The sequence below is a fragment of the Pseudomonas sp. GW823-FHT02C05 genome (genome assembly GCF_058797595.1).
The window spans coordinates 568,623-625,727 of record NZ_JBXAJU010000005.1 but is presented as its reverse complement, the minus strand read 5'-3'; the positions used below and the strand labels follow the sequence as shown (position 1 = coordinate 625,727).

Sequence of the window (57,105 nt, the reverse complement as noted above, 5' to 3'; positions counted from 1 at the left end):
GGGACCTTCAAACTGCTGCAGGACAACGGCGTGTCCGCAGTGGAAGTCGCGGATTACACCGGTTTCGCGGAAATGATGGATGGCCGGGTGAAGACCCTGCACCCGAAAATCCACGGCGGTATCCTCGGCCGTCGCGGCATTGACGACGCCATCATGAACGAGCACGGGATCAAGCCGATCGACCTGGTCGCGGTCAACCTCTACCCGTTCGAAGCCACCATCAACAAGCCAGGCTGCGACCTGCCGACCGCCATCGAGAACATCGACATCGGCGGCCCGACCATGGTCCGCTCGGCGGCCAAGAACCATAAGGACGTGGCCATCGTGGTCAATGCCAGCGACTACGCCGGCGTCCTGGAAAGCCTCAAGGCCGGTGGCCTGACTTACGCCCAGCGCTTCGACCTGATGCTCAAGGCCTTCGAACACACCGCTGCGTACGACGGCATGATCGCCAACTACATGGGCACCGTGAACCAGGCCGCCGAAACCCTCTCGACATCCGGCCGCAGCGAATTCCCGCGCACCTTCAACAGCCAGTTCATCAAGGCCCAGGAAATGCGCTACGGCGAGAACCCGCACCAGAGCGCGGCGTTCTACGTTGAGGCCAAGCCTGCCGAGGTCGGCATCGCCACCGCGACCCAACTGCAAGGCAAAGAGCTGTCCTACAACAACGTGGCCGACACCGACGCCGCGCTGGAATGCGTGAAGAGCTTCGTCAAGCCGGCCTGCGTCATCGTCAAGCACGCCAACCCGTGCGGCGTGGCGGTCAGCCCGGACGCTGAAGGCGGTATCCGCCAGGCGTACGAACTGGCCTACGCCACCGACACCGAATCGGCCTTCGGCGGCATCATCGCCTTCAACCGCGAGCTGGATGCAGCCACCGCCAAGGCCATCGTCGAGCGTCAGTTCGTCGAAGTGATCATTGCCCCGAGCGTCAGCGAAGAAGCCCGCGCCATTGTCGCTGCCAAGGCCAACGTGCGCCTGCTGGCCTGCGGCCAGTGGTCGGCTGAGCGCGCTGCGGCCTGGGATTACAAGCGCGTCAACGGCGGCCTGCTGGTGCAGAGCCGCGACATCGGCATGATCAGTGCCGATGACCTGAAAGTCGTGACCAAGCGCGCCCCGACCGAGCAAGAGATCAACGACCTGATCTTCGCCTGGAAAGTCGCCAAGTACGTCAAGTCCAACGCCATCGTCTACGCCAAGAACCGCCAGACCATCGGTGTCGGCGCCGGCCAGATGAGCCGCGTGAACTCCGCGCGAATCGCCGCCATCAAGGCCGAGCACGCCGGCTTGCAAGTCGCCGGTTCGGTCATGGCCTCCGATGCGTTCTTCCCGTTCCGCGACGGCCTGGACAACGCCGCCAAGGTCGGCATCACCGCAGTGATCCAGCCCGGCGGCTCGATGCGTGACAACGAAGTGATTGCCGCGGCCGACGAAGCGGGCATTGCCATGGTGTTCACCGGCATGCGCCACTTCCGTCACTGATACGACAACGGTCGCACTGACACCGGCATCTGCTGCGTTGGAGCCCACCTCGATGATGCTCATTGCCAACAGGCACTGCGCTCATCGAGGTGGGCTCCGCCTTGCATCTACCACTGTCATTGCAACCTCCTGAGGCGTCCAGCTCTTCAGGTTCCAAAACAGAATTAGCGTCATCCGAGGTTTTTGAAATGAATGTACTGATCATTGGTAGCGGCGGTCGTGAACACGCTCTGGCCTGGAAAGTCGCTCAGGACCCACGGGTTCAGAAAGTGTTCGTCGCCCCAGGCAACGCCGGCACCGCCATCGAGGCCAAGTGCGAGAACGTCGCCATCGACGTACTGGCCCTGGAGCAGCTTGCAGACTTTGCTCAGAAGAATGTGTCCCTGACCATCGTCGGCCCGGAAGTGCCGCTGGTGGCTGGCGTGGTCGACCTGTTCCGCTCCCGTGGCCTGGACTGTTTCGGCCCGACGGCCGGTGCTGCGCAGCTGGAAGGTTCGAAAGCCTTCACCAAGGATTTCCTCGCCCGCCACAAGATCCCTACTGCCGACTATCAGAACTTCACCGAGATCGAGCCGGCCCTGGCTTACCTGCGTGAAAAAGGCGCCCCGATCGTGATCAAGGCCGACGGCCTGGCCGCCGGCAAAGGCGTGATCGTGGCCATGACCCTGGCCGAAGCCGAGGAAGCGGTGCGCGACATGCTCGCCGGCAATGCCTTCGGCGACGCCGGTTCCCGCGTGGTGATCGAGGAGTTCCTCGACGGCGAGGAAGCCAGCTTCATCGTCATGGTCGACGGCAAGAACGTGCTGCCCATGGCCACCAGCCAGGACCACAAGCGCGTCGGCGACGGCGACACTGGCCCCAATACCGGTGGCATGGGCGCCTACTCCCCGGCACCGGTGGTCACTTCAGAAGTGCACCAGCGGGTGATGGATCTGGTGATCTGGCCCACCGTGCGCGGCATGGCCGAGGAAGGCAACGTCTACACCGGCTTCCTCTATGCCGGGCTGATGATCGACAAGGCCGGCAACCCGAAAGTCATCGAGTTCAACTGCCGCTTCGGCGACCCGGAAACCCAACCGGTGATGCTGCGCCTGCAATCGAGCCTGGTGCTGCTGGTGGAAGCCGCCCTGGCCCAGGCCCTGGACAAGGTCGAAGCGCAGTGGGACCCACGCCCGAGCCTGGGTATCGTTCTGGCGGCAGGCGGCTATCCTGGTGACTATGCCAAGGGCGCGGCCATCACTGGCCTGGACGCCGCGGCAGCACTGGAAGGCAAGGTGTTCCACGCCGGTACCGCACTCAAGGATGGCCAGGTCGTGACCTCCGGCGGCCGGGTACTGTGCGCTACCGCCATGGGTGACAGTGTCGACGCGGCTCAGCAACAGGCCTACCGCCTGGCGGCCGAGATCGACTGGCAGGGCTGCTTCTACCGCAAGGACATCGGCTACCGCGCCATTGCCCGCGAGCGCGGCCAGGAGTAAGGCTGTCGTTGACCCCGGCAAGGGCACACGCCCTTGCCGTGCGGTCATTACGCCGCGCATAGTTATAATCAGGCATCAACCAACGAAGGGATTTCGCCGTGCGCTGGCTCAGGATTGCCCTAGGCTTCACCGTCACCTTGCTGACCCTGCTCTGCTTGAACCCGGCCCTGGCCGCTCAAGGCAGTGGCTGGGCGGTTTTGCTCGACGAACAGGCCGACCTGCAGCTCAGTGACATCCGCTCCCCGCGCTACACCAACCAGTTCAGCCCGATCGAGCTGGACAAGCTCACCGCCGCCGAGCCCGATGGCGCCCTGTGGCTACGCTTCAAGCTGCAACCGGGAACCCATGAGCAGATCCTGCGGATCTTCGCCCCCGACCTGTCCCACCTGAACCTCTACGTGCTCGAAGGCGACAAGCTGATCGAGCAAGTGAACACCGGCTCCGGCCCGTCGCAGGCGCAAAAGCCCCTGCCCAGCAGCGACTTCATGCTGCCGCTGCCGCAAAGCGCCAAGCCACTGGACGTCTATGTACGCCTGGTGTCCGAACACGAACTGCGCCCCTTCATCACCCTGCAATCGGCGGTGATGGGCGCGGCCGACCAGAGCCAGACGCTGATCTACGGCCTGCTGTTCGGCTGCCTGGCGATGCTGATCCTGCACAACCTCACCCGCTTCGCCTACACCCGTTCGCGCAGCAGCCTGTGGCTGGCAGCCTGCGAAGGGCTGCTGACCCTCAGCCTGCTGATGCTGCTGAACCTGTTCGGGCCCTGGCTCCCGGCCTGGGAAGCCCTGCAGACGCCGGGGGCCTATATCGCCCTGCTGCTGACCGCGCCCTGCGGGATGATGTTCGCCTACCGCTTTTTCGCCCCCCTGGGCGCGCATCCGCTGAACCGCCTGCTGCTGGGCAACATCCTGCTGATCAGCCTGTTCGGCCTGTTGCTGCTGTTCGTCGATACCCTGCCGCTGAACATCATCACCTACGGCCTGGTGGCCCTGGCCGGCCTGAGCATGCTGTTCGTCGGTGGCTATCACTGGCACAAGGGTTATCGCCCGGCGCGCCTGTTCGTCGCCGCCATGGTGATCTTCAACCTCGGCACCCTGGTGATCCTGCCGGCCCTGCTGGGGCTGACCCTGGTGGCCCCGCAAGGCCTGATCGTCACCCTCTTGAGCGTGGTGTGCATCGCCGGGCTGCTGATGAGCATTGCCCTGGGCGAGCGCCAGCGCAACATCACCGAGAACCGCTTCAGCGTCAGCCGCGACCTGGCCGCCAGCACCGCCGAGGTCAATGCCAAGGCCGAGTTCCTGGCCAAGATAAGCCACGAGATCCGCACCCCGATGAACGGCGTGCTGGGCATGACCGAGCTGCTGCTGGGCACCCCGCTGTCGGTCAAGCAGCGCGATTACGTGCAGACCATCCACAGTGCCGGCAACGAGCTGCTGACCCTGATCAACGAGATCCTCGACATCTCCAAGCTGGAGTCCGGGCAGATCGAACTGGACGATGTGCAGTTCGACCTCAACGCCCTGATCGAAGACTGCCTGAGCATCTTCCGGGCCAAGGCCGAACAGCAGAACGTCGAGCTGATCAGTTTCATCCAGCCCCAGGTGCCACGGGTCATCAGCGGTGACCCGACACGCCTGCGCCAGGCCCTGCTGAGCCTGTTGGAAAATGCCCTGAAGAAGACCGATGAAGGCGAAGTGCTGATCGTCGTCGCCCTCGACGAGCGCAGCAGCAAACCGCGCCTGCGCATCGCCGTGCAGGACAGCGGCCAGCCGATGGAGGCCGAAGAGCGCGAAGCCCTGCTGCACACCGAGCTGCACAGCAAGAACTTCCTCGCCACCACCCGCCTGGGGGGCAACCTGGGGCTGGTGATCGCCCGTCAACTGATCCTGCTGATGCATGGCGAGTTCGGCATCAAGAGCGGCACCAACCAGGGCAGCACCCTGTGGCTGACCCTGCCCCTGGATGCCGAGCGCCTGGAACACCCGACCGCCGACCTCGACGGCCCCCTGCAGGGCGCGCGGGTACTGGTGGTGGACGACAACGACACCTGCCGCAAGGTGCTGGTACAGCAGTGCAGTGCCTGGGGCCTGAACGTCAGCGCCGTACCATCGGGCAAGGAAGCCCTGGCCCTGCTACGCACCAAGGCGCACCTGCGGGACTACTTCGACGTGGTATTGCTGGACCAGAACATGCCCGGCATGACCGGCATGCAACTGGCGGCGAAGATCAAGGAAGACCCGAGCCTGAACCACGACATCCTGCTGATCATGCTCACCGGCATCAGCAATGCGCCGAGCAAGGTGATTGCACGCAATGCCGGGATCAAGCGCATCCTCGCCAAGCCAGTGGCCGGCTACACCCTCAAGACCACCCTGGCGGACGAACTCAATCAGCGCGACAAGGCCCCCGCCGCCCCCTACAACCAGCCGGCGCACGCTGCCCAGGCCCCGGCGCCAGTCACCGTGCCCAGCGACTTCCGCATCCTGGTGGCCGAGGACAACAGTATTTCCACCAAGGTCATCCGCGGCATGCTCGGCAAGCTCAACCTGCAGCCCGATACCGCCAGCAACGGCGAGGAAGCCTTGCAGGCAATGAAAGCCAACCGCTACGACCTGGTACTGATGGACTGCGAAATGCCGGTGCTCGACGGCTTCTCCGCCACCCAGCAACTGCGCGCCTGGGAAGTCGGCAACCAGCGGGTACGCACCCCGGTAGTGGCGCTCACCGCGCACATCCTCGCCGAGCACAAGGAGCGCGCGCGCCAGGCCGGCATGGACGGGCACATGGCCAAGCCCGTGGAGCTCTCGCAACTGCGGGAACTGGTGGAACACTGGGTGACCCAGCGCGACCTGCGCGAGCGCAGCACCGCGCACACCAGTTGAGCCGACAGGCTCTGCGGCGCCTGTTAAACTCTCGCTCGCCCTCCTTTAGTCGTGAGCTCCCACCATGCTCCACGTGCTGTTCAGCGTTTACCTGAAGATGCTGGTGCTCTACAGCCCCTTCTTCGTGCTCTCGTGCTTCATCAGCCTGACCCGCGGCTATTCGCTCAAGGAGCGCCGGCGCCTGGCCTGGAAAGTGGCCCTGGCGACCCTGGTCTCCAGCATCCTGCTGTACCTGTTCGGCCGGGTGATCTTCGGCGTGTTCGGCATCACCGTGGACGCCTTCCGCATCGGCGCCGGCAGTGTGCTGTTCATCTCTGCCCTGGGCATGGCCCAGGGCAAATCGGCGGTGCAGACCGACAACGTGCAGCAGGATGTGACTATAGTCCCGCTGACCATTCCCCTGACCGTGGGCCCGGGCACCATCGGCGCCCTGCTGGTGATGGGCGTCAGCCAGCCGCACTGGGACGACAAGCTCACCGCCATCCTCAGCATCGCCCTGGCCAGCCTCACCGTGGGGGTGGTGCTGTACCTGTCCAACCGCATCGAACGCATCCTCGGCGACCAGGGCTTGCAGATCGTCAGCCGGTTGATGGGGCTGTTCGTCTGCGCCCTGGCGGCGCAGATCATCTTCACCGGGGTCAGGGGCTACCTGGTCCCTTAGAGCCCCGGCCACCCTCCCATCAAGCGACAGGCAACGGAATGCAGACTCTTCAACGACCCACTGGCACGGGCCCCGTCGCCGCGCGCGCCCTGTGCCTTGCGCAGATCGGGCGCGGCCTGGCCTGCCTGCTGGCCGGGCTCCTGCTCATGCCCCTCCCGGCACTGGCTGGCGAATCGCCCCAGGCCAAGCTCGAGGCCTGGCTGAACAAGACCAGTGAATCCATTGAGCGCTTTGGCGACTTCAAGGTGTACCACCGTCGGGACGGCAGCAGCCCCCGGGAAATCACCTACAAGGGCCAGCTCTATCGGCCGCTGAACGCCTGGCAGATCACCGATGTAAAACCCACCGGGGCGACCCGGGGCGGGCAACCGGTACTGCTGGCCACCACCATCGAATGGATGGGCGTCGGCACGGTGCTGATCGCCGTGCAGAACGACACGCCCCTGGCCCGCATCCTCAGCCCGGTCAAGAGCAAGAGCGAACCCGACTGGGGCCAGCCGCAACCCGGACGCAGCGACCTGCTGCTGTTTCCCGAGGGCGCGCGGGCCCTGGTGCCCTCCACCGGGCAAGTGCTGTGGTTCGACGAGCGGCTGCCCGGCTGGGGGTTCTCCCACTACGCCATGCTGGTGTCGGTGTCGCCGGACAACAGCAGTGCTGCGTTCCTCGGCAAGGAAGGGCTGCTGCTCAGTTCGGCGGAGCAGGGCGTGTATGCCCAGTTGCCGATCAGCAAAGAGCTGAACCTGAGCCAGCTCTGGCCCCTGTTCAACCAAGCCGGCGACCGCGCGCGAAAGGCCCTGGACGAAGGCCGGCGCATTGACCAGAGCCGCCTGCATCACGCCTTGCAGGTGGACTGGATCGGCCGCCAGTTCAGCTGGCAGCAGGTGCAGGGAAGCTGGCAGCTCAAGGGGCTGGGCCTGAACTCCAGCCCGCTGAAGAAGGAGCATTGAGTGATGACCGTTCTACGTCCATGGCCCGCCCGACAGCTGCTGCAACTGACTACGGCCATGGTGCTGGCCGGTTGCGCCAGCCATGGCAGCGAGCAACCCAGCGATATACGCACCGAGCACGCCAAGGCCTCAGACGCGGTGCTGGAGCTTGAAGTCAGCTTCGCCAAAGCGCCGGACTACAAGCCTGAAACCCGCGGCCCCTATGCATCCAGCCAGTACGTGAAGATCGAGGGCGCACCGGCCCTGGAGATACCCTTCTACCAAAAAGGTATCGGCTTCGAACTGGGCGTGGTGGGTGACCCGCGGGCGCTGCTGGCCCTGCCCTACCCTTCGCCCAAGGCCGACTCATCGAGCAAGAACCTGCGGGTCATCGGCCAACGCCTGGACAGCACCCGCTACCGTTTTGTAGTGCTGCCGCTGTCGGGCTGGAACAGCCTCGACAGCTTCGAGGTGGCCTTCGCCCACAACGACCGGCGCGAGGCCATGACCTTCACCTACAGCACGCAAGTGGCCTGCAACAGCAGCTTTGCGGTGACCACGCCGACCTACGGTTTCGCTATGTCGGTGGAGGCGCGCTTTCCCAAGGGCGTCCAGGGTTGCCTCAAGGCCTGTGATGCACGCCCCGAGTACGCCGGGCAATGCGCCTACAACTCCGGTTTTCGCCAGGTCTCGAACCTGTAGACCCCCCCTTCCAGCAGGAGCAGGAACCACCCAATGCCCTACAGCGCCGATGCCGCTTTCATTCAGGAACAATGGCTGGGCGGGTGTTTCCCCCGGGAAAACACCCTGGTCCTCGGCAGCGGATTCTACTGCCTGTTCGACCTGCCCTATGAACATCCCCGGCTGATCAACAACGTCTGGATGCCGGCCCTGGACTATCCCCAACAGGATGAGCCTGACTTCGTCACCACCCTGGGCTTGTGCACCGACGGTCCACAGTCGTTCTATGCCCGGGGTGGGGAGACGGCAGGCTACGGCGGCGATGGCTTCCTGGCCTTGCAGGAAAAAGGCTCGGATGCACTGATCTGGCTGGTTGCCCTGCGCGACACCAACCCCTTCAACCGGGTAGAGATCCAGGACCAGTACCTCCATGGCGAATCGACCTCCGGGGTCAGGGTACGAATACCCATTCAGCGCCCTGACCAATTGACCCTGACCTGGCCCTGAACCGCCCCCTCGAAAAGCCGAGCCTCCATGGAAAAACTCACCGCCAACGCAGCCATCGACCTTCTGAGCACACACAGGCTGCCCGGCCTCGACGTCGCCGCGCGCTTCTCCCACCTCCTGAACTGGTGGGGAATAGACAGCGACGACCTTGAATTCGCGGCACTTGCACCCAGCCTGCAACAACAGATCCTGACCCAACCGGAGCCCCCGCAAGAGGTGCAAGACCCACGCTACGACGCGCTGCTGCTGATCGCCCTGCGCGCCGAATATCGCGGCGTGACCCACCTGTACCTGAGGCGCTGCCTGCGTGAAGCCGGGCTGGGTGACTACGCCGTCAGCGCGAACATCGAGTGCCTGGAGGCCTGCCCCTGCTGCGGCTACCTGACCCTGGGCGCACGAGGCGAATACGAGATCTGCGACCTGTGCCACTGGGAAGACGACGGCAGCGAAGCGCTGGATGTGCCGAGCGGGCCGAACCATAAAACCCTGGGCCAGGCCCGGAAACAATTCACCCGCGACATGAACCATCTGCCGCTGGACAAATGGCCACGCGCCACCGAGTACCCGGCATGATTCCAGCGCCACTGATTGCCCTGATCGAAGCCCAGCCCCGCTACCGCCCGCTTCCTGAAAGCGCCGAGGTCACCCTGGCGCTGGAAGCCCTGGGCATTGCCCCGGACAGCGAGTTCGCACAGATCTACCTGGCCTGCCACCCCGCCGATTTCAGCAGCCGCGTCAGCGACGAAGTGCTCCTCGACATTGCCGGGCCCGGCGAGGAAGTTCGCATGGGCACCGAGTTCATCCATGAGGTCTGGGAGCTGCCAGAGAACTTTGTGGCCTTCACCTCATTGCAAGGCGAAGGCGGCTACTTGCTGGACAAGGACAGCGGCGGCGTCTGGGATTTCGACCTGGGCGACTGGGAAGCTTTCGTCGCCGGCCGCATCCCCGCCAGATGGGCCGGCTTCTTCGAATTCATCACCTGGCTGCTGACCGCCGAACCCAGCGACTCCTAGAGGGGTTTATTGCCGTACCAGCGCGGGGTGTACACCCAGTCGCCGCCCCCGGCCCGGGGGAAGACGCAGGTGGTGGAGGAACCCACCAGCACCATGGTGCGCATGTCCACCTGCTCCGGGGTCAGCTCGCCCAGGGTGATGACCCGCAGGGTCTGGCCCGGGCGGCCAATGTCGCGCCCCAATACCACAGGGGTTTGCGGCGTACGGTGCTGGCGCACGATCTCCAGGGCCCGGCCCAGTTGCCAGGGCCGCGAGCGGGAAATCGGGTTGTAGAAGGCCAGGGCCAGATCGGCCTGGGAGGCGAGGTCCAGGCGCTTCTCGATGATGTCCCAGGGCTTGAGATTGTCCGACAGCGACAGCACGCAGAAGTCATGGCCCAGAGGCGCACCGGCCTGTGCCGCGGTAGCCAGGGAGGCGGAGACGCCCGGGAGGATCTCCAGATCGACGCTGTGCCAGGCCGGGTCGCTGGATTCGTGCAGGGCTTCGATCACCGCCGCGGCCATGGCGAACACTCCCGGGTCGCCGGACGACACCACCACCACCGAACGGCCCTGGGCCGCCAGCTCGAAGGCGTGACGGGCGCGCTGCATCTCTTCGCGGTTATCGGTGCAGTGCATCACCTGGTCGGCGCGAAACGGACCGGCCATGCGCACGTAGGTTTCATAACCGAGAATGTCGTTGGCCCGGGCCAGTTCGGCTTTCACTGCCGGCACCATCAGCTCGGCGGCGCCAGGGCCGAGGCCGATCACGGCAAGGCGCCCACGGGGGCGGCCAATCTGCTCCGGGTCCAGGGGCTGGCTGGCCACAGCAATGGCGATGTCCTCGCCCACCTTCAGCGGCGGCAGCAATTGCGGCACGGCCTGTTGCGCCAGTTCGGCGACACTGTCGGCGGCCGGCAGGAAACGCAACGGTACGCCCAGTTGCGCTGCTGCCTGGTGCAGGGCACGGTCGGCCATGTCGCGGTCAGCGGCCAGCAGGCACGCCACCGACTGCACCGCGATGCGCGCCTGATGCAAAGCCTGGCGGATGTGGGTGGCCAGGTCGCTATCAGCTTCGCCGGCCAGCCGCTGCCCACGGCAGGCAACCAGCACGCTGCGGGGGTAGATCAGCAGCTCATTGGCCACGGGCTCGCGCTCGGCGGAACCGACCCGGATGGTCAGCCGGGCCTGGTCGTCCTCGGGCAGCTTCGCTGCGGCCAGCCAGGGTGCAGCGCCTTCGATGCGCACGCTTTCACCCCCCAGCAGGTCGGAAACGAAACGCTTGCCCAGCTCCAGGTCGCCCAGGGCATAACCGCTGGGCGGGTTGAGCAGGCAGGTGCCGAAGCGCAGTTCACCACTGGTGGTAATGGCCGCGGCCACTCCAAGGCCCGCAGCAATTTCCCGGGCCATGCCATTGACGCCGCCCAGGCCGCCCAGCAGCGGCACCACGGCGCTGCCGTCTTCGGCCACCGCCAGCACCGGCGGCTCGGCGCCCTTTTCCAGCAGCAGCGGCGCCAGGGTGCGGATCACGATGCCGGCCGCACACAGGGCGATGATGGGCGTGTCCTGCTGATAGAGCTGGCGCAGGGTCGCGCCGAATTCGTGGTAGACCCGGTCGGCGCCTTCGACCCGTTCCGCCAGACCGTGGATCAACGAGTCGGGATACAGCCGCTGGATCTGCCGTGCGGTGTCGAGGCTGCCTTGGCCAAGGATGACGATGGCCGGAGTTGAACGGGCCATCAGCCTTGCCACCTTTCGCCGGGAACGATGATCAGCGAGAAGTACGGCGAGGACATCGGCTCCACGTCATCCAGCGGCACGATCTTCTGGTTGGCCATGGTGGCGCGCTCGACGTACAGCGCACGCTGCGCCAGCCCCAGTTCTTCCAGGACCTGGCGCACCTTGGGGAAGTTGCGCCCCAGCTTCATCACCACCGCCGCATCGGCGTCCGCCAGGCGACGCTTGAGTTCCTCATGGGGCAGCACCCCGGAAAGCACCGACAGGCTCTGGTTGCGATACACCAACGGCGCGCCCAGCACCGAAGCGCCGCCCAGCATCGAGCACACCCCCGGCACCACTTCGGCCTGGTAACGCTCGGCCAGCCGGTCGTGCAGGTACATGTAGGAGCCGTAGAAGAACGGGTCGCCTTCGCAGATCACCGCCACGTCGCGGCCGGCGTCCAGGTGCTGCGCCAGCTCCTCGCTGGCGCTGTCGTAGAAGTCGCTGATCACTTGTTCGTAGGACAGCGGCGCCGGCAGCACCTCGGTGGTGACCGGGTACACCAGGGGCAGCAGGGTCTGGGCCTGTTGCAGATGCCCTTCGATGATGCCGAAGGCATTGCCCTTCTTGCCCTTGGCCACGAAGTAGGCCACCACCGGTGATTCGCGCAGCAGGCGCAGGGCCTTCAGGGTAATCAGTTCCGGGTCACCGGGGCCCACGCCAAGGCCGATCAAACGTCCGGGCTGCTGCATCATTCGACCTCCGTGGCCAGGGCATTGACCGCAGCCGCCGCCATGGCGCTGCCGCCCAGGCGGCCCTGCATGATCACGAAGGGCACCCCGCGGCTGTCGGCGGCGAGCATCGCCTTGGATTCGGCGGCACCGACGAAGCCCACCGGGAAGCCGAGGATCAGCGCCGGTTTCGGCGCGCCCGCATCGAGCATTTCCAGCAGGTAGAACAAGGCCGTGGGCGCGTTGCCGATCACCACCACGCTGCCTTCCAGGTGCGGGCGCCACAGCTCCAGGGCCGCAGCGGAACGGGTGTTGCCCAGCTCCCGGGCCAGCGCTGGCACGCTGTCGTCGCGCAGGGTGCAGATCACCTGGTTGTTGGCCGGCAAGCGGGCCCGGGTAATACCCTCGGAAACCATGCGCGCATCGCAGAGAATCGGTGCACCGGCCGCCAGGGCATCGCGCCCGGCCTTGCCGGCGCCCTCGGAAAACTGCAGGCCATCGACGGCCTCGACCATGCCGCAGGCATGGATCACCCGCACGGCGAGTTTCTCCAGGTCGGCGGGAATGCGCTCCAGCCGGGCTTCTTCGCGAATGATCGCGAAGGAGTTGCGATAGATCTCCTGACCGTCGCGGATGTAATCAAGCATCAAGGTTGCTCCGTGGGCGGGCATCGAGCAATGCCTCTGCCGCTTCAATAGAAAGGTTGCGTGCGTGCAGCGTGCCGAAACCCGGCTGCGTTGCATCGCGCAAATACAAGTCATAGCGCCCTGGGGCCACCGCCAGCAGGGTGGCCGGCGCCACATGAGCGGCGGCGCAGGAACGCGGGCAGGCGGACAGGTGCACATCCAGTTGGCGGCCATGGCGCTGGAGCAGTCCTGCCAGTTGCAGGGCGTCGCTTTTGGTGTCGGCCAGGGCCTTGCCGCAACCACTGGAACCGGTGCAGGCAATCAAGTGAGCCAAGGCTTGTTGCGGGCTGCACAGCAGGCCCAGTTGCTCCAGGGCGGCAGTGGCCGCCGGCGCATCCGCCGCGGCGATCGAGGGCAGCAGCAGGCTCTGCCAGGGGGTCAGGCGCAGGCTGGCGTCGCCGTACTCTCGGGCCAATTGCGCCGCGCCCTTGAGCATGGCCGGATCGAGCCGCCCCAGGGGTGTGCCCGCGCCAACATAGACCTGCCCGGGCGCAGCCTGTGGATAAGTACCGATGTGCAGCCCGGCGTCACTGGCCTGGCGCCGCCAGCCACCGATATTCAACAGCGGCCGGCTCAGGCGGGGCTCCAGTTGAGCGAGGAAATCCTCCCGCGACATGTCCATCAGCAGGTGACGCATGCGCGTCTGTTCCGGCCGCGCCAGGTCGAGAAACAGCTCCAGCACGGCCACCAGCAGCTCGTGGCCCTGGTCCTGCGCCACCGCCGCCAGGGGTTCATCCACCGGGCAGCCAGCCAGGCCGAACGCCAGCAGCCCCTGGCCGTCGCGCTCAAGGGCCGACAGCCACAGGTCATGGTGATGTTCGAGCATGGCCAGGGCTTCGCCACCGTCGAGCTGTACGGCGAACTTGGCCGACAGTTGGTGAAAGCGCGGATGGCCCTGCAAGGTGTCGAGAATCTGTGCGGCCAGGGGCCGGGTATCCATCAAGCACTGCCGATCGATCCCGGCGCAGGGGCTGAGCATCAGGTTGCGCACATCGTCACCGGCGGCAGTAGTCGGCCCAAGCCCGGCAGCCAGCAGTGCGGCGATCAGTGCCTGATGCTCCGGGCCGATGCCGCGAATCTGCAGGTTGGCGCGGTTGGTGGCCTCGATCACGCCACCGGCGTAAGCCTGCGCCGCCTCGGCCACTGCCACGGCCTGCTCCGCGCTGATGACGCCGCCAGCCAGCTTGATCCGGCAGATGCCACCGTCCAGCGCCGGGACGATGCGCAGCAACCCCGGGCAGGCCGAGGGGCGGATGGCAGTGGACATCGAGCGTTCGTTCAAGGGGGTGACCGGCCGTGTGGGAAAAGCGCTTCGTCAGCGAAGGCGCGGTATTATGCCTGCTTTGTCCGAAGGCATGAAAAGCCTGCCTGTCGGAACAACAGGTTTTGCGTTCGAGGAATAGAGATGTCGCCCTGGCTGACAGTAGTGGGAATCGGTGAAGACGGCTTCAAGGGCCTTGGCAGAAATGCCCGGCATGCCCTGCTGGGCGCATCAAAGATCGTCGGCGCCCAACGCCAGCTGGACCTGCTGCCACCCTGCATCCGTGGCCAGCGCCAGCTGTGGCCCAGCCCGTTTTCCCTGGAGCCGGTGCTGAGCCAGCGTGGTGCTGCAGTCTGCGTCCTGGCCAGCGGTGACCCCATGCTGTTCGGCGTCGGCGCCAGCCTGGCGCGGCAGCTGCCCGCAGAGGAAATCCAGGTACTGTCCTTTCCTTCGTCCTATTCCCTGGCGGCTGCGCGCCTGGGCTGGCCTTTGCAGGAGGTGATCACGCTCTCTGTGGTCGCGCGGCCGATCAGCGCACTCAGCGCCCAACTGTCCGGCGGGGTACGCCTGCTGGTGCTGAGCAATGACGGCCACAGCCCGGCCGCCATCGCCGGCCTGCTGCGCGAGCGCGGTTTCGGCCCGAGCCGGATCAGCGTGCTGGAACACCTGGGCGGCCCCCTGGAGCGGCGCATCGACGGCACCGCCAATGACTGGGCCGACCCGGCAATCGCCGACCTCAACCTGCTGGCCATCGAATGCCTGGCCGAAGCCAGCACCCCGCGCCTGTCGCGGCTCGCCGGCCTGCCGGACTCGGCCTTTCGCCACGACGGCCAGTTGACCAAGCGCGACGTGCGGGCCATGACCCTGGCGCGCCTGGCACCGGTGCCCGGCGAGCTGCTCTGGGACGTGGGTGCCGGCAGCGGCTCCATCGGCATCGAGTGGATGCGTACCCACCCCAGCTGCCGCGCCCTGGCCATCGAGGCCGACGACGGCCGCCAGCAATTGATCGAACACAACCGCGAGGTACTCGGCGTGCCCGGGCTGCAACTGATACGCGGCCGCGCGCCCCAGGCACTGGCCGGGCTGGAACGCCCGGATGCGATCTTCATCGGTGGCGGCGTGACCCGCGAAGGCGTGCTGCAGGCCTGCTGGGAACAACTCAAGCCCGGCGGGCGCCTGGTGGCCAATGCCGTGACCCTGCAAAGCGAAATGACCCTGATGGACTGGCGAGAACGCCACGGCGGCGAGCTGACCCGCATCCACATCGCCCAGGCCCAGCCACTGGGAGAGTTCGACACCTGGCGCCAGGCCCTGCCGATCACCCTGCTGGACCTGCACAAGCCCCGGGACCTGCCATGAACCTTGCAGGTGCGGGCTTGCTCGCGAATACGTCCGCCCAAGAGACCGAAGTGCGCCCTTGGCGAGCAAGCTCGCCCCTGCGAGGGCTGGGGCATGCGTGAAGAAACAGCGGAACAGCCCGCGCCCCTGCGCAGCGGCCTGACCACCGGCAGTTGCGCCACCGCCACCAGCCTGGCCGCCGCGCGCCTGCTGCTCGAGGGCAGCAATGCCGACGCGGTGCAGATCATCCTGCCCAAGGGCAAGCAGGTGCAGATGCGCCTGGAATTCTGCCGCCACACCGCCGACGGCGCCGAAGCCGGCACTATCAAGGACGCCGGCGACGATCCGGACGTGACCCACGGCGCCCTGCTGTACTCCCGGGTGCGCCTGACCCCTGAACCGGGCATTCGCTTCATCGCCGGCCAGGGCGTCGGCACCGTGACCCGCCCCGGCCTGGTGCTGGCGGTGGGCGAGCCGGCGATCAATCCCGTACCGCGCCGGATGATCGGCGAGCACCTGCAACGGCTCGCCGAAGAACGGGCCTACCCCGGCGGTTTCGAGGTCACGGTGAACGTCGAGGGCGGAGCGGAACTGGCCCTGAAAACCATGAACCCGCGCCTGGGGATTCTTGGCGGGCTGTCGATCCTGGGCACCAGCGGCATCGTCCGGCCCTTCTCCTGCGCGGCCTACATCGCTTCGATCCATCAAGGCATCGACGTGGCCAAAACCAATGGCTACCTGCACATCGCCGCCTGCACCGGCAACGCCAGCGAAGACACCATGCGCCGGGTCTACGAGCTGCCGGAAATCGCCCTGATCGAAATGGGCGACTTCGTCGGCGCGGTGCTCAAGCACTTGCGCAAAGTACCGGTGGATAAACTCAGCCTGTGCGGCGGCTTCGGCAAGATCAGCAAGCTGGCCGCCGGGCACATGGACTTGCACAGCCGCCACTCCAGTATCGACCTGCCGCAACTGGCGCAATGGGCCGCCGATGCGGGGGCCGACCCGGCCCTGCAACAGGCGATCCGCCAAGCCAATACCAGCCAGCAGGCACTGGCCATGGCCAGCGCCGCCGGAATCGCGCTGGGCGATGCGGTATGCCGGCACGCCCTGGATTTCGCCCGCAGCGTGGTGCCGCCCCAGGTCCAAGTAGAGGTCTTTGCCATCGACCGCCAGGGCGGCATCGTCGGCCACGCCGGAGGTTTCCAATGACCCGTATCCTGCTGCTGGGCGGGGTCACCGAGGCCCTGGCCATCGCCCGCACCCTGGGCCCGGAACATATCTACAGCCTGGCCGGGGTCGGCCGGGTGCCCGGTGACCTGCGGTGCCAGGTACGGGTCGGCGGCTACGGCGGCGCCGAGGGCCTGGCGCGCTTTATCCGCGAGCAGCGGATCGGCCTGCTGCTGGATGCCACCCACCCCTACGCAGCACAGATCAGCGCCAATGCCGTGGCCGCCGCGAAGAGCGCTGGCGTGCCCTGCTGGGCCTTGCGGCGCCCGGCCTGGCAGCCGCAACCGGGTGACGACTGGCGCGAGATCGACGGCTGGGCGCAACTGGTGGAGGCCCTGCGCCCCTTCAAGCGGCCACTGTTCACCCTGGGCCGCGAGCCCTTGCAGCACCTGGATGAAATTCCCCCCGGGCAATTCTGGACCCTGCGCGCCCTGGAGGCCTGCCCGGGCAACGAGCACTGCGAAGTCATAGGTGCCCGCGGGCCGTTCCTGATCGAAGACGAGCGGCAGTTGTTCGCCCGCCGGCAGATCGACGTGCTGATCAGCAAGAACAGTGGCAGCAGCGCCACCGAACCCAAGCTGGAAGTGGCCCGCGAGCGCGGGCTGCCGGTGCTGGTACTCAAGCGTCCGGACCTGCCCGAAACGGATCGCAATTTCAGCAGCACGGCCCAGTTGCTGCTGGCCCTGGGCTTGCCGGATAAAGCCTGACAGACAAAACCATCGCGCCCCACAGCAACATGGGAAACCCCTGGCAGCGCGCGCCAATTCCTTGCTTTAGCCTTCCTTGAACAGCCTCAGTGACGCCGGCGCCGGGCAGGACCGCCTGTCGCTTCACTGGGTTTTTCGCGGGCAAATGGGTTGCCGCGACGTATCCCAAGGAATACATTCGCCATGTTCGTTTTCGAGCAGACTCCTGAGTTCAGCCGCTGGCTGCTGAACCTGAAGGACCCGCAAGGGAAAACCCGTGTACTGGCCAGGATCCGCGCCGCACAGCTGGGCCGTTTTGGCGACTGCGAACCTGTGGGCGAAGGCGTCCACGAGATACGCATCCACCGCGGCCCGGGTTACCGGGTGTACTTCTCGCGCCACGGCAAAATGATCTACCTGCTGTTGATCGGCGGCGACAAGGCCACCCAGAAACGCGATATCCAACGGGCCAGGCAACTGGCCTGCGACCTCAAGAGCGAGGGCTGAAACATGCGCACCCCAGTGACCCGCTTCGACGCGGCGGAGTACCTCAAGACCCCTGAAGACATGGTCGCCTACCTCGACGCCTGCTTCGAGGAAGACACCGGCGACGGCGTGCTGATCCGCGCCGCACTCAACGACATCGCCCGTGCCCGCGGCATGACCCAGGTCGCCCGTGACACCGGCCTGGGCCGCGAAAGCCTGTACAAGGCCCTCGGCAGCCAGGGCAACCCGGAGTTCGCGACTATCATCAAGGTGATGAAGGCCCTGGGGTTGAAGATCAACGTCAGCAACGCCTGAACCGCTCCTGCGACACCACACCGCACACGGTGTTTTTTTACTTATCCACAGCGATCAGGCTAAATACCCGCCTGATCGCTCAACCGACGGATCGCCCACCATGTCCCGACAACGGCTCGCATTTGCCTGGATCGCCTGCTTCGCAGTGCTGTTCAACATGCTTGCCATGCCGCTTTCCGGGGCCATACAGCGCAGCGATTCGGGGCTGGACGAGCAACTGCTGTGGGGCAGCTTCTGCTCCTCCACCGGCACCAAGCTGGTGGCCATTTCCCTGGGCAAGCTCGACCAGCAAGCGCCACAGAACGACGACCATTCCACCATGCAGCACTGCTGGTGCTGCTCCGGCTCGCCGCCGCTGGTGGCCTTGCCCGGGCACGTTCCCCAGCTGTCTTTCACCCGCTTCGCAGTCCAGCCGGGCGCACCGCAACCGCAGGTAGAACGGCTCACCCTGCGCCAGCAATGGCCCAGCCTGAACCCCGGCGCCCCGCCTCTGGCATGATTCCCTTTCGCAAGTGATCTGCGTCTTTGAATCGTTCTGGAGAACTCACATGTCCAAACCATCCCTGGTCAAGCAATCCCTGCTGCTGGCCGCACTGCTGCTGCCTGCCTGTTTCGCCACCGCCCACGACTACAAGGCCGGTGACCTGCAGATCGCCCATCCCTGGTCTCAGGAACTGCCGCCGAACGCGCCCACCGTGGCCGCGTACTTCGTGGTGCACAACCCGGGCAAGAACGCCGACACCCTGCTCAGCGTCGACTCGCCGATCGCCGGCAAGGCCGAGTTGCACGAGCACGTCAAGCAAGGCGACATGATGAAGATGCAACAAGTGGCCAAGGTAGCGGTGCCCGCAGGTGGCGAGGCGACCTTCGCCCCCATGGGCTACCACGTGATGTTGCTGGAGCTCAAGGACCGCAGCCTGCTCACCGACGGCAAGCGTTTTCCGCTGACCCTGCACTTTGAAAAAGCCGGTGACGTCACGGTCGAAGTGGCGGTGCAGAAGCAGGCGCCGGACGCCATGCAAGGGCATATGCACGCCCAGTAAGCACTGACCGGCCCTCTCCGTGAACGCCCCGCACGCGCCTGGCCGCAGGCGGTCCGTGCCGCGCCGCGACTCGTCTGGAGTCCGCCGCGGCAGCTGGATCAGCCTGTTCGCCATGCTGATGATCTTTATCGGCCCGCTGATTTCCCAGTCGATGCCGATGGATCACGCGATGCCGATGAACATGTCCGTTTCCATGGACATGGGCGACGCTGCGCCCGGCTGCCACGGTGAAAGCCCGCACCACGCACAGAAGGGCAGATCCCAGGGCGAAGAGCATGTGCTCTGGGAAAAGTGCGGCTATTGCAGCCTGCTGTTCAATTGCCCGGCACTGCCTTCGGCGCTGTCGTTCGCCGCTCTGTTCACGCCGCCCACACCGTATTTCCTGATCCCCGCCACGCGCCTGGGCCACGCCCGGCAGACCGTGTTCCCCGGCGCCCTGACCCGCGCCCCACCGTTCCTCGCCTGAGTCTTCAGCTCATCTCACACGGCCGGCTGTCAGCGCGACAGACGCGTACCTGCGGCCGTGTCATTCAAGACCGAACGATGGAACATCTATGTTTTATGCCGACTCTCGCCTGGGCGTTGCCCAGCCACTCAAGACCTTCGCCCTGAACCCTGCGCGCCAGCACTTCAACCGCGCCCTCGCGGTCCTCTGCGGCGCTCTGCTGACGCCCCTGGCGCTGGCCGACGATGCCGCAACGGGCCACTCCCGGCACAGCACCGAACTGAGCCCGACGGTGATCACCGCCATCGCCCCCAGCTCGCCCCTGACCGTGGTCACCAACCCCAAGGACCCGCGCCAGCCGGTGCCGGCCAGTGACGGCGGCGACTACCTCAAGACCATTCCCGGCTTTGCCCTGGTACGCAACGGCGGCACCAACGGCGACCCGGTGCTGCGAGGCATGTTCGGCTCGCGGCTGAACATCCTCACCAACGGCGGCATGATGCTCGGCGCCTGCCCGGGCCGCATGGACGCGCCGACCTCTTATATCTCTCCGGAAACCTACGACCGGCTGACCGTGATCAAGGGCCCGCAGACCGTGCTCTGGGGCCCGGGCGCCTCGGCCGGCACGGTGCTTTTCGAGCGCGAACCGGAACATTTCGGCGAACTCGGCACCCGGGTCAATGCCAGCCTGCTGGCCGGCTCCAACGGGCGCTTCGACAAGACCCTGGATGCCGCTGCCGGTGGCCCCCTGGGTTATGTGCGGGTGATCGGCAACACCGCCCACGCCGACGACTACCGCGACGGCAACAATGACACCGTGGCCTCGCGCTACGACAAGTGGAACGGTGACGTGGCCCTGGGCTGGACCCCGGACGCCGACACCCTGCTGGAACTCACCGCCGGCAAGGGCGATGGCGAAGCCCGCTACGCCGGGCGCGGCATGGACGGCTCGCAATTCAAGCGCGAAAGCCTGGGCCTGCGTTTCGAGAAGTCCAACCTTGGCGAGGTGCTGGACAAGGTCGAGGCCCAGGTCTACTACAACTACGCCGACCACGTGATGGACAACTACAGCCTGCGCACCCCATCCGGCACCGGAATGATGGCCGGCCCCATGGCCTCCAACGTCGACCGTCGCACCCTCGGGGCGCGGATCAAGGCTACCTGGCGCTGGGCCGACCTGCAGTTGATCGGCGGCCTGGACGCCCAGACCAACGAACACCGCAACCGCGCCAGCAGCGGCATCGATACCTACAAGGAGCTGCCTCGCACCAAGGACGCCGACTTCCACAACTACGGAGCCTTCGGCGAGCTGACCTGGTACGCCGCCGAGCGTGACCGCATGATCACCGGCGCGCGCCTGGACCGCGCCTCGGCCAAGGACTACCGGCAAAGCATCGGCTCGGGAATGATGACCCGCCCCAACCCCACCGCCGGCGACACCCGGGCCGATACCCTGCCCAGCGGCTTCGTGCGCTACGAGCATGACCTGGCCGACAGCCCGACCACGCTCTACGTCGGCCTTGGCCACACCCAGCGCTTCCCCGACTACTGGGAGCTGTTCTCGCCGAAAATGGGCCCGGCCGGCTCGGTGAACGCCTTCGATTCGATCAAGCCGGAAAAGACCACCCAGCTCGACTTCGGCCTGCAATACCAGGGTGAAGACCTGGAAGCCTGGGCCTCGGGCTACATCGGCCAGGTGCGCGACTACATCCTCTTCGACTACAACTCGAAAATGATGGGCATGAGCACCTCTCGGGCCGAGAACATCGACGCCCGGATCATGGGCGGCGAACTGGGCGCGGCCTACAAGCTGACCTCCAACTGGAAAGCCGACGCGACCCTGGCCTACGCCTGGGGCAAGAACAGCAGCGACGGCAAGGCCCTGCCACAGATGCCGCCGCTGGACGCGCGCCTGGGCCTGACCTACAGCGAGGACGACTGGAGCGCCGGGGCCTTGTGGCGCGTGGTCGCAGCGCAAAACCGGGTGGACCTGAACAAGGGCAACGTGGTCGGCAAGGACTTCGGCAAGAGCGGCGGCTTCGGCGTGTTCTCCCTCAACGGCGCCTACCGGGTGACCAAGAACCTCAAGCTCAGCACCGGGGTCGACAACCTGTTCGGCAAGGCCTACGCCGAGCACCTGAACCTGGCGGGCAATGCCGGCTTCGGCTACCCGGCGACGGACCCGCAAGCCATCAAGGAACCGGGGCGCACGCTCTGGACCAAGGTTGACCTGAGTTTCTGATGCCCCTTCGCCGGCACGCCGTCTCCTTGTCGCAGGAGCCGGCTTGCCGGCGAACAGCCCCCATAAGAAAAGATCCACAGCCCTGCGGAGCCTTCCCCGATGAACCGACCCAAAGTGTCTTTCTACAACCTGGCCTGGCGCTGGCATTTCTACGCCGGGCTGTTCGTCGCCCCCTTCATGGTGATGCTGGCCCTGACCGGCATCGTCTACCTGTTCAAACCGCAGCTGGACCCGCTGATGTACCCCAGCCTGCTCAAGGTGCCTGCCGCCCACCACAGCCTCAGCGCCGATGAGCTGTTGCAACGGGTTCAGGCCGCCTACCCCCAGGGCCATATCAAGCAGTACCTGCCCCCTGTGGATGCCGAGCGCAGCGCGCAGTTCGTGGTGCAGCACAAAGGCCAGGAACTCAATGTATTCATCGACCCCTACCACGGCGACGTGCTCGGCGAGCAGGATGCCAAGGGCAACCTGCAGGCCATGGCCCGGGCCATTCATGGCGAGCTGATGATCGGCACCCCGGGTGACCGGCTGGTGGAACTGGCCGCGAGCTGGGGCATTGTCCTGGTGGTCTCGGGCCTGTACCTGTGGTGGCCGCGGGGCAAGTCTTCGGCCGGGCTACTCTGGCCACGCTGGAGTGCCCACGGCCGCCTGTTCTGGCGTGACCTGCACGGTGTGCTGGGTTTCTGGGGCTCGGCCTTCCTGCTGCTGATGCTGCTCAGCGGCATGACCTGGACCGGCTTCTGGGGCAAGCAGTACGCCGACCTGTGGAACCGCTTTCCGGCGGCCATGTGGAACGACGTGCCGACCTCCGACCAGCAGGCTGGAGAGCTCAACAGCGCCAGCCGCCAGACCGTGCCCTGGGCCCTGAAAAACACCCCCATGCCGATGTCCGGCGACCACGCCGAGCACATGGCCCACAACGCCGGCAATACCGCTGCGGCCGTCCCCGCCATCAGCCTGCAGGCGGTGCAGGACATCGCCCGTCAGCGCCAGGTCGAAGCGGGCTACAGCATCACCCTGCCGAGCACGGCGACAGGGGTATTCACCATCGCCGTATTCGCCGACGACCCGCGCCACGACGCCACCCTGCACGTCGACCAGTACAGCGGCCAGGTGCTCGCCGATGTGCGCTGGAAGGACTACAGCAACGTGGCCCGGGCCACCGAGCTGGGAGTGATGCTGCACGAAGGCAAGATGTTCGGGCGCTTCAACCAGATCCTGGTGCTGGTGGTGTGCCTGATGATCCTGCTCGGCGCCGTGAGTGGTCTCATCATGTGGTGGCAACGACGGCCCCAGGGCCGGCTCGGCGTACCACCACTGCGCCACGACCTGCCACGCTGGAAGACCGCAATGCTGGTCATCGGCCTGCTGGCCCTGGCCTTCCCGCTGGTGGGGGCTTCGCTGGTCGTGGTCTGGCTGCTGGACCGCCTGCTGCTATCGCGCTGGAACCGTGATCCTGAATCAGCCTCATCTTCAACATGAATCAGCCGAGATGCGCATTCCAGAGGGCTCTGTACACTCCGCGCGCTTCAGTCGCGCACAGATATAATGTTACTTTATAACGCTTGGTGTAACATCCCCGCCCGCAGCCTCATCCGCTGCGGGCAACCCTCTGGAAGAAGTGATTCACCGTCCCGATGAACAAGTACCTGCTGCCCAGCCTCTGCCTGATGGCCCTGACTTCCCCGGCCCAGGCCGACGGCTCCGCCCTGACCCTGCCCACCGGCACCATCTCCGCCGCCGCCAGCGAAGCCGACGACAGCATCAGCCTGGCCACCCCCACCAGCGCCGGTTCGCGCCTGGGCCTGAGCGCCCTGGAAACCCCGGCCAGCACCGACAGCCTGAGCGGCGATCGAATCCGCGCCCGGGGCGATCGGAGCATCCAGGACGCGGTATCGCGCAGCGCCGGCATCAGCCGCACCGGCACCCCGGGCGACGGCGGCACCTCGCTGTCGGCACGGGGCTTTACCGGGCAGAGCTCGGTGATGCAGTTGTATGACGGCAACCGCATGTACACCGGCATGGGCACCGTGACCTTCCCGGTGGACACCTGGGCGGTGGAGCGGGTCGACGTGCTGCGCGGCCCGGCCTCGGTGCTGTACGGCGAAGGCGCCACCGGAGCGGTGATCAACACCGTCCCGAAAAAGCCGTTCAGCGGCGAAATCGAAAACCACCTGCGACTGGGCTACGGCTCCTTCGATCGCCAGCAGCAGGCCCTGGACAGCGGCGGCTCCCTGAGCGACACCCTGAGCTACCGGCTCAACCTCAACCGCGAACGCAGCAACGGCTGGATCGACCGGGGCGATTCCTCCGGCGACTTCGTCAGCGCTGCCCTGCGCTGGCAGGCCCGTGACGACCTGGCCTTCACCCTGGCCCACGACTACGGCGACCAGAACCCGATGAACTACTTCGGCACGCCGCTGATCGACGGGCGTTTGCACAAGAGCCTGCGGGACAAGAACTACAACGTGCGCAATGACAAGCAGCACTACAACGACCAGTGGACCCGCCTGACCAGCCAATGGCAGATTTCCGACAACCTCAGTGCCAGCAACGAGCTGTACTACCTCAAGGCCCAGCGCCGCTGGCAGAACGCCGAGAACTACAACTACGATCCGGCCAATCGGCAACTGACCCGCAGCGGCAACTTCGGCATCGGTCACCAGCAGGAACAGGTCGGCGACCGCCAGACCTTCACCTTCAAGCACTCGCTGCTGGGCCTCGACAGCCAGACCCTGACCGGGGTCGACTACAACCGCATCCGCTTCCACATGAAGAGCAACTCGCCCTTCATCGACAGCTTCAGCAACGGTCAGCCGGTGGACCTGTACCACCCGGCCCCGGGCGACTTCGCCAGCGACAGCCCCTACCGCGACCAGTTCAAGACCACCACCAGGCAGATGTCGGTGTTCGCCGAAAACCGCCTGCAGCTCAGCGAGCGCTGGTCCCTGGTGAGCGGTGTGCGCCGCGACTACGTGCATATTGATCGCGATGACTTGAAGGACGACAGCCGAAGCGACAAGACCCTGACCGGTAACAACTGGAAGGCCGGGCTGGTGTTTGCGGTGACCCCGGACACCTCCCTCTATGGCCAGTACTCCACCAGCACCGACGGTGTCGGCGGGCTGATTTCCCTGAGCAAGAGCCAGCAGCAATTCGACCTCTCCAGCGCCAGGCAGACCGAGATCGGCCTCAAGCAGATGTTCTGGGACCAGCGCGGCGAATGGACCCTGGCGGCCTATCACATCGTCAAGAAGAAGCTGCTGACCGATGTCCCGGGCGACCCGGACCTGAAACAGCAGGTGGGCCAGCAATCCTCCAACGGCCTGGAAGCCAGCCTGGACCTGCAACTGCCCCGCGCCTGGCAACTGCAGGCCAACGCCGCCATCGTTCGCGCCCGGTACGACGACTTCCAGCAGGACGTCGACGGCGTGCAGGTCTCCCGCGACGGCAAGCGCCCGGTGGACGTGCCCCGGCGCACCGCCAACCTGTGGCTGAGCAAGGCCCTCGACGATGACCTGCGGGCCGGCGCCGGAGTGCGCTACGTAGACGCACGCTACGCCGACATGGCCAACCGGAATCAGTTGCCCGGCTACACCGTGGTGGATGCCGCGCTGTCATGGAAAGCCTTGCCCAGCACCACCCTGGGCCTGCAATTGAACAACCTGTTTGACCGCCAGTACGCGCAAAGCCAATACAATGACGGCCAGCAATGGATACTCGGCGAGCCGCGCTCGTTCTTCGTCACCGCTGACTACACCTTTTAACCTCACCTGCGGCCACCGCGCGGGGACCACACGGATACGGCATGACCTCGCTGAACCTCACCAACCTGGCCTGGACACCCTTGGGCCAGGGCCACTGCCACCACCAGTTCCAACTGCGTGAGGCCAGCCTGCAGGTGGCGGCCGGCGAGTTCGTCGGCCTGATCGGGCCCAACGGCAGCGGCAAGACCAGCCTGTTGCGCTGCGCCTATCGCTTTAGCAAGCCGCAGCAGGGCGAGGTGCAGCTTGAGCATCAGAATGTGTGGAAGCAGTCGCCGCGCTGGTGCGCGCAACGCATCGCCGTGGTCCTCCAGGAGTTTCCCGACGCCTTCGGCCTGACCGTGCAGGAGGTGGTCGCCATGGGCCGCACCCCGCACAAGGGCCTGTTCGACGGCGACACCCAGGACGACCGGCGCATCGCCCGCGAGGCCCTGGAATCGGTGGGCCTGCTGGGCTTCGAGGACCACGCCTTCGCCACCCTGTCCGGCGGTGAGAAACAGCGGGTGATCCTGGCCCGCGCCCTGGCCCAGCAACCCCAGTTGCTGATCCTCGACGAGCCCACCAACCACCTCGACCCGCGCTACCAGCTGGAGTTGCTGCAGCGGGTCAAGCGCCTGGGCATCGGTACCCTGGCGAGCATCCACGACCTGAACCTGGCCGCAGCCTTCTGCGACCGCCTGTATGTCCTCGACCATGGGCGCATCGTCGCCAGCGGCACGCCCGGCGAGGTGCTCACCGTCGAGTTGCTGCGCAACGTCTTCGGCGTCGAGGCGCTGATCGACGCCCATCCCCTGTCCGGCTACCCACGAATCACCTGGATCACCCAACCATGACCTTGCGCTCCCTGCTTCGCTCCAGCCTGCTCCTGGCCCTGTCTCTGGGGGCCGCCCAGGCCTTCGCCGAGGCCACCCATTACCCGCTGACCATCACCAGCTGCAACCGCGAAGTGACCTTCAAGCAAGCGCCGAAACACGCCCTCAGCCATGACATCAACATGACCCAGATGATGCTCGCCCTGGGGCTCAAGCCACGCATGGTGGGCTACAGCGGGATCAGCGGCTGGAAGGCCGTGACCCCGCAGATGAGCGCCCTGCTCGACGGCCTGCCGGAACTGGCGGCCAAGTACCCGTCGGTGGAAACCCTGCTCAATGCCAACGTCGACTTCTTTTTCGCCGGCTGGGACTACGGCATGCGCGTGGGCGGCGACCTCACGCCCCAGACCCTGGCGCCGCTGGGGATCAACGTCTACGAGCTGACCGAGTCCTGCGCCTTCGTGATGAAGCGCCCGGCCGCCAGCCTCGAGGACACCTACACCGACCTGCGTAACCTCGGGCGGATCTTCGACGTGCAGGATCGCGCCAACGCCCTGATCGCCCGGATGCAGGAGCAGGTGGCCCAGGTACAGAAGGACCTGCCCAGGGACAAGCCGCGGGTATTCCTCTATGACAGCGGCGAAGACCGGGCCATGACCTCGGGCCGCCTGGGCATGCCCCAGGCCCTGATCGACGCGGCCGGCGGGCGCAATATCCTCGATGACGTCGACGCCAGCTGGACCCGGGTCAACTGGGAAACCGTGGTCGAGCGCAACCCGCAGGTGATCGTGATCGTCGACTACAGCGAAGTCAGCGCCGAGCAGAAGCAGCAGTTCCTGCTGAACAACAAGGCCCTGCAAGGAGTCGATGCGATCAAGAACCAGCGCTTCATCGTCATCCCCTATGTGCAGGCCACGCCGGGCATCGACAACGTGCTGGCGGTGGAAACCCTGGCCAAGGGTTTCCACGGCGAATGACCAGTCCCCGCTATGCCGCACTGTTGATGGCCCTGGGCGCCCTGCTGCTGGCGTCCTGCGTGGTGTCCCTGGGCTTTGGCCCGGCGCGGGTGCCGGTGGAGGTGGTGGGGCGCATTCTGTTGCACAAGGCCCTGGGCCTGGGCGTTGTGGACTGGAGCCCGGGCCAGGAGCACATCGTCTGGCTGATCCGCGTGCCGCGCATGCTCCTCGGCGCGCTGGTCGGTGCCGGGCTGGCACTGATCGGCGCGGTGCTGCAGGCGGTGACCCGCAACCCGCTGGCCGACCCGCACCTGCTGGGGGTGACCTCCGGCGCCACCCTCGGCGCGGTGATCGTGGTGCTGCACCTGGGCCAGGTCATCGGGCTTTTGACCCTGCCCCTGGCGGCCTTTGTCGGCGCCCTGCTGAGCATGGCGCTGGTGCTGGGGATCGCCGCCCGCAACGGCCGCCTCGACAGCGACCGGCTGTTGCTGTGCGGGGTGGCGGTGTCGTTCGTGATGATGGCCGCGGCCAACCTGCTGCTGTTCATGGGCGACCACCGCGCCAGCTCCGCAGTGATGTTCTGGATGCTCGGCGGCCTGGGCCTGGCGCGCTGGGAACTGCTGGCGATCCCCGCCGCCAGCGTGCTGCTGGGGCTGGTGTTGCTGCTGGGCATGGCGCGCCCGCTGAACGCCCTGATGGCCGGCGAGCAGACCGCCGTGACCCTGGGGCTGAACGCGCGCAATGTGCGCCTGAAGGTGTTCCTGATTGCCTCGCTGATGACCGGAGTGCTGGTGTCCATCAGCGGCTCCATCGGTTTTGTCGGGCTGATGGTGCCGCACATTGCCCGGCGCCTGGTGGGCGCCGAACACCGCCGGCTGCTGCCGGTGTGCGTACTGCTGGGTAGCCTGTTCCTGGTCTGGGTGGATGTGGCTGCGCGCACCCTGATCGCCCCCGAGGACCTGCCCATCGGCGTGGCCACCGCGGCCATCGGCGGGGTGTTCTTCATCGGCCTGATGCGTCGCCGCTGACTGTGCCCGCCTCTGTAGGAGCCGGCTTGCCGGCGAAGGCGCTCGTGAGCCTTGTGCAAGGTTCGAAGGCCTCTTCGCTGGCAAGCCAGCTCCTACAATCGTCGCCCTTGCTTTAAGATCGCGCGCTTGGATCTCTCAGGATGAGTCTCATGTTCAGAACCGCGCTCCTGGCCTTGCTGCTCGGCACAGCCCTTGGCGCCCAGGCCGGCACCTCGGTCGACGTCTCGAAAATCTACGGCAACATCCAATTCGTCAACAGCTTCCCCGACTACAAGGTCAAGGTGGTGAACTCCTTTCCCGATCTGAAGGTGAAGCAGGTCAGCTCCTTTGCCGACGCGCCGGGCAAGTGGAAGATCGTCAACAGTTTCCCCGACTACAAGATCCAGATCGTCGACTCCTTTCCCGACTTCACCATCAAATATGTCGATTCCTTCCCGGGCGTGAACTGAAGCCACCCCCAGGCCACGGCTGCCGCCCAGCGCCAGCACCACAATGACGCACCCCGGCGCACCAGCCCCTTGCCCAAGCCTCGTCTTGGGGCATCACCTCCCCCGCCCGCGCCGTTAAAGCGACGTTTTCATGCCTTGCGCCGACTCGGCACACCCCTTGCAAAACAGCCCTTCAGCAGTCCGCATCTACCACCTGAAAAATCAAGAGTTCATGGAGATCGCACAATGAAGCGTCGTAGTTTGCTCAAGGCTTTCACTCTCTCGGCAAGCATTGCCGCGATGGGCATGACCTGGACCGTCCAGGCCGCCGAAACCATCAAGGTGGGGATCCTGCACTCGCTGTCGGGCACCATGGCGATCTCCGAAACGTCCCTCAAGGACATGGCGCTGATGACCATCGACGAAATCAACGCCAAGGGCGGGGTCAACGGCAAGCTGCTGGAGCCGGTGGTGGTGGACCCGGCCTCGAACTGGCCGCTGTTCGCCGAGAAGGGCCGCCAGTTGCTGACCCAGGACAAGGTGGCGGTGGTATTCGGCTGCTGGACCTCGGTGTCGCGCAAGTCGGTGCTGCCGGTGTTCGAAGAGCTCAACGGCCTGCTGTTCTACCCGGTGCAGTACGAAGGCGAAGAGATGTCGCCCAACGTCTTCTACACCGGCGCTGCGCCAAACCAGCAAGCGATCCCGGCGGTGGAATACCTGATGAGCGAGGACGGCGGCAGCGCCAAGCGCTTCTTCCTCCTGGGCACCGACTACGTCTACCCGCGCACCACCAACAAGATCCTGCGCTCGTTCCTGCACTCCAAGGGCGTGGCGGACAAGGACATCGAAGAGGTCTACACCCCTTTCGGTCATGCCGACTATCAAACCATCGTCGCCAACATCAAGAAGTTCTCCGCCGGCGGCAAGACCGCAGTGATCTCCACGGTCAACGGCGATTCCAACGTGCCCTTCTACAAGGAACTGGCCAACCAGGGCCTGAAGGCCACCGACGTGCCGGTGGTGGCGTTCTCCGTGGGCGAGGAAGAATTGCGCGGCATCGACACCAAGCCACTGGTGGGCAACCTGGCGGCCTGGAACTACTTCGAGTCCGTGGATAACCCGGTGAACCAGAAGTTCGTCGCCGCCTGGAAAGCCTACGCCAAGGCCAAGAACCTGCCGGGGGCGGACAAGGCCGTGACCAACGACCCGATGGAAGCCACCTACGTCGGTATCCACATGTGGGCCCAGGCAGTGGAGAAAGCCAAGTCCACCGATGTCGACAAGGTTCGTGAGGCGCTGGCCGGGCAGACCTTCGCCGCCCCTTCGGGCTACACCCTGACCATGGACAAGACCAACCACCACCTGCACAAGCCGGTGATGATCGGCGAGATCCAGCCCGACGGTCAGTTCAACGTGGTCTGGCAGACCGAAGGCCCGATCCGTGCCCAGCCCTGGAGCCCGTTCATCCCGGGCAACGACAAGAAGCCGGACTACGCGGTCAAGAGCAACTGATCCGAACCTGACGCCTTCCCCGTAGGAGCGAGCTTGCTCGCGACGAGGTCCGCAGGACCTCCAACGAAAACCGCCCGGCTGGCCGCTGCGCGGATCGCGAGCGAGCTCGCTCCTACAGGTTATCCGGGCGCTTTCAAGGACACCGATATGCCCACTGCCCTCTACCGTTTGATCCTCGCCGGCCTGCTGTTACTGCCATGGACGGCCCAGGCCGGGGATGCCGAAGACTTCGTCGCCGGCAACTCCGGCGAGCAGGCCCGGCTCCTGGAAACCTGGGCCGCGCAGCCCGACCCGGCGCGCCTGGAACTGCTCAACGCCCTGCAGCAGGGCCAGTTGAACATCGCCGGCGAAAGCAGAACCCTGCGCCTGAACAACCGCCTGCGGGGCCTGATCGACAGCGCCCTGGCCAGCCACCAGTTGCTCGCCAGCGACGCCAACAGCCGTCTGGCCGCCGCCCGCCAACTGCAGAAAAGCGCCAAGCCGGCGCAACTGAAATTCCTCGATGCCCGACTGGCCGCCGAGCAAGCCCCGGACGTGCACGATGCCCTGAGCCTGGCCCTGGCCAACCTGCAACTGGTGGACAGCGACCCGGCGGTGCGCCTGGCCGCCGTGCGCCTGCTGGGGGAAACCGGCGACCCGCTGGCCCGCACCCGCCTCGAAGGCCTGCTCGAACCCGGGGTCGAAGCCGATGCCGCGGTGCGCACCGCTGCCGAAACCAGCCTGGCCCAGGTCAAGCGCAAGCTGCTGGTGGGCGAAGTGCTGGGCCAGGCCTTCAGCGGCCTGTCCCTGGGCTCAATCCTGCTGCTGGCGGCCCTGGGGCTGGCCATCACCTTCGGCCTGCTGGGGGTGATCAACATGGCCCACGGCGAGATGCTGATGCTCGGCGCCTACGCCACCTATGTGGTGCAGTTGCTGTTCCAGCGCTACGCCCCGCAAGCCATCGAGTACTACCCACTGCTGGCGCTGCCGGTGGCGTTTTTCGTCACCGCCGGTATCGGCATGGCCCTGGAGCGCACGGTGATCCGCCACCTCTACGGCCGGCCCCTGGAAACCCTGCTGGCCACCTGGGGCATCAGCCTGATGCTGATCCAGCTGGTGCGCCTGCTGTTCGGCGCGCAGAACGTCGAAGTGGCGAACCCGGCCTGGCTGTCCGGCGGCATCCAGGTGCTGCCCAACCTGGTACTGCCCTACAACCGCATCGTGATCATCGCCTTCGCGCTGTTTGTCGTGGTGCTCACCTGGCTGCTGCTGAACAAGACCCGCCTGGGCCTGAACGTGCGTGCGGTGACCCAGAACCGCAACATGGCCGCCTGCTGCGGCGTGCCCACCGGGCGCGTGGACATGCTCGCCTTCGGCCTCGGCTCGGGCATTGCGGGCCTGGGCGGCGTGGCCCTGAGCCAGATCGGCAACGTCGGCCCGGACCTGGGCCAGAGCTACATCATCGACTCGTTCCTGGTGGTGGTACTCGGCGGGGTCGGGCAACTGGCCGGCAGCGTGCTGGCGGCCTTCGGCCTGGGGGTGGCGAACAAGATCCTCGAACCGCAGATCGGCGCCGTGCTCGGCAAGATCCTGATCCTTGCGCTGATCATTCTGTTTATCCAGAAACGCCCGCAGGGACTCTTCGCACTGAAAGGACGGGTGATCGACTGATGAATCAACCACTGCTCATTACCGCCAGCCAGAAAGCCGGGCCCAGGGTCACGATCACCGTCGGGGCGTTGCTGCTCCTGGTGCTGCTGGCCCTGCCGCTGCTGTCGCTGCTACCGGCGGACAACCCGCTGCAGGTCTCGGCCTACACCCTGACCCTGGTGGGCAAGATCCTCTGCTACGCCATCGTCGCCCTGGCCCTGGACCTGGTCTGGGGCTACGCCGGGCTGCTGTCCCTGGGCCACGGCCTGTTCTTCGCCCTGGGCGGCTACGCCATGGGCATGTACCTGATGCGCCAGGCCGCCGGGGATGGCCTGCCGGCCTTCATGACCTTCCTTTCCTGGAGCGAACTGCCCTGGTACTGGGCCGGCACCGAGCATTTCCTCTGGGCCTTGTGCCTGGTGGTGCTGGCCCCGGGGCTGCTGGCCCTGGTGTTCGGCTTCTTCGCCTTCCGCTCGCGGATCAAGGGCGTGTACTTCTCGATCATGACCCAGGCCCTGACCTTCGCTGGGATGCTGCTGTTCTTTCGCAACGAGACCGGCTTTGGCGGCAACAACGGCTTTACCAACTTCCGCAGCATCCTGGGCTTCGGCATCACCGAACCGGGCACTCGGGCGGTGCTGTTCCTGGCCACGGTGGCGCTGCTGGTGGGCAGCCTGTACCTGGGCTGGCGCCTGGCCCGGAGCAAGTTCGGCCGGGTGCTGACGGCCCTGCGCGACGCCGAAAACCGCCTGATGTTCTGCGGCTACGACCCGCGCGGCTTCAAGCTTTTCGTCTGGGTCCTGAGCGCCGTGCTGTGCGGCCTGGCCGGGGCCCTGTACGTGCCCCAGGTGGGCATCATCAACCCCAGCGAAATGTCCCCCACCAACTCCATCGAGGCCGCCGTGTGGGTCGCCCTGGGCGGGCGCGGCACGCTGATCGGCCCGCTGCTGGGGGCCGGTGTGGTCAACGGCATGAAGAGCTGGTTCACCGTGGCCTTTCCCGAATACTGGCTGTTCTTCCTCGGTGCGCTGTTCATCGTCGTGACCCTGTACCTGCCCAAGGGCGTGATCGGCCTGCTGAACAAACGAGGTGAACAATGAGAGTCACAGCAACGGCGGACTTCATGCTCGAACCCATTCTCGACACCAACAAGGACGCCGGCACCAGCCGCGACGCCATCGGCCTTGGCCACGCCGCCGGCAAGGGCCTCAACACCCGCCACGGCACCATCCTGACCCTGGAGGACATCAGCGTCAGCTTCGATGGTTTCAAGGCCCTCAACAACCTCAACCTGTACATCGGTGTCGGCGAGTTGCGCTGCATCATCGGCCCCAACGGCGCCGGCAAGACCACCCTGATGGACGTGATCACCGGCAAGACCCGCCCCTCCCGGGGCAAGGCCTGGTTCGGCGAAACCCTGGACCTGACCCAGATGAGCGAAGTGCAGATCGCCCAGGCCGGGATCGGCCGCAAGTTCCAGAAACCCACGGTGTTCGAGGCCCTGAGCGTGTTCGAGAACCTGGAGCTGGCGCAGAAGACCGACAAGTCGGTGTGGGCCAGCCTCGGGGCACGCTTGAGCACAGAACAGCAGGACCGCATCGCCCAGGTGCTGGAGACCATTCGCCTGAGCCCTTCGGCTCAACGCCAGGCGGGCCTGCTGTCCCACGGCCAGAAGCAGTTTCTGGAGATCGGCATGCTGCTGATGCAGGACCCGCAACTGCTGTTGCTGGACGAACCGGTGGCGGGCATGACCGACGCCGAGACCGAATTTACCGCCGAGCTGTTCAAGACCCTGGCGGGCAAGCACTCGCTGATGGTGGTGGAACACGACATGGGCTTTGTCGGCTCGATTGCCGACCACGTCACCGTGCTGCACCAGGGCAGCGTGCTGGCTGAAGGCTCCCTGGAACAGGTGCAGGAAAACGAACGGGTGATCGAGGTTTACCTCGGCCGTTAGCGCAACCGCCGTTCGCCGGCAAGCCGGCTCCTACCCCTCCCGCAGGAGCTGGCTGGCCAGCGAAGACCACCCCGCAATCCCCACAAAATTCGAGTACCCGACCATGCTCCAAGTCGACAAGCTTCACCAATACTACGGCGGTAGCCACATCCTGCGCGGCCTGAGCTTCGAGGCCCGGATCGGTGAAGTCACCTGCCTGCTGGGGCGCAACGGCGTGGGCAAGACCACCCTGCTCAAGTGCCTGATGGGCCTGCTGCCGGCCAAGGAGGGCGCGGTCAACTGGGAGGGCCGGGGCATCACCGGCTACAAGCCCCATCAGCGCGTCCACGCCGGGATCGCCTACGTGCCCCAGGGCCGGGAAATCTTCGGCCGCCTGACCGTGGAGGAAAACCTGCTGATGGGCCTGTCCCGCTTCCCCGGCTCCCAGGCCAAGGAAGTGCCGGCCTTCATCTACGAACTGTTCCCGGTGCTGTTGCAGATGAAGCAGCGCCGTGGCGGCGATCTCTCCGGCGGCCAGCAGCAACAACTGGCCATCGGCCGGGCCCTGGCCAGCCGCCCGCGCCTGCTGATCCTCGATGAGCCCACCGAAGGCATCCAGCCCTCGGTGATCAAGGAGATCGGCGCGGTGATCAGCAAGCTCGCGGCCCGGGGCGACATGGCGATCCTGCTGGTGGAGCAGTTCTACGACTTTGCCGCCGAACTGGCCGACCAGTACCTGGTGATGTCCCGGGGGGAAATCATCCAGCAGGGCCGCGGCGAAAATATGCAGGCCGAGGGTGTACGCGGCCTGGTTACGATCTAATCTGTAGCCTCCTAACGATAACGACCCAGCATGAACCTACCTGCCGCCACCGCCCTGTTCACTCCCAGCTGGCACGCCGAACTGGAGCTGGCCTATGCCCGTTGCGGTGCCACCACGCGCCCGGTGCTGCGCCGCCACCTGGGCCCGCTGCGGGTGCAGAAGCACCTGTATGCCGAAGGCCCCGAGGTTTGCCAGCACATCATCGTCCACCCGCCCGGCGGCATTGCCGGCGGTGATCAGCTGGCCATCAGCGCCCGGGTCGACAGCGGTGCCTGGGCCCAGTTGACCAGCCCCGGGGCGGCCAAGTGGTATCGCGCCACCGGCCCGGCCAGCCAGACCCTGAACCTGCAGGTTGCGCCGGGCGCGACCCTGGAGTGGCTGCCCCAGGAAACCATCGTCTTCAGCGCTGCCCAGGCCGAGCTCACGACCCGCATCGAATTGCAGGGCGATGCCCGGCTGTTCTACTGGGACATCATTGCCCTGGGTCGCCCGGCCAGTGGTGAGCGGTTCGAGCAGGGCCATTTCCAGGCCCACCTGGACCTGTACCGCGACGGCCGGCCGCTGTGGCATGAACGCCAGCGCATCGGCGGTGGCGACGGCCTGCTGGATTCCCCCATCGGCCTGGATGGCCAGCCGGTGTTCGCCACCTTGCTGGTGACCGGTGAAATCGACGGCGAACTGCTGGAACGCTGCCGCGCCCTGGCGCACCCGGTACGCGGCGATCTGAGCCAACTGCCGGGCCTGCTGGTGGCCCGCTGCCTGGCCAGCGAAGCTCTGCAGGCCCGGGCCTGGCTGATCGAGCTGTGGCGCCTGCTGCGCCCGGCGCTGCTGGGCCGCGAAGCCAGGCCACCCAGAATCTGGAACACCTGACCCGCATGCCCTTTTCCACTGCACCTTTTTCTACTGCCTGACAACGGATTGACCACGATGGATCTGACCCCACGCGAAAAAGACAAGCTGCTGATCTTCACCGCCGGCCTGGTGGCCGAGCGGCGACTGGCCCGCGGCCTCAAGCTCAACTACCCGGAAACCATGGCCTATATCTCCGCGGCGCTGCTCGAAGGCGCCCGGGACGGGCAGACCGTGGCCGAACTGATGCACTACGGCACCACCCTGCTCAGCCGCGAGCAGGTGATGGAAGGCATCCCGGAGATGATCCCGGACATCCAGGTGGAAGCCACCTTTCCCGACGGCACCAAGCTGGTCACCGTTCACCAACCCATCGCCTGAGGCCGTGCCATGACCTATCGCATCCGCGATGCCCTGCATGCCGACCTGCCGGCGATCCGCGACATCTACAACGACGCCGTGCTCAACACCACGGCGATCTGGAACGAGCAACCGGTAGACCTGGGCAACCGCCAGGCCTGGTTCAGCGCACGCCAGGCCCAGGGCTATCCGATCCTGGTGATCATCAACGCCGAGGAGCAGGTGCTCGGCTACGCTTCCTTCGGCGACTGGCGGCCTTTCGACGGCTTCCGTCACACCGTGGAACATTCGGTCTATGTCCGCAGCGACCAGCGCGGCAACGGCCTGGGCCCGCAGTTGATGGCGGTGCTGCTGGAGCGCGCCCGGGGCTGTGGCAAGCACGTGATGGTGGCCGCCATCGAGAGCGGCAACAGCGCCTCGGTCCGTCTGCATGAGCGCCTGGGGTTCATCAGCACCGGGCAGATGCCTCAGGTGGGCACCAAGTTCGGGCGCTGGCTGGACCTGACCTTCATGCAGCTGATTCTCAACCCCGGGGCGCAACCGCCCGCCCCGCACAAGGAGTGAAATCTCGATGAACGCCGCCCAACTGCGCCTTGTCCATGGAGAAAGCTTTGCCCATTACCGTCAGGGACTGATCGAGTTGCTGCTGGACTCGGTGCAGCATGGTGCGTCCATCGGCTTCATGGCCGATCTCGACGACAGCCAGGCCCGCAGCTACCTCAGCAGCGTGCAGGCCGGGGTCGAGGACGGCAGCCTGCTGTTGTGGGTGGTGGTACGCGACGAGAAAGTCCTGGCCAGCGTGCAACTGGCCCTGTGCATGAAGGCCAACGGGCGCAACCGCGCCGAGGTGCAGAAGCTCCAGGTCCTGCACAGCGCCCGCCGCCGCGGCCTGGGCCAGCAGTTGATGAATGCCCTGGAACAGGCCGCCCGCCAGCACAAGCGCGGGCTGCTGTACCTGGACACCGAGGCCGGCTCCGCGGCGGAAGAGTTCTACCGCGCCCTGGGCTATACCCGGGTCGGCGAACTGCCCAACTACTGCCAGAGCCCGGACGGCACCTATACCGCCACCGCCATCTACTTCAAGACCCTGGGACAACCCCTATGATTCCTGGCCAATACCAGATCCAGCCCGGCGAGATCGAACTCAACGCCGGGCGCCGTACCCTGCGCCTGAACGTATCCAACAGCGGCGACCGGCCAATCCAGGTCGGCTCCCACTACCACTTCTTCGAAACCAACGACGCCTTGACCTTCGACCGTGCCGCCAGCCGCGGCATGCGCCTGAACATCGCCGCCGGCACCGCGGTGCGCTTCGAACCGGGCCAGACCCGGGAAGTGGAACTGGTGGAACTGGCCGGCAAGCGCCGGGTATTCGGCTTCGCCGGGCGGATCATGGGCGACCTCTGATCCCTCGACCCTACGCACGTAGGAGCCAACTTGCCGGCGAATGCAGTCTTTCGGGCCCCTTCGCCGGCAAGCCGGCTCCTGCAAGACCTGTTTTTGTAAGGAGCTGCGATGAAGATTTCCCGTGAAGCCTACGCCGACATGTTCGGCCCCACCGTGGGCGACAAGGTGCGGCTGGCCGACACCGAGCTGTGGATCGAAGTGGAGAAGGATTTCACCACCTACGGTGAAGAAGTGAAGTTCGGCGGCGGCAAGGTGATCCGTGACGGTATGGGCCAGAGTCAGTTGCTGGCCGCCGAGGTGGTGGACACCCTGATCACAAACGCCCTGATCATCGACCACTGGGGCATCGTCAAGGCCGACGTCGGCCTCAAGGACGGGCGCATCGCCGCCATCGGCAAGGCCGGCAATCCGGACATCCAGCCCGACGTGAACATCGCCATCGGCGCCAGCACCGAGGTCATCGCCGGTGAGGGCATGATCCTCACCGCCGGCGGCATCGACACCCATATCCACTTCATCTGCCCGCAGCAGATCGAAGAGGCGCTGATGAGCGGCGTCACCACCATGATCGGTGGCGGCACGGGACCTGCCACCGGGACCAACGCCACCACCTGCACCTCCGGGCCCTGGCACATGGCGCGCATGCTCCAGGCGGCGGACGCCTTCGCCATGAACATCGGCTTTACCGGCAAGGGCAACGCCAGCCTGCCCGAGCCGCTGATCGAACAGGTCAAGGCTGGGGCCATCGGCCTCAAGCTGCACGAGGACTGGGGCAGCACTCCGGCCAGCATCGACAACTGCCTGAGCGTGGCCGATGAATACGACGTGCAGGTGGCAATCCACACCGACACCCTGAACGAGTCCGGCTTCGTCGAAACCACCCTCGGCGCCTTCAAGGGACGGACCATCCATACCTACCACACCGAAGGTGCCGGCGGCGGCCATGCCCCGGACATCATCAAGGCCTGCGGCCTGGCCAACGTGCTGCCCAGCTCCACCAACCCGACCCGGCCCTTCACCCGCAACACCATCGACGAACACCTGGACATGCTGATGGTCTGCCATCACCTGGACCCGAGCATCGCCGAGGACGTGGCCTTCGCCGAAAGCCGCATCCGCCGGGAGACCATTGCCGCCGAGGACATCCTCCACGACCTCGGGGCCTTCTCCATGATCAGCTCCGACAGCCAGGCCATGGGCCGGGTCGGCGAAGTGGTTACCCGCACCTGGCAGACCGCCGACAAGATGCACAAGCAGCGCGGCCCGCTGCCGGGGGATGGCCCGGGCAACAGCAACTTCCGGGTCAAGCGCTACATTGCCAAGTACACCATCAACCCGGCGATCACCCACGGCATCAGCCATGAGGTGGGCTCCGTCGAAGTGGGCAAGTGGGCCGACCTGGTGCTCTGGCGCCCGGCGTTCTTCGGGGTCAAGCCGACCCTGATCCTCAAGGGCGGGGCCATTGCCGCCAGCCTGATGGGCGACGCCAACGCCTCGATCCCGACCCCGCAGCCGGTGCACTACCGGCCGATGTTCGCCAGCTTCGGCGGCAGCCGTCATGCCACCAGCCTGACCTTCATCAGCCAGGCCGCACTGGAGGCCGGGGTGCCGGAGCAGTTGGGGCTGAAAAAACGCATCGCCGTGGTCAAGGGCTGTCGCAACGTGCAGAAAACCGACCTGATCCACAACGACTACCTGCCGGATATCGAAGTCGACCCGCAGACCTATCAGGTCAAGGCTGATGGCGTCCTGCTGTGGTGCGAACCGGCGGACGTGCTGCCCATGGCCCAGCGCTACTTCCTGTTCTAGGGCCGGTCCACCACTGGGCAGAGTGGCTGCTGAAATGTTCGATTAGGCGCTAAGATGCGTCTCGGTTTTCCACTCACTGCCCAGTAAGGTGCCCGGCTATGCGCCTGTCCGATTTTATCGTGCAGCACGTTGATCGAATCGTTGATGAATGGGAACAATTTGCCAGGAGCCTCGCCCAGGACTCCCTGACCCGCACGGACCTGCGTGACCACGCGCGCTCCATCCTGCTGGCCGCCGCCCGGGATATGTGCACCGCCCAGAGCCCCGGGGAACAAAGGGCCAAGGCCAAGGGCGAAGGCCCGGAAAAAACCCCCAGCCTGGATGCCGCCGCCGCCAGCCATGGCGAGCTGCGCCATCACGTGGGGTTCGACCTGGTGCAGATGACCTCGGAATTCCGCCACCTGCGAGCCTGCGTGATCCGCCTGTGGGTGGCCAGCCTGCAGACACCGGACCTGGCCTACCTGCAGGACATGATCCGTTTCAACGAAGCCATTGATGAAGCCCTGGCCGAGTCCACCGCGGCCTATGCCGAACAGGTCAGCCGCTCGCGGGATATCTTCCTGGCAATTCTTGGCCACGACCTGCGGGCGCCGTTGCAGGCAGTGAGCATGTCCACTGAAATGCTGGCACGCAAAGTCGCCCTGGACGGCGACGCCCAGGCCTTCGTTTCACGTATCAAGAGCGGCACCCGGCACATGGGCGCCATGGTCAGCGACCTGCTGGAGTTCGTGCGCAGCCGCCTGGGCAGCAGCCTGCCTATCGAACCTGCGCCCATGGACCTGGCCAGCGCGGCCAAGGCGGCCATGGACGAAGCCTGCGCCGGGCAGCCCGATTGCACCCCGCTGATGAGCTTCGAGGGCGACAGCCATGGCATCTGGGACCGCGGGCGCATCGAGCAGATGCTGCAGAACCTGATCGGCAACGCCCTGCAGCACGGCAACAACCGCCGCACCGTGACCGTGACCATCACCGGTGGCGCGGAACAGGTGCTGTTGACCGTGCACAACTACGGCACGCCGATCCCCCCGGAGGCCCTGGGCACCCTGTTCGACCCGTTGGTGCGCAGCGTCGACGAAGAACTGGGCAACCCCAGCACCAGCCTTGGCCTGGGGCTGTTCATCGTCAAGGAAGTGGTGGTTGCCCACCAGGGCAGCATCGAAGTCAGCTCCAACGCCAGCGATGGCACCACCTTCACCGTGGTCCTGCCGCGCGTCTCCCGCGCCAGTGCCTGAGGCGCTTTGTAACCGCTAGTGCGTTTGTATCGTTTGTGCCGTTTGTATCGTTTTGTAGCCGCTGCTGAGCGCCAGCGAAGCTGCGAACGAGGACGCAGTCCTCGCAACCCGCGTTTTCCTGACACACCGCAGTCGCCTGGTTATACGGGCGCTGCGCGCCCGGTCGCAGCCTCGCTAGCGCTCGGCAGCGGCTACAGGCCTACACACCCTCAGTCCACCAGCAGGCGGCCCAGGCGCTGTTTGAGCATCTGGTTCTCGGCGCGCAGTTGCCGCACTTCGTCCAGCAGGTCCAGGGCCAAGGCCACGCCTTCCCATTCCAGGTCCAGGTCGCGGCGCAACTTCGCCGCGCGCTTGGCCAGGGACAGCTCATAGTCGTTGAAGCGCCAGTCCTTGGGCGCCCGGCCCTGAGGTTCGAGGATGCCGTGCTCGACGATTTCGATCACGTAGGCCGCCGACAGGTCGGCCACTTCACAGAACTCTTCCATGTCCAGCTGAACGATCAGGGTGCTCATGATCAGCGCCTCCTAGTGTCGAATCAGAAATTTTCCCGGGGGTCGAACGCTGCCTTCTTCGCCAGCTCCTGCCACAAGGCCTTGACGTCGTCGCCCGCCTGCTTGGGCATGACCGCCTTGAGTTGCACGAACAGGTAGCCGCGCTGGCCGGCCTTGTTCAGCAGGCCATGGCCCTTGGCGCGCATGCGCTGGCCATTCTGGCTGCCGGCCGGAACCTTGAGGTTGATCTTGCCGGTCAGGGTCGGTACCGCGACCTCGGTCCCCAGCGCCAGCTCCCAGGGGGCCAGTGGCAGGGTGATGATCAGGTTCTCGCCTTCGACATCGAACTTGGGATGCGGCGCGAAGCGAATGGTCAGGTACAGGTCGCCATTCGCGCCGCCGCCCACGCCGGGCGCGCCCTGGCCCTTGAGGCGGATGCGCTCGCCGTCGGTGACACCTGCCGGAATCTTCACGTTCAGGCTCTTGCTGGTGTTGCTGACGTGTTGGCCATTGGCGTTGTACTGCGGCACCTGGAAGCTGATCTTCTTCGACTCGGTGGACAGGGTTTCTTCAAGAAAGATCGGCAGTTCCATTTCCACATCCTGTCCACGACGACCGCTGCTGCGGCGCTGCTCCGGGCCGCCGAATCCTGGCCCCCGGTTACCAAAGATCGAACTGAAGAAGTCCGAGAAATCGCCACCGTCCTCGCCGCCGCCAAAACCGCCACGGCTCTGCCAGCCCGGCGGGCCCTGGAAGGGCTGGCCATGCTGGCCGTACTTGCGCAGGTCATCGTACTCGGCGCGCTTGTCGGCGCTTTTCAGCGCTTCATAGGCTTCCGAGGCGTCCTTGAACTTGGCCTCGGCATCCTTTTCCTTACTGACGTCGGGGTGGTACTTGCGCGCCAGCTTGCGATAGGCGGCCTTGATCGCCTTGTCGTCCGCTGTCGGCTCCACGCCGAGAATCTTGTAATAGTCTTTGAAGTCCATCGAGGGAATCACCATCCGTTATCAAAGTCGCGCGGCGTGCAGCACAGCATGCTCGGTCTGGCAGCATGAGAATTGATCAATCTCAATTCTCTGACTGAACGGCGCATCAGAAGTTTATCGGCAGCCTCGGGCGGATCTTGTGATCCCAGGTGGCTGCGCGGCCCATGCCTGCAAGTTTGGGGGTAAAGGATAGTCTTTCAAGGCACGACAGGGGGTGATTTAGCAGATAGTCGGCCTTTGCAAGGCGCGAGGACTGGCGTACGCTGCGCGGCCGTTTTTTTCACCGGATCCAAAGACATGAACAACGCCACCCCGGCCCGTGCCTGCGGCATTGACTTCGGTACCTCCAACTCCACCGTCGGCTGGCTGCGCCCCGGCGAGGAGACGCTGATCACCCTGGAGGACGACAAGATCACCCTGCCTTCGGTGGTGTTCTTCAATATCGAGGAACGCCGTCCGGTGTACGGCCGCCTGGCGCTGCACGAGTACCTGGAAGGCTACGAAGGCCGGCTGATGCGCTCGCTCAAGAGCCTGCTGGGTTCCAAGCTGATCAAGCACGACACCAGCGTGCTGGGCACTGCCATGCCGTTCAAGGACCTCTTGGGGCTGTTCATCGGCCAACTGAAAAGCCGCGCCGAAGCCGCCGCCGGTCGGGAATTCGAAGAAGTGGTGCTGGGGCGCCCGGTGTTCTTCGTCGATGACGACGCCGCCGCCGACCAGGAAGCCGAAGACACCCTGGTGGAAGTGGCCCGCAAGATCGGCTTCAAGCACGTGTCCTTCCAGTACGAACCCATCGCCGCGGCCTTCGACTACGAATCCACCATCGAGCGCGAAGAGCTGGTGCTGATCGTCGACATCGGCGGTGGTACCTCGGACTTCTCCCTGGTGCGCCTGTCCCCCGAGCGCCGTGGCGTCGATAACCGCCACGACGACATCCTCGCCACCGGCGGCGTGCACGTCGGCGGTACCGACTTCGACAAGCAACTGAGCCTCCAGGGCGTGATGCCGCTGTTCGGCTACGGCAGCCGGATGAAGAGCGGCGCCTACATGCCCACCAGCCACCACATGAACCTGGCGACCTGGCACACCATCAACTCGGTGTACTCGCAGAAATCCCAGCTGGCCCTGGGCAGCATGCGCTATGACATCGAGGACACCGGCGGCATCGACCGCCTGTTCAAGCTGATCGAACAGCGCGCCGGGCACTGGCTGGCCATGGAAGTGGAAGAGACCAAGATCCAGCTGACCCACGCAGAAAACCGCCTGGTGGCCCTGGACCGGATCGAGCGCGAGCTCAGCGTGGATCTGAGCCGGGCCCTGTTCGAATCCTCCATCGACGGTTTGCTGGAGCGCATCCGCACCAGCGTCACCCAGTTGCTGAGCGACGCCAATGTCGGTGTGGGCCAGGTCGATACGGTGTTCTTCACCGGTGGTTCCAGCGGCATTCCGGCGCTGCGCCAGAGCGTGGCGGCGATGCTGCCCAATGCCCGGCATGTGGAAGGCAATATCTTCGGTAGCATCGGCAGCGGCCTGGCCATCGAGGCCAAGAAGCGTTACGGCTGAAACAGCTTCGCCGGCCCGCCGGCTCCTACAAGGTTCTGTAGGAGCCGGCGGGCCGGCGAACAAGATTCACACCAATCCCGCCAGCTTCAACTCGCTCTTCAGGTACGCGTAATAGATCGGCCCCGCCACCACCCCGGGCAGGCCGAAGGCGGCCTCGAACACCAGCATCGCCAGCAGCAGCTCCCAGGACTTGGCACTGATCTGCCCGCCAACGATCCGCGCGTTGAGGAAGTATTCCAGCTTGTGGATAAAGATCAGGTAGCCCAGCGCCGCCACCGCCACCCAGATCGACAGCGACAGGCCGACGATGGTGATCAGTGTGTTGGAAATCAGGTTGCCGATCACCGGCAGCAGGCCCAGCAGGAAGGTCAGCACGATCAGGGTCTTGGTCAGCGGCAGCTTGACCCCGAACAGCGGCAGGATCAGCGCCAGGAAGATCCCGGTGAAGAAGGTGTTGAGCAGGGAGATCTTGATCTGGGCGAAGACGATGTTGCGAAACGCCTGGACCAGCAGGTGCAGACGGTCGAACAGCGCCGCCGCCAGAGGCTTGCGCTTGGTCAGGTCGGGGACCCGCTGCAGGGCAATGATCGCCCCCAGGACCATGCCGATCAGCAGGGTCACGAACATGTGCGCCGCGTCCTTGCCCACCAGTTGCAACTCGCTCAGGTGCTTGCTGGCCCAGGCACCGATGGCAGCCTGGAACTCGGCGGCGCTGGCCGGCAGGTAGGAATCGAGGAACGGCGGCAACTGGCCCCGGGCCTTGTCCACCACCACCATGAACTTGCCCAGCGAGGCACCCGGGTTCTCCGCCTCATGCAACAGGAAGCTGATGGCCCCGGCGAACAGTAGGGTCAGCAGGCTGACCACCAGGGTGCCCAGCAAGGCCACCGCCAGCCAGCGCGCACGCCGGCCTTCGATCAGCCGCTGCAGTTGCGGGGTGAGCATGTTGACCAGCTCGAACACCAGCAACCCGGCCAGCAGGCTGGGCAGCAGACGCAGGGGCAAGGCCAGCAACAGGCCACCGAAAATGATGATCCAACTGATGAACAACAGATGACGCTGTGAAAACGCTGGCATATAGCCTCAAGACAGACAGCGGGGAAAAGACCGGCAGTCTGCCAGCCTTCACCCCTGAGGAATAGTGGCAGGCGCCGTGAGGACGCGGGCTTACAGGGTACTGGAGTGTTGTGACAGGCGAAGGTTCAGTCGGCTTTGGCCCCGGGCGCCGGGGCCGAAAGGTCGGGCAGCGGCACATCGTAGCCGCAGTAGTGCAGGCGGGTCAGGGTCAGGCGCTTGTCGGGGTAGTCGCTGCCCCAGGCGCTTCCCCGGTCATAACGAGCCTTGCCGCGGGCACAAACAGCCTGGAGCCGGCTTTGTGCCTGAGCCAGAGCCGAAGGTGTCAGACGCTTGATCTGCAAGCTGTCAAAGAACGGCAGGATAAAGGTCCGATCCAGATCGTAACCCTTGGCGCCCAAAGCCAGACGTTGCCCGGCATGTACATAGAACGGTTGAGTAAGGCCGCTTTCCCCTTCCCAGCACCAATACCTGACCTCATCCTCCCAGAGCCCCACTGCAGCCCCCTGCCAGCGCTCATAGAAACGCAGGCACTGGTAGCTGCCCCGGGTGACCCAATCCACTTCACGGGGTTTGGCACCACTGCCGGGCAAAGCCAATGCAGCCAGCTTGCCCTGGAGAAAGGCGTCGTGGGGATACATCAGCCCATAACCCTCACCGTCGAGAAAACTGCTGACCTTCATGTACAGCGAAGACGCCGATACCTGGACATCGCCATAGGCGAAGGTCCCCTCGGTAGCGACAGACAGGCTGTCGCTGATTCTGTCGTAGTAGAAACCGCCCATGAGCGTACCGCATTCTGTGTGCCGGAACGGTTCAGGCAGGTCGAAGGAGAAACGCTGGGGCAAGGTCACCCGCTTGGCCCCTTCGCTACACAACATGCGCTGCTCGGTGCGTCGCTCCTGCGGCTTGGCGGGGAGGTTCAGGCATCCCCCGAGCAGCAATGCCAGCCCCACCACCACACTTGGACTCCCCCTCATCTGCGGATAGTGTCCTTGCCATTGGCATCGATGAACGTAGGTTCAATGTACCGGGGATTCTTCTTGAACTGGTCCTGCAGCGCATTGGGCGCATCACCGCACATGCCCTTGGCAACACACAGGTAGTTCGAGTGCGGGCTATCCACTCCCATCAACGAGGTGCTGGTCGCCAGCGAACCGAAGAAACGAGCCACCGGGTCGGACGAGTGCGTGAAGTTCTGCCCCAGCAGATCCGACACGGTATCGGTGACCGGCAACATGCCGAAAAAGGTCTTCGACCCCGGACGGTTGACCTGGAAGAAGGCGCCGTTGCCGATATCGAATCCGGCGGCATCGGCGGCTTCAAAGAAGCTCTTGGAACCCACTGGGGCGCCCGACAACTGGATGCTCCCGACCTGGCCATTGAGGTTGAAATCCAGGCCGGAAATCGCCCGGTAGGTCAACAGACCGCCCTGGCTGTGGCCGGCAACGTCCAGCTTGTACTCATCCTTGATCCCGGCCTGGAAGAAATCGTGCAGCTGCTGGGCGTTACCAGAGCGTACCGTCCCGCCCAGCGCCACATCCCACAGCGACTCGACCAAGTCGCCGAGAATCCCGTGCTCGGGGTTGTAGGCCTGCATGAAGGAATCGGAGCCGGTCTGCATCGCACCGTTGACCAATGCCGCCATCAGCGAGTTCTGGATGCCGTTGGTGAACACTGCACCATCACCATCGGGACGCTCGATCTCCATCAGCTTCTGCACGTTCTCGATCATCGGTTTGCCGGACAACGGATCCACCTTGATGGTCTTGCCGTCGGACTCGTACTGGTACTTGGTCTCAACCCGGTAGAAGCGCATGTCACCCGTGATCAAGGCCGGCACCTGGGTGATCAGGCCACCATGGTTCTCGACGCCGGGCATGATGCCACCGGTGTACTTGCCAGCCTTGTCGAGCACGGTTTCCAGGAGCCCGGGAATCCAGGCCAGCGGCAGCAACGACGGGTTGTCGGCCACCACCTGGTCCGCCGCCTTACTCAGGTCGCCAAACTGGGTGAAGATACCCGAGGCATTCTTGCCATAGTTCTTCATCCCCTCCTTCCACTGGTTCAGGGTCTGAATCGGGTGGTTCACCGACTCCAGGGACGACTGGGACACATACAGGTCGGTACGCTTTTCCTTGTCCTTGGTGATTTCATAGGCCAGGGACACATCGCGGTTCAGGCCCGCAGTGGAGTCGGCGCCAGTCTTGGCGTCGTTGCGCACGGTGATGGTGCCCGCGCCCACTGTGGCGCGCACTTCCTGCTCGCGCTCCTTGCGGTAGTCATAGCCGCTGACGCTCCAGCCGGACGCCCCGGTCTTGCCCTTGCCTTCCTGGCTCTTGTCCGTGGTGAAGGCCACGTCCTTGCCGCCGGTGGCCTTGGCGCCATCGCCGCCGCCCCAGCCAAAGGTGCCGCCCGCATTGACGTAGTAGCTGTGCTCCTTGTCCTGGCCGGAGATATCGCGGAAGCCCAGGGTGCCGGTGTCCAGCTTGAGGTTGCCGTTGTCGGCGGCGACCAGCGCGCCGTCGAGCTGGGTGTGCTTCTCGGTGCGGATGTCCACTCCGTTCTTGCCGGTGATGCTGGTCTGCTCCTGGACCCAGTTGGTCTTGCCGGTGGTCTTGCCCATGCCCAGGGAACCGCTGACGCTGCCACCGCCGCCCAGGCCGATGCTCACGGTGACACTGGCATCCATTTCCTTGCCGCTGACCTTGCCGGTATCCGGCACCGAGGACACGGTCAGGTCACCGCCAACCCGGCCGATGACCTCACCACCGTGCAGGGTGGCGCCGGCGATGGTGGTGTCCTTGCCACTGCTGAAGCGCAGCTGGTCGCCGGCTACCAGATTGGCGTTCTGCTGCCGCTGGTTGTCCCGGTCCAACTGGCCCTTGCCCATGTCGACGCTGGCGTAGACCGAGATGAAGTCCTTGCCGCCCACGGCCAGGCCCACTTCACCACCGCCGCTGTGGCGGCTGGACTCGCTGCTGGAATCGTTCTGCGCGGCGCGGATGGTCAGGTCGTTACCGGCGCCCAGGTCGATATCGCGCCCGGCCTGGACCTGGGTTCCGATCAGGGTCAGGTTGTTGCGCGCTTCAAGGCTGACATCACGCCCGGCGAGGAATACCGACGGGGTGTTGGTGCCCTGGTTCATCTGCTCGCTGGCCACACCGTTGCTGCCACCAATACCGGCACGGGCGCTGCCACCGCCGCTCTGGCCATTGATGCCGCCCTGGCTGCGGGCGGTCTTGCTCTCTTCGGAGACCGAACCGCGGGCCACATCCACATTGATGTCACGGCCCACCAGGGTGATGTCGCGCCCGGCGTCGAACTGACCACCGCGAATGTTGATGTCATTGCCGGCCACGGCGCTGATATCCCGCCCGGCCCCCAGGCTGGCAGGGCTGTTGCTGTGCACTTCCTGGCGCGAGCTGCTGGACTGGCTGGCCGTACCGAAATGGGTCGCGGCGGTCGGGCCCGAGGTGAACTGGTTGATCGCATCCACGGTGCTCAGCACGCTGGAGGCCTTGCTGGTGTTGTCCTCGCCTTTGCCGGTGCCCTTGAGGGCGTCCATGGTGTTGCCGTAGTTGTGGCTGACATTGACCGTCAGGCCATTGCGGTCACGGCTCTTGCTGCGCTCCTCGATCGAGGTTTCCTTGCCCGCGTCGATGCTGATATCGCGCCCGGCCTGCAGGTTGATATCACGCCCGGCATCCACTCGCGAGCCTTCCAGGGTCAGGTCACGTCCGGCCTTGATGGTTGCATCCTGCCCGGCCAGCAACTGGCTCGGCGCCACGGTCTGCTCGGCATTGCGCGATTTCTGCTTGAGGCCTTCGCTGCCCAGGAACGCGGTGACGCCATTGCGATCGCTCTCCAGGGACAGCCCCACATGCTTCTCGGACTTCCAGTTGCTCTGGTCCGAGCTGTTGCTGCCGGCCAGGACGTTGATGTCGCGTCCCGCCCCCACATTCAGGTTGCGCTCGGCCGCGGCCGTGCTGCCGATCATGTTGACGTCACGAGATGCCTGCAGGGTGGTGTCACGCCCGCCACTGACCACGCTGCCGACACTCTGGGATTGAATGTTTTCCTGGCCGGATTTCTTCGAGGAGGCAATCGAAGTGAAACTGCCGGAACTGGAGAACCCCACCTTGCTCTTGTACTTGTCGCTCTGGCTGCTGGAGGTGTTGGCCGCGTCCATCAGGTTGATGTCGCCGTTCTTGTCGATCAGCCCGGCGCGCACTTCGGCATCGCGCTTGGCTTCGATGGAACTGGCCGAAAGGTTGACGTTGGTCCCGGCGATCACCACGGCGTCATTGCCGGCACTCAGCTCGCTGCCCACCTGGGTGGTGCTGCTGGAGGTGCGGCTGTTGCCGCTCTTGCTCAGGCCGAAGCTGCCTTTCTTCTTCTGGCTGTAGGCGCTGTCCTGCTGCTCCTGGGCCGAGACCAGGCTGACGTCCCGGGTAGCGCCCACCAGCAGGTCGTTGCCGGCCTTGAGCTGGCTGCCGACCACGGTGACGTCGCGTCCGCCGTTGAGGCTGATACGGCCGTCCTTGTCCTGGCTGACGTTGACCATCAGGTCGTGCCCGGCGCTGATCTCGGAGGCCACGTTGGTGGTGGAGGAATCGGCGCTGCGGGTGGTCTTGCTCTTGCCCCAGGAACCCTTCTTCTTCTGGTAGAAGGTCGAGGACTGCTCGTCCTGGGCCGAAGCGATGACGATGTCGCGCTTGGCATTGAGGGACAGGTCGTTGCCGGCGCTGACCTGGCTCGCTACCACCGCCAGGTCGCGCCCGGCATTGAGTTCCAGGTTGCCGCCGGTGGTCACGCTGGAGCCCAGGGTCTGCACCGTGTCGTTGGTCACCAGGCCGCGACGGATCGCGCTCTGGGTGAAGGTGTGGTCCTGCACCGCCAGCAGGTCGATGTCGCGACCGGCGCTGAGCTTGGCATCGCCGGCACTGGCGAGCTGGCCGAGGTTGGTCAGGTCGCGACCGGCGCTGAGGTCCAGCTGCTGGCGCGCGGTGATCTGGCTGCCCTGGTCGAGGATGGTGCGATTGCCCGAGCCGTAGCCGACGGCCACTGCGGTGCGGTCGTTGATGATGTCGCCCTTGATCGAGGTGACGCTGACCTGGTTGCCGCGGATTTCCCCGGCCAGGGCGTTGCGCACGCTGTCCTGGGCCATCAGGCTGACCCGCTCGTTGGCCTCGATCAGGCCGCCCTGGTAGAGGCTGCCGCCAGCATTCACGCTCAGGTCGTTGCTGGCCCGCAGGGTACCGACGTTGGTCAGGTCGCCGCCGGCGATCAGGGTCATGTCGCGCCCCTGTATCAGGCTGCCACCGCGCAGGTTGCGGGTTTCCGCCTGGGCCAGGTAGAGCACCGGCACCAGCACTTTCTCACCCTGCACTTCGCGGGTTTCCATCCACACGATGTCATGGGTCAGCGAGGCCACCTGGGCCGGGGTCAGGGACACGCCGATGCTCAGGTTCAACTGGTCCTTGGAAGCGATGGCGTTGTCCATCAGGTAGCGGTACTGGTCGTAGTCGCTGGTCAGCCCGGCCGCCAGGAAGCGCTGGCCGGTCTGGGCCAGCACTGCGTCGCGAATCAGCCGGGTCTCGTACAGGCCGTCGCCCAGGCGGCGCCAAGTCTGGTCGGTGTTGTAGTTGAGGTTGCCGAGCATGTAGTCCGAGCTCATGAAGCGCGACAGGTCGGTGAAGGTCGGGTTGGTCTCGATCAGGTAGCGGCCCTGGGGGTTCTGGCTCTTGACGAACAGGCCGTACTCGCCCTGAGGCACGCGGAAGCTCGACAGCGAGGTCGGGTCCACGGCGGCGAACGGCACGCCGGAGAAATCCACCGGGACGAAGCTGACCTGGGTGGTGCCGTCGGCGCCGACCTTCTCGATGCGTTGCACATCCTTGGCCACCTGGTTGGCCGCCGCGGAGCTCTGGGCATTGACCGTGATCACCTGGCCGCCCACCTGGGCCAGGTTGTTCTGCAGCGTCTGCCCGGTTAGCTGGGCGCGGCTCTGTTCGCTCTGCACACCGTTTTCAAGGGTGCCGCTGACCTGCAGGTGCAGGCGCTGGCCGGCCTGCAGGGTGGAGGCGTAGGCGCTCTGGGAACCCGGGGTGATCACCGTGTGGCTGGCGGGTTCGTAGATCGGGTACTGGGTCACCACGGTCGGCAGCGGGTCCTGCTGGCCCGGCGCGCGATTGGCGTTGGCGGCGTTCCAGGCGATGGTGGCGCGCTCGGCGGCGCGGAACGCGCCCTTGGAAACCCCGTGCAGGAAATAGCTGATGCTCTCGACCCGTTTGTTCAGGGTCAGGCCCCGGTTGTACAGGTTGTTGGCGGTGATGGAGACATCGCGGTTGGCGGCGATCAGGCTCTGGTCGTTTTCCACCGTATCGGCATTGATGGTCAGGTCACGGTTGGACACCAGGCGGGCGCCAGCGGAGTGCTCGCCCATGGTGCCTTCGTAGGTGGTGTTAACGATGTAAGTGGCGGTGTGGTAATCGCCGGAACAGTCGGTGCAGTTGATCACGATATTACGCTGGGTGATGGTTTCGCCGACCTGGTACTGGTCCATGGCGTTTTGCAGCAACGCCACGTTGAGGTTCATGTCGCCCTCGCTTTCGATGGTTCCGGAGCGGTTGCTCAGCAGGGCCGCGCGGCCCCCGTCGAGGGCGGCGAAGCTGAGGTTGCCGGCGCTGTAGATGTCGCCGTAGCTGTTGGCCAGGCCGTTGCCCCGCAGGAGCATGTCGCCGCCGCTGTAGATCAGGGTGTCGGCCGAGGTGGTGATGCCGTTGCTGGAGCGCAGCTGCATCTGCCCCAGGGCGCCCAGGGTGCCGCGGTTGTTGATCTGCCCCGCCGACACGTAGAGGTTCTGGCTGGCGATCAGCCGGCCCAGGTTGTCCAGGGTGCCACGCAGTTTCAGCTCGGTGTCGCCGCCGCTGGCGATACGACCGCCGTTCTGGTTGAGGTCGCTGGCGCCCACCGTGAGCTTGCCCCGGGACGACAGCAGGCCGCTGTTGTTCAGGTTGCCACCCAGGTCCAGGGTCAGGTAGCCGTCACTGGCCAGTTCCCCGGCGTTGTTCAGGGATGCGGCGCCCACCCGCAGGCCGCTGGCGCTGGCGATACGGTCGCCGGCACTGAGGTTGAGATCGCCGCCGGTGCTCAGGTCCAGGGCGCCGTTGAGCTGCATCAGCCCGCTGCGGTCCACCCAGCCGATGTCCCAGTCGCCCCGGCCCAGGCCGGTGATGCGTCCCTGGAGGCCCGAGAGCCCGCCCAGGTCGAGTTTGAACAGGCCGTTGCCAGCGTGCTCGATGCTGCCGCCGACGTTGTTCAGGTTGCCCGCATTCAGGCTGAAGGCGTTGGAGCCCAGGGCCAGGCTACCGCCCTGGTTGTACAGGCTGCCGCCCAGGCTGACCCGGCTTTGCTCCCCGCCTACGGCGCGGATTCGCCCGCCGGCGCTGTTGTCCAGGTTGCCGCCCACCAGCAGCAGCGAGCCGGCCGACTCCACCAGGCCGCCCTGGTTGTAGAGGTTGGCCGCGGTGGTCAGGTCCAACTGCTGGGCGCTGATTTCGCCGCCCCAGCGGTTGTCCAGGGTCTGTCCGGAAGCGCTGAGCAGGCCGTTGGCGTAGAGTTTGCCTGCCTGGTTGGTGAGGCGGTCCACCACCAGCTTCAGGTTGCCGGCCTGGCTGCTGATCAAGCCGGCCTTGCCGTTCAGGGCACTGTTATCCACAGCCCCGGCCGTCACCGCCAGGGTCGCGCCCTGCAGGGTGCCGCCACGGTTGTCCAGGCTGCCCTGGCCCAGGGTGACCTCACCATGGCCGCCCTGGGCCAGGATCATCCCTTCGGCGTTGTTCAGGCCCCCGGCCACCAGGTTCAGGCCATCGCTGCCAGCGAGCAGTTGCCCCTGGCGGTTGTCCAGCGCGCCGCCATCGACCTCCAGGCGCTTGCCCTTGAGGGTGCCGCCCTGGTTGTCGAGACGGGCCAGCTGGGTGACCTTGAGTGCCTGGTCACCGGCGTCGATGACCCCGGCGCTGTTGTTAAATACGCCGTTGTTGAGGGCCACATGCAGCCCCCCGGTCTTGGCCACCACTGCGCCCCTTGCGCTGTTGTCCAGGCCCGCAGCGTTGATCCCGACGCTCTCGCCGAGGATCACCCCGCCACTGTTGTTCAGTTGGCCGCCGTTGACTTGCAGATGCCCGTCGCTTTGCAGGCGCCCCTGGCTGTTGAGCAACTGCCCCGGGGTGGCGCCGTCGGCAGTCAAGGTCAGCAGCAAGCCGTCGCTGCCCGCCGCCAGCAAGCCTGCGCCCTGGTTGTCCAGGCGCTGGGTGCTCAGGCTCAGGCGGTCGCCCACCAGTTGCCCGCCACGGTTGTCCAAAAGGCCGTTGTTGGTCAGCAGCAATTGATTGCCCACCACCACGCCGCCCTGGTTGTTCAGGCTGCCGGAGCCGATCTGCACATCGCCGTTCTTGGCCTGCAAATGGCCCAGGGCGTTGTTCAGATGCTGCTTGACCGTCAGGGTCAGCTGGCCGGCTTCGGCGCTGAGTACCCCGCCCTGGTTCTGGCTGAGGCTGTCGAGGTTGGCAGTCAGTACGTTGCCGATCACCTGGCCCTGGTTGTTGGCCAGGTCCCGGGCTTCCAGCAGCAGGTTGTCCTTGCCTTGCAGCAGGCCGCCCTGGTTGTCGATGTCCGCGGTGTGCAGCTCAAGCCCGGTGGCATCCACCGTGCCGCCCTGGTTATCGAGCTTGCCACTGCTGGTGAGGGTCAGCTGCGGAGCAACCAGGGTGCCAGCGCGGTTATCCACGCTGGCGGACTTGAGGCTGAGCAGCGATGTGGCCTGGAGCTTGCCACCCGCATTGATCAGGTCCTGGGCGAGGCTCACCTGCAACTCGCCCTTCTCGGCGCTGACCAGGCCCTTCTGGCTGTTGTCCAGGCGAGTGCCAGTGATCTTGATCTGGTCGGCCAGCAGCTTGCCGCCCTGGTTGAGCAACTCTGCGCCCTGGGTTTCCAGCAGGGTCTGGGCCTGGAGCTGGCCACCGTTGTTGTTCAACTGCTCGCTGACCTTGAAGGTGGCGCTGCCCTGGCTGGCCCCGATCAGGCCCTGCTGGTTGTCCAGCCGCCCGGCGCTGATCTCTACCCGGTCGGCAATCATCGAGCCTTTCTGGTTGCTCACTTCGCGGGCCTTGAGGGTCAGGTCGGCGCCTGCCACTTCCAGGCGCCCGCCGTTGTTGTTCAGGCTATCCAGAGTGAGCGTCGCGGCCTGCTGCTCGCCAAAGCGGATCAGGCCGCCCAGGTTGGCGATGGCCGGGGTGGTCAGCACCAGCTCGTGCTGTGCCAGCACCCGGGCCTGTGCGCCCTGGTTGACCAGGCGCGCGGTCTTGACCTCGACCTTGGGCCCCTGAATCACCCCGTTCTGGTTGTTCAGGGCCTGGCGCGCGGTCAGCTCCAGGTTGCGGCTGGCCAGTACGTTGCCGCGGTTCTCCAGGGTGCCGGCGGTCAGCTTGACCTCGCCGTGATCGTTGCGGCTGTTGTCGGTGTTGACTCCGGCTTCGATGATGCCGTGGTTGACCACCTGCGCGGCGTCCACCACCTGGACCCGGTCCCGGGCCGCCAGGCTGGTCTGCACCTGGATCTGCTCGGCGGCCTGCAGGGTCGCCTCGGTGCCGGCGTAGGCCTTGCCCTTGAGCTCGATGCTCTGGGCCTTGATGGCGATGGCCTGGTTGGCGCCCATGCCGGCGACCGTGACCTTGCCGTTGGCGTCGATCTGGATATCACCGGTGCTGGCCGCCATTTCCCCGGACATGTTCACCCCCACGCCCTTTTCCGTGCCCACCAGGCGGATCGCCCCGGCGTACATGCCGCCCAGGGCCGAGCTGTCGATGGCCAGTTCCGGCTTGGCGCTGGCGTCGGCATCCCGGGCCGTGACGCTCAGGTCATCGGCCTTGACGTCGTTGCGCCCGGTGATGACGTTGAGCTTCTTGGCGTACAGGTCGGCATTGAGCTTGGTACTGCGGGTGATCAGGTCGAACTGGTCGATGTTGCTGGCGTTGAGGCCGGCGCCTTCGATGCTGATGTCGCCGCCATCGACCTGGAAGCGATCGAGTTTCTGCCCTTCGATCACCGGCTTGCCGGTGGTCAGGGTGGCCCGTGGGGTGTTGATGAAGCCGCAGCCGTTGCAGGTGATGCCATGGGGGTTGGCGACGATCACCCGGGCCGACTGCCCGGCCACTTCGGTATAGCCCGCCAGCTTGCTGCGATTGCTGCCGGTGACTTCGTTGAGAATGACCTGGGCCGCCTGCCCCTTGAGGTTGGGGTTGCCCATGATGTAGCCGCCCAGCTGAGTGTTCTGGGTCGAGCCGGTACCGTTATTGAGGATCAGGCCGTTGCTGCCGACGTTGTATTCGCTGAACTTGTTGTGGGACAAGCCGGCGCCGTTGGCGGCGTTGATGTTGACGATGGGTACGCCATTGCCGGCCGCGCCGATGGTGGCGTTGCCCCCCGCGGCCGGGTCCAGGGCCAGGCCTGCGGCCACGCTGACGATCGGGTTGAGAAACAGGATCCCCGACAACGACAGGGCAATGCATTGGGCAAAAGGCTTGCGTACGTCCATGTGCGAATCATCCATTCAATAACGTTGCGGGCGAGTCAGAAGAACAGGTCTACCCGGAAGTACACCGGGTGCTCTCGCCTCTCGATAATTGCCGGTCGCTCCAGGGAGCGTGCGAAGCTGACGGATGCAGCCAGGTACTGGCCGCGGGCATTGAGTTCCAGGGCATTGCCGCTCATGCGGCCGCGGGCATCGTGGTTGTAGCGATCGCCCTTGATCACCCCCACGTCATACGCAAAGGCCATGCCGTATTCCTGGACAAAAGGCTGCAACGCCGGCCAGGTCACCGCACGGCGCCAGCGCAGTTGGTTGCGCCAGTAGCCGCCGCTGTTGCCGGACAGGGTCTGGTCCTGGAAGCCACGCACCGAGTTGAGGCCGCCGAGGCTGATGCGCTGGGGGCTGAAGAGCACGTCCTCGCTGCGCTGCCCGGTGGCCAGGCTGTCGAAGCTGAAGTTTTCGTTCCACAGGCGAAAGGGCTGCAGGTAGCTCAGGGTCAGGCTGTATTTGTTGTAACGGGCCACCGGCTCGCTGCCATGGGGATTGCCGCTGCCCTGGGCATCCAGGGCGCCGATGCCCTGCTGCCAGCCAATGTCGGCGTTGACCAGGGCATTGCCGATGCGCCGCCCATGGTTGAAGCCCAGCTGGCTTTCGGTGATGCGGTTGCTGGAAACGTCGATCAGGTTGTCATCGAGGTAGTTGCGCGTGCGCAACTGGCTCAAGCCCAGGCTCATGCCGGTCTTGCTCAGGTTGTCGCGGTGCAGCACCCGTTCGGCGCGCAACTGCTGGTTCTTGCTTTCGCCGTCCATGGTGAAGTCGAAGCCGGTGCTGTCATTGCGGGTGCGGTAGTAGCTCTGGCTGTAGGAATAACTGAGGGTCCACCAGCCCCAGGGCAGGCTGTAGAACAGGCTCTGGTTGTCGGAGTGGCGCCAGCGGTCGCTGACCGTGTCCTGGTTGGCCCGCAGGCTGAGCTGGTCTGCCAGGCCCAGGGGGCTGTCCCAGTCCAGGCCGAGGCCGGCCTGCTGCTCGCCGGTGCTCTTGTCGCCGCTGTTGTTGCGGGTGGCCGATACCCGCCAGGGCTTCAGACGCTGGCCCTTGAGCCCGACACGGCTGTCGCCCAGTTTCTCTCCCGGGGCCAGTTCCAGTTCCACCTGGCGCGAAGGCAGGCGAGTCAGCTGGTCCACCAGTTGCTCCAGCTCCCGCAGGTTGAGCACCTCGCCGGTGGTGCCGGGAAAGGCCATGGCCAGTTCCCGCGAGCTGGCCAGGGCGGAACTGTCCAGGCTCTCCAGGCGGCCTTCGACCACCACGATGGTCAGTTGCCCCGAGGCCAGTTCCTGGGCCGGCAGGTAGGCCCGGGTGGTCACATAGCCCTGCTGCAGGTAGTGATGGGTGATGGCCTTGAGCAGGGTGTTGATCTGCGTCACCGACAGGCACTGGTCGCGATAGGGCGCCACCAGGCGCTCGCGATCGGCGGCGGAAAGATGATCGGCACCCTTGAGAATCACGGTCTTGATGGTGAAGCAGCGCTGCTCGCCCGGTTGCGGGGCAGGCTCGGGGGGCAAGGTCTTGCCGGGGAGTTGCTGGAGTTCGTCGAGGCGCTTCTGCTGCTCTTGCAGCAACTGCTGCTGGCGATCCCGAATCAGGTCGCGATCACCCGGCGTCTGCAGCGGCGCGGCGCTGAGCGCGAGCGAAGCAGACAAAGCACAAAACGCTACTACAGGCCTGAACAAGCCAAAACGCGACATGCTTTCCATTCCCTAGAATCACGGATTTTGGCTGGCCAAACGTCCGCGTGGTGCGTCCCGGCACCTGTTTTCGAAGGGAACAAAGTGTAAATGTAAAAAAATTTACATAACAAAAAAGCGACGAGCGGTAGCTGCCAGACCTATCTCATTGAAAGCTAATGGTTTACGTGCTGCGAAACTCTGAAAAACCGATGCAGGCCAAGGTCCTGTAGCGCGCGCGATACCTCGGCCCCATCGATTCAGGCTCATTTCTTCTTCAGGCAATCACTCATGAACGCCTTGCGCGCATCGCCCTTGAGCGCCTGGGTGGT

The 57,105-nt window shown here is 65.5% G+C and carries 48 protein-coding genes (2 of these 48 running past the window's edge); 37 read left to right on the top strand and 11 right to left on the bottom strand.

Going from position 1 to position 57,105, the window contains the following annotated elements:
- The 9 genes from purH to AC1RGE_RS27930 all read left to right on the top strand — a co-directional run.
- On the top strand, window positions 1-1,485 hold the 3' portion of the coding sequence (purH, locus tag AC1RGE_RS27970; RefSeq protein WP_011059036.1) for a bifunctional phosphoribosylaminoimidazolecarboxamide formyltransferase/IMP cyclohydrolase. The gene continues 123 nt to the left of window position 1, outside the view; 1,485 of the gene's 1,608 nt are visible here — the last part of the coding sequence; the start codon falls outside the window, past its left edge; it ends in the stop codon at window positions 1,483-1,485.
- A 188-nt stretch (window positions 1,486-1,673) separates the two neighbouring features.
- Window positions 1,674-2,963: a phosphoribosylamine--glycine ligase gene (gene purD / locus AC1RGE_RS27965; protein WP_011059035.1), complete on the top strand. Its 1,290-nt coding sequence runs from the start codon at window positions 1,674-1,676 to the stop codon at window positions 2,961-2,963.
- Window positions 2,964-3,061: 98 nt separating this feature from the next.
- The gene (locus AC1RGE_RS27960; protein ID WP_019096153.1) at window positions 3,062-5,848 is read left to right on the top strand and encodes a hybrid sensor histidine kinase/response regulator; all 2,787 of its coding nucleotides are present in this window, start codon (window positions 3,062-3,064) and stop codon (window positions 5,846-5,848) included.
- 64 nt (window positions 5,849-5,912) lie between these two features.
- Window positions 5,913-6,509 carry a MarC family protein gene (locus AC1RGE_RS27955; RefSeq protein WP_011059033.1) on the top strand — a complete coding sequence of 199 codons (597 nt, stop codon included), beginning with the start codon at window positions 5,913-5,915 and terminating at the stop codon, window positions 6,507-6,509.
- 38 nt (window positions 6,510-6,547) lie between these two features.
- Window positions 6,548-7,456: a hypothetical protein gene (locus tag AC1RGE_RS27950; RefSeq protein ID WP_492585396.1), complete on the top strand. Its 909-nt coding sequence runs from the start codon at window positions 6,548-6,550 to the stop codon at window positions 7,454-7,456.
- Between the two features lie 3 nt (window positions 7,457-7,459).
- Complete coding sequence (locus tag AC1RGE_RS27945) at window positions 7,460-8,137, top strand: hypothetical protein (protein ID WP_015633991.1); 678 nt, start codon at window positions 7,460-7,462, stop codon at window positions 8,135-8,137.
- A 33-nt stretch (window positions 8,138-8,170) separates the two neighbouring features.
- Window positions 8,171-8,623 (top strand): hypothetical protein, encoded by a 453-nt coding sequence (locus AC1RGE_RS27940; RefSeq protein ID WP_015633990.1) that lies wholly within the window; start codon window positions 8,171-8,173, stop codon window positions 8,621-8,623.
- Between the two features lie 27 nt (window positions 8,624-8,650).
- Window positions 8,651-9,196 (top strand): CPCC family cysteine-rich protein, encoded by a 546-nt coding sequence (locus tag AC1RGE_RS27935; protein WP_492585394.1) that lies wholly within the window; start codon window positions 8,651-8,653, stop codon window positions 9,194-9,196.
- Window positions 9,193-9,636, top strand: coding sequence for an SMI1/KNR4 family protein (locus AC1RGE_RS27930; RefSeq protein WP_015633988.1), 444 nt, complete (start codon window positions 9,193-9,195; stop codon window positions 9,634-9,636). The genes AC1RGE_RS27935 and AC1RGE_RS27930 overlap by 4 nt, the downstream gene beginning before the upstream one ends.
- Here the strand turns inward: AC1RGE_RS27930 and cobJ are convergent.
- Genes cobJ through cobG form a run of 4 tightly spaced genes read right to left on the bottom strand, consistent with a single transcriptional unit; the run spans window position 9,633 to window position 14,017 of the window.
- Window positions 9,633-11,354, bottom strand: a complete 1,722-nt coding sequence (cobJ, locus tag AC1RGE_RS27925; protein WP_492585392.1) for a precorrin-3B C(17)-methyltransferase — start codon at window positions 11,352-11,354, stop codon at window positions 9,633-9,635. The two genes, AC1RGE_RS27930 and cobJ, sit on opposite strands and share 4 nt — an antisense overlap.
- Window positions 11,354-12,085 carry a precorrin-2 C(20)-methyltransferase gene (locus tag AC1RGE_RS27920; protein ID WP_210458865.1) on the bottom strand — a complete coding sequence of 244 codons (732 nt, stop codon included), beginning with the start codon at window positions 12,083-12,085 and terminating at the stop codon, window positions 11,354-11,356. Before AC1RGE_RS27920 ends, cobJ begins: the two co-directional genes overlap by 1 nt.
- The gene (locus AC1RGE_RS27915; RefSeq protein WP_011059025.1) at window positions 12,085-12,711 is read right to left on the bottom strand and encodes a precorrin-8X methylmutase; all 627 of its coding nucleotides are present in this window, start codon (window positions 12,709-12,711) and stop codon (window positions 12,085-12,087) included. The genes AC1RGE_RS27920 and AC1RGE_RS27915 overlap by 1 nt, the downstream gene beginning before the upstream one ends.
- Window positions 12,704-14,017: a precorrin-3B synthase gene (gene cobG / locus AC1RGE_RS27910; protein ID WP_207239972.1), complete on the bottom strand. Its 1,314-nt coding sequence runs from the start codon at window positions 14,015-14,017 to the stop codon at window positions 12,704-12,706. The genes AC1RGE_RS27915 and cobG overlap by 8 nt, the downstream gene beginning before the upstream one ends.
- Window positions 14,018-14,155: 138 nt before the next feature.
- Between cobG and AC1RGE_RS27905 the strand changes: the two genes are divergently transcribed.
- From AC1RGE_RS27905 to AC1RGE_RS27775, 27 genes are all read left to right on the top strand, one after another.
- On the top strand, window positions 14,156-15,370 hold the full coding sequence (locus AC1RGE_RS27905; protein ID WP_011059024.1) for a bifunctional cobalt-precorrin-7 (C(5))-methyltransferase/cobalt-precorrin-6B (C(15))-methyltransferase: 1,215 nt from the start codon (window positions 14,156-14,158) through the stop codon (window positions 15,368-15,370).
- 93 nt (window positions 15,371-15,463) lie between these two features.
- On the top strand, window positions 15,464-16,561 hold the full coding sequence (locus AC1RGE_RS27900; protein ID WP_103290420.1) for a cobalt-precorrin-5B (C(1))-methyltransferase: 1,098 nt from the start codon (window positions 15,464-15,466) through the stop codon (window positions 16,559-16,561).
- Entirely contained in the window at window positions 16,558-17,286 is a 729-nt protein-coding gene (locus AC1RGE_RS27895) for a cobalt-precorrin-6A reductase (RefSeq protein ID WP_011059022.1), read from the top strand. The genes AC1RGE_RS27900 and AC1RGE_RS27895 overlap by 4 nt, the downstream gene beginning before the upstream one ends.
- A 183-nt stretch (window positions 17,287-17,469) precedes the next feature.
- Window positions 17,470-17,772 (top strand): type II toxin-antitoxin system RelE/ParE family toxin, encoded by a 303-nt coding sequence (locus AC1RGE_RS27890; RefSeq protein WP_011059021.1) that lies wholly within the window; start codon window positions 17,470-17,472, stop codon window positions 17,770-17,772.
- A 3-nt stretch (window positions 17,773-17,775) separates the two neighbouring features.
- Window positions 17,776-18,066 carry an addiction module antidote protein gene (locus tag AC1RGE_RS27885; protein WP_011059020.1) on the top strand — a complete coding sequence of 97 codons (291 nt, stop codon included), beginning with the start codon at window positions 17,776-17,778 and terminating at the stop codon, window positions 18,064-18,066.
- Window positions 18,067-18,166: 100 nt separating this feature from the next.
- Window positions 18,167-18,565 (top strand): DUF2946 domain-containing protein, encoded by a 399-nt coding sequence (locus AC1RGE_RS27880; protein WP_410919329.1) that lies wholly within the window; start codon window positions 18,167-18,169, stop codon window positions 18,563-18,565.
- Between the two features lie 49 nt (window positions 18,566-18,614).
- Window positions 18,615-19,109 (top strand): copper chaperone PCu(A)C, encoded by a 495-nt coding sequence (locus AC1RGE_RS27875; protein ID WP_011059018.1) that lies wholly within the window; start codon window positions 18,615-18,617, stop codon window positions 19,107-19,109.
- Between the two features lie 55 nt (window positions 19,110-19,164).
- Entirely contained in the window at window positions 19,165-19,575 is a 411-nt protein-coding gene (locus AC1RGE_RS27870; protein ID WP_065364904.1) for a DUF2946 domain-containing protein, read from the top strand.
- 88 nt (window positions 19,576-19,663) lie between these two features.
- Window positions 19,664-21,796 carry a TonB-dependent copper receptor gene (locus AC1RGE_RS27865; protein ID WP_103290422.1) on the top strand — a complete coding sequence of 711 codons (2,133 nt, stop codon included), beginning with the start codon at window positions 19,664-19,666 and terminating at the stop codon, window positions 21,794-21,796.
- A gap of 99 nt (window positions 21,797-21,895) precedes the next feature.
- Window positions 21,896-23,278: a PepSY-associated TM helix domain-containing protein gene (locus tag AC1RGE_RS27860; RefSeq protein ID WP_492585390.1), complete on the top strand. Its 1,383-nt coding sequence runs from the start codon at window positions 21,896-21,898 to the stop codon at window positions 23,276-23,278.
- A 155-nt stretch (window positions 23,279-23,433) separates the two neighbouring features.
- Window positions 23,434-25,563 (top strand): TonB-dependent receptor, encoded by a 2,130-nt coding sequence (locus AC1RGE_RS27855; RefSeq protein WP_492585388.1) that lies wholly within the window; start codon window positions 23,434-23,436, stop codon window positions 25,561-25,563.
- Between the two features lie 41 nt (window positions 25,564-25,604).
- Complete coding sequence (locus AC1RGE_RS27850; protein ID WP_011059013.1) at window positions 25,605-26,393, top strand: ABC transporter ATP-binding protein; 789 nt, start codon at window positions 25,605-25,607, stop codon at window positions 26,391-26,393.
- A complete protein-coding gene (locus AC1RGE_RS27845) occupies window positions 26,390-27,349 on the top strand; it encodes an ABC transporter substrate-binding protein (protein ID WP_015633976.1) in 960 nt (319 codons plus the stop codon). The genes AC1RGE_RS27850 and AC1RGE_RS27845 overlap by 4 nt, the downstream gene beginning before the upstream one ends.
- Window positions 27,346-28,356 (top strand): FecCD family ABC transporter permease, encoded by a 1,011-nt coding sequence (locus AC1RGE_RS27840; protein ID WP_015633975.1) that lies wholly within the window; start codon window positions 27,346-27,348, stop codon window positions 28,354-28,356. The genes AC1RGE_RS27845 and AC1RGE_RS27840 overlap by 4 nt, the downstream gene beginning before the upstream one ends.
- 149 nt (window positions 28,357-28,505) lie before the next feature.
- Window positions 28,506-28,805 (top strand): 7(1) septoil knot domain-containing protein, encoded by a 300-nt coding sequence (locus AC1RGE_RS27835; protein WP_492585386.1) that lies wholly within the window; start codon window positions 28,506-28,508, stop codon window positions 28,803-28,805.
- A 225-nt stretch (window positions 28,806-29,030) separates the two neighbouring features.
- Window positions 29,031-30,296, top strand: a complete 1,266-nt coding sequence (gene urtA, locus AC1RGE_RS27830; protein WP_346634607.1) for an urea ABC transporter substrate-binding protein — start codon at window positions 29,031-29,033, stop codon at window positions 30,294-30,296.
- A gap of 147 nt (window positions 30,297-30,443) precedes the next feature.
- Complete coding sequence (gene urtB / locus AC1RGE_RS27825) at window positions 30,444-31,946, top strand: urea ABC transporter permease subunit UrtB (RefSeq protein WP_011059008.1); 1,503 nt, start codon at window positions 30,444-30,446, stop codon at window positions 31,944-31,946.
- Entirely contained in the window at window positions 31,946-33,025 is a 1,080-nt protein-coding gene (urtC, locus tag AC1RGE_RS27820; RefSeq protein WP_210457656.1) for an urea ABC transporter permease subunit UrtC, read from the top strand. The genes urtB and urtC overlap by 1 nt, the downstream gene beginning before the upstream one ends.
- The gene (urtD, locus tag AC1RGE_RS27815) at window positions 33,022-33,882 is read left to right on the top strand and encodes an urea ABC transporter ATP-binding protein UrtD (protein ID WP_492585384.1); all 861 of its coding nucleotides are present in this window, start codon (window positions 33,022-33,024) and stop codon (window positions 33,880-33,882) included. Before urtC ends, urtD begins: the two co-directional genes overlap by 4 nt.
- A 103-nt stretch (window positions 33,883-33,985) precedes the next feature.
- Window positions 33,986-34,684, top strand: coding sequence for an urea ABC transporter ATP-binding subunit UrtE (gene urtE, locus AC1RGE_RS27810; RefSeq protein ID WP_019094031.1), 699 nt, complete (start codon window positions 33,986-33,988; stop codon window positions 34,682-34,684).
- 30 nt (window positions 34,685-34,714) lie between these two features.
- Window positions 34,715-35,554, top strand: coding sequence for an urease accessory protein UreD (locus AC1RGE_RS27805; protein WP_492585382.1), 840 nt, complete (start codon window positions 34,715-34,717; stop codon window positions 35,552-35,554).
- 57 nt (window positions 35,555-35,611) lie between these two features.
- Complete coding sequence (ureA, locus tag AC1RGE_RS27800) at window positions 35,612-35,914, top strand: urease subunit gamma (RefSeq protein WP_011059003.1); 303 nt, start codon at window positions 35,612-35,614, stop codon at window positions 35,912-35,914.
- 9 nt (window positions 35,915-35,923) lie between these two features.
- Window positions 35,924-36,457 (top strand): GNAT family N-acetyltransferase, encoded by a 534-nt coding sequence (locus tag AC1RGE_RS27795; protein ID WP_011059002.1) that lies wholly within the window; start codon window positions 35,924-35,926, stop codon window positions 36,455-36,457.
- 7 nt (window positions 36,458-36,464) lie between these two features.
- Window positions 36,465-36,998 (top strand): GNAT family N-acetyltransferase, encoded by a 534-nt coding sequence (locus AC1RGE_RS27790; RefSeq protein ID WP_011059001.1) that lies wholly within the window; start codon window positions 36,465-36,467, stop codon window positions 36,996-36,998.
- The gene (locus AC1RGE_RS27785; protein ID WP_011059000.1) at window positions 36,995-37,300 is read left to right on the top strand and encodes an urease subunit beta; all 306 of its coding nucleotides are present in this window, start codon (window positions 36,995-36,997) and stop codon (window positions 37,298-37,300) included. The genes AC1RGE_RS27790 and AC1RGE_RS27785 overlap by 4 nt, the downstream gene beginning before the upstream one ends.
- 108 nt (window positions 37,301-37,408) lie before the next feature.
- Window positions 37,409-39,109, top strand: coding sequence for an urease subunit alpha (gene ureC, locus AC1RGE_RS27780; RefSeq protein WP_011058999.1), 1,701 nt, complete (start codon window positions 37,409-37,411; stop codon window positions 39,107-39,109).
- Window positions 39,110-39,207: 98 nt separating this feature from the next.
- Window positions 39,208-40,341, top strand: coding sequence for a sensor histidine kinase (locus AC1RGE_RS27775; RefSeq protein WP_011058998.1), 1,134 nt, complete (start codon window positions 39,208-39,210; stop codon window positions 40,339-40,341).
- 209 nt (window positions 40,342-40,550) lie between these two features.
- Here the strand turns inward: AC1RGE_RS27775 and AC1RGE_RS27770 are convergent, their stop codons facing one another.
- Together AC1RGE_RS27770 and AC1RGE_RS27765 are read right to left on the bottom strand one after the other, a co-directional pair.
- A complete protein-coding gene (locus tag AC1RGE_RS27770) occupies window positions 40,551-40,853 on the bottom strand; it encodes a chaperone modulator CbpM (protein ID WP_011058997.1) in 303 nt (100 codons plus the stop codon).
- Window positions 40,854-40,876: 23 nt separating this feature from the next.
- Window positions 40,877-41,818, bottom strand: coding sequence for a DnaJ C-terminal domain-containing protein (locus AC1RGE_RS27765; RefSeq protein ID WP_011058996.1), 942 nt, complete (start codon window positions 41,816-41,818; stop codon window positions 40,877-40,879).
- Between the two features lie 297 nt (window positions 41,819-42,115).
- Between AC1RGE_RS27765 and AC1RGE_RS27760 the strand changes: the two genes are divergently transcribed.
- Window positions 42,116-43,381, top strand: a complete 1,266-nt coding sequence (locus AC1RGE_RS27760; RefSeq protein ID WP_401261754.1) for an Hsp70 family protein — start codon at window positions 42,116-42,118, stop codon at window positions 43,379-43,381.
- Window positions 43,382-43,447: 66 nt separating this feature from the next.
- On the opposite strand, the gene AC1RGE_RS27755 is transcribed toward AC1RGE_RS27760, so the two are convergent.
- From AC1RGE_RS27755 to AC1RGE_RS27735, 5 genes are all read right to left on the bottom strand, one after another.
- Window positions 43,448-44,458, bottom strand: a complete 1,011-nt coding sequence (locus AC1RGE_RS27755; RefSeq protein WP_011058994.1) for an AI-2E family transporter — start codon at window positions 44,456-44,458, stop codon at window positions 43,448-43,450.
- Between the two features lie 125 nt (window positions 44,459-44,583).
- Window positions 44,584-45,435, bottom strand: a complete 852-nt coding sequence (locus AC1RGE_RS27750) for a hypothetical protein (RefSeq protein ID WP_492585380.1) — start codon at window positions 45,433-45,435, stop codon at window positions 44,584-44,586.
- Entirely contained in the window at window positions 45,432-55,070 is a 9,639-nt protein-coding gene (locus AC1RGE_RS27745; protein ID WP_492585378.1) for a hemagglutinin repeat-containing protein, read from the bottom strand. The genes AC1RGE_RS27750 and AC1RGE_RS27745 overlap by 4 nt, the downstream gene beginning before the upstream one ends.
- A gap of 20 nt (window positions 55,071-55,090) precedes the next feature.
- Window positions 55,091-56,794: a ShlB/FhaC/HecB family hemolysin secretion/activation protein gene (locus AC1RGE_RS27740; protein WP_065364943.1), complete on the bottom strand. Its 1,704-nt coding sequence runs from the start codon at window positions 56,792-56,794 to the stop codon at window positions 55,091-55,093.
- Between the two features lie 245 nt (window positions 56,795-57,039).
- Window positions 57,040-57,105, bottom strand: partial view of a PsiF family protein gene (locus tag AC1RGE_RS27735; RefSeq protein ID WP_011058988.1) — the end only. 234 nt of this gene lie beyond the right edge of the window; the window shows 66 of its 300 coding nt (coding positions 235-300); its start codon lies off the right edge, out of view; the stop codon is at window positions 57,040-57,042.

Excerpts from the sequence above, each read along its gene's own strand:
- purD (WP_011059035.1), top strand. The coding sequence starts at position 1,674 with ATGAATGTACTGATCATTGGTAGCGGCGGTCGTGAACACGCTCTGGCC.
- AC1RGE_RS27955 (WP_011059033.1), top strand. The coding sequence starts at position 5,913 with ATGCTCCACGTGCTGTTCAGCGTTTACCTGAAGATGCTGGTGCTCTAC.
- AC1RGE_RS27950 (WP_492585396.1), top strand. The coding sequence starts at position 6,548 with ATGCAGACTCTTCAACGACCCACTGGCACGGGCCCCGTCGCCGCGCGC.
- AC1RGE_RS27945 (WP_015633991.1), top strand. The coding sequence starts at position 7,460 with ATGACCGTTCTACGTCCATGGCCCGCCCGACAGCTGCTGCAACTGACT.
- AC1RGE_RS27940 (WP_015633990.1), top strand. The coding sequence starts at position 8,171 with ATGCCCTACAGCGCCGATGCCGCTTTCATTCAGGAACAATGGCTGGGC.
- AC1RGE_RS27935 (WP_492585394.1), top strand. The coding sequence starts at position 8,651 with ATGGAAAAACTCACCGCCAACGCAGCCATCGACCTTCTGAGCACACAC.
- AC1RGE_RS27930 (WP_015633988.1), top strand. The coding sequence starts at position 9,193 with ATGATTCCAGCGCCACTGATTGCCCTGATCGAAGCCCAGCCCCGCTAC.
- cobJ (WP_492585392.1), bottom strand. The coding sequence starts at position 11,354 with ATGGCCCGTTCAACTCCGGCCATCGTCATCCTTGGCCAAGGCAGCCTC.
- AC1RGE_RS27920 (WP_210458865.1), bottom strand. The coding sequence starts at position 12,085 with ATGCAGCAGCCCGGACGTTTGATCGGCCTTGGCGTGGGCCCCGGTGAC.
- AC1RGE_RS27915 (WP_011059025.1), bottom strand. The coding sequence starts at position 12,711 with ATGCTTGATTACATCCGCGACGGTCAGGAGATCTATCGCAACTCCTTC.
- cobG (WP_207239972.1), bottom strand. The coding sequence starts at position 14,017 with ATGTCCACTGCCATCCGCCCCTCGGCCTGCCCGGGGTTGCTGCGCATC.
- AC1RGE_RS27905 (WP_011059024.1), top strand. The coding sequence starts at position 14,156 with ATGTCGCCCTGGCTGACAGTAGTGGGAATCGGTGAAGACGGCTTCAAG.
- AC1RGE_RS27900 (WP_103290420.1), top strand. The coding sequence starts at position 15,464 with ATGCGTGAAGAAACAGCGGAACAGCCCGCGCCCCTGCGCAGCGGCCTG.
- AC1RGE_RS27895 (WP_011059022.1), top strand. The coding sequence starts at position 16,558 with ATGACCCGTATCCTGCTGCTGGGCGGGGTCACCGAGGCCCTGGCCATC.
- AC1RGE_RS27890 (WP_011059021.1), top strand. The coding sequence starts at position 17,470 with ATGTTCGTTTTCGAGCAGACTCCTGAGTTCAGCCGCTGGCTGCTGAAC.
- AC1RGE_RS27885 (WP_011059020.1), top strand. The coding sequence starts at position 17,776 with ATGCGCACCCCAGTGACCCGCTTCGACGCGGCGGAGTACCTCAAGACC.
- AC1RGE_RS27880 (WP_410919329.1), top strand. The coding sequence starts at position 18,167 with ATGTCCCGACAACGGCTCGCATTTGCCTGGATCGCCTGCTTCGCAGTG.
- AC1RGE_RS27875 (WP_011059018.1), top strand. The coding sequence starts at position 18,615 with ATGTCCAAACCATCCCTGGTCAAGCAATCCCTGCTGCTGGCCGCACTG.
- AC1RGE_RS27865 (WP_103290422.1), top strand. The coding sequence starts at position 19,664 with ATGTTTTATGCCGACTCTCGCCTGGGCGTTGCCCAGCCACTCAAGACC.
- AC1RGE_RS27860 (WP_492585390.1), top strand. The coding sequence starts at position 21,896 with ATGAACCGACCCAAAGTGTCTTTCTACAACCTGGCCTGGCGCTGGCAT.
- AC1RGE_RS27855 (WP_492585388.1), top strand. The coding sequence starts at position 23,434 with ATGAACAAGTACCTGCTGCCCAGCCTCTGCCTGATGGCCCTGACTTCC.
- AC1RGE_RS27850 (WP_011059013.1), top strand. The coding sequence starts at position 25,605 with ATGACCTCGCTGAACCTCACCAACCTGGCCTGGACACCCTTGGGCCAG.
- AC1RGE_RS27845 (WP_015633976.1), top strand. The coding sequence starts at position 26,390 with ATGACCTTGCGCTCCCTGCTTCGCTCCAGCCTGCTCCTGGCCCTGTCT.
- AC1RGE_RS27840 (WP_015633975.1), top strand. The coding sequence starts at position 27,346 with ATGACCAGTCCCCGCTATGCCGCACTGTTGATGGCCCTGGGCGCCCTG.
- AC1RGE_RS27835 (WP_492585386.1), top strand. The coding sequence starts at position 28,506 with ATGTTCAGAACCGCGCTCCTGGCCTTGCTGCTCGGCACAGCCCTTGGC.
- urtA (WP_346634607.1), top strand. The coding sequence starts at position 29,031 with ATGAAGCGTCGTAGTTTGCTCAAGGCTTTCACTCTCTCGGCAAGCATT.
- urtB (WP_011059008.1), top strand. The coding sequence starts at position 30,444 with ATGCCCACTGCCCTCTACCGTTTGATCCTCGCCGGCCTGCTGTTACTG.
- urtC (WP_210457656.1), top strand. The coding sequence starts at position 31,946 with ATGAATCAACCACTGCTCATTACCGCCAGCCAGAAAGCCGGGCCCAGG.
- urtD (WP_492585384.1), top strand. The coding sequence starts at position 33,022 with ATGAGAGTCACAGCAACGGCGGACTTCATGCTCGAACCCATTCTCGAC.
- urtE (WP_019094031.1), top strand. The coding sequence starts at position 33,986 with ATGCTCCAAGTCGACAAGCTTCACCAATACTACGGCGGTAGCCACATC.
- AC1RGE_RS27805 (WP_492585382.1), top strand. The coding sequence starts at position 34,715 with ATGAACCTACCTGCCGCCACCGCCCTGTTCACTCCCAGCTGGCACGCC.
- ureA (WP_011059003.1), top strand. The coding sequence starts at position 35,612 with ATGGATCTGACCCCACGCGAAAAAGACAAGCTGCTGATCTTCACCGCC.
- AC1RGE_RS27795 (WP_011059002.1), top strand. The coding sequence starts at position 35,924 with ATGACCTATCGCATCCGCGATGCCCTGCATGCCGACCTGCCGGCGATC.
- AC1RGE_RS27790 (WP_011059001.1), top strand. The coding sequence starts at position 36,465 with ATGAACGCCGCCCAACTGCGCCTTGTCCATGGAGAAAGCTTTGCCCAT.
- AC1RGE_RS27785 (WP_011059000.1), top strand. The coding sequence starts at position 36,995 with ATGATTCCTGGCCAATACCAGATCCAGCCCGGCGAGATCGAACTCAAC.
- ureC (WP_011058999.1), top strand. The coding sequence starts at position 37,409 with ATGAAGATTTCCCGTGAAGCCTACGCCGACATGTTCGGCCCCACCGTG.
- AC1RGE_RS27775 (WP_011058998.1), top strand. The coding sequence starts at position 39,208 with ATGCGCCTGTCCGATTTTATCGTGCAGCACGTTGATCGAATCGTTGAT.
- AC1RGE_RS27770 (WP_011058997.1), bottom strand. The coding sequence starts at position 40,853 with ATGAGCACCCTGATCGTTCAGCTGGACATGGAAGAGTTCTGTGAAGTG.
- AC1RGE_RS27765 (WP_011058996.1), bottom strand. The coding sequence starts at position 41,818 with ATGGACTTCAAAGACTATTACAAGATTCTCGGCGTGGAGCCGACAGCG.
- AC1RGE_RS27760 (WP_401261754.1), top strand. The coding sequence starts at position 42,116 with ATGAACAACGCCACCCCGGCCCGTGCCTGCGGCATTGACTTCGGTACC.
- AC1RGE_RS27755 (WP_011058994.1), bottom strand. The coding sequence starts at position 44,458 with ATGCCAGCGTTTTCACAGCGTCATCTGTTGTTCATCAGTTGGATCATC.
- AC1RGE_RS27750 (WP_492585380.1), bottom strand. The coding sequence starts at position 45,435 with ATGAGGGGGAGTCCAAGTGTGGTGGTGGGGCTGGCATTGCTGCTCGGG.
- AC1RGE_RS27745 (WP_492585378.1), bottom strand. The coding sequence starts at position 55,070 with ATGGATGATTCGCACATGGACGTACGCAAGCCTTTTGCCCAATGCATT.
- AC1RGE_RS27740 (WP_065364943.1), bottom strand. The coding sequence starts at position 56,794 with ATGTCGCGTTTTGGCTTGTTCAGGCCTGTAGTAGCGTTTTGTGCTTTG.